Source organism: Acinetobacter sp. NIPH 2699 (assembly GCF_022549355.1).
GTDB lineage: Bacteria > Pseudomonadota > Gammaproteobacteria > Pseudomonadales > Moraxellaceae > Acinetobacter.
The window spans coordinates 230,687-288,357 of record NZ_JAKZGL010000004.1; the positions used below are offsets into that span (position 1 = coordinate 230,687).

The 57,671-nt window shown below is 39.4% G+C and carries 48 protein-coding genes and 1 tRNA gene (2 of these 49 running past the window's edge); 18 read left to right on the top strand and 31 right to left on the bottom strand.

Features of this window, described 5'->3' with window-relative positions:
- The 13 genes from MMP72_RS06205 to MMP72_RS06270 all read right to left on the bottom strand — a co-directional run.
- Positions 1 to 32: the beginning of a hypothetical protein gene (locus tag MMP72_RS06205; RefSeq protein WP_241315538.1), read on the bottom strand. 646 nt of this gene lie to the left of the window's left edge; only the first 32 of its 678 coding nucleotides appear in the window; it begins with the start codon at positions 30 to 32; its stop codon lies off the left edge, out of view.
- Positions 33 to 38: 6 nt separating this feature from the next.
- Complete coding sequence (locus MMP72_RS06210; RefSeq protein ID WP_277606334.1) at positions 39 to 893, bottom strand: PAAR domain-containing protein; 855 nt, start codon at positions 891 to 893, stop codon at positions 39 to 41.
- 33 nt (positions 894 to 926) lie between these two features.
- The gene (locus MMP72_RS06220) at positions 927 to 1,694 is read right to left on the bottom strand and encodes an OmpA family protein (protein ID WP_241315539.1); all 768 of its coding nucleotides are present in this window, start codon (positions 1,692 to 1,694) and stop codon (positions 927 to 929) included.
- A 2-nt stretch (positions 1,695 to 1,696) separates the two neighbouring features.
- Positions 1,697 to 2,656 carry a type VI secretion system-associated protein TagF gene (gene tagF / locus MMP72_RS06225; protein ID WP_241315540.1) on the bottom strand — a complete coding sequence of 320 codons (960 nt, stop codon included), beginning with the start codon at positions 2,654 to 2,656 and terminating at the stop codon, positions 1,697 to 1,699.
- Between the two features lie 37 nt (positions 2,657 to 2,693).
- Positions 2,694 to 6,503 (bottom strand): type VI secretion system membrane subunit TssM, encoded by a 3,810-nt coding sequence (tssM, locus tag MMP72_RS06230; RefSeq protein WP_241315541.1) that lies wholly within the window; start codon positions 6,501 to 6,503, stop codon positions 2,694 to 2,696.
- A 27-nt stretch (positions 6,504 to 6,530) separates the two neighbouring features.
- On the bottom strand, positions 6,531 to 7,940 hold the full coding sequence (locus tag MMP72_RS06235) for a hypothetical protein (protein ID WP_241315543.1): 1,410 nt from the start codon (positions 7,938 to 7,940) through the stop codon (positions 6,531 to 6,533).
- On the bottom strand, positions 7,940 to 8,935 hold the full coding sequence (gene tssG / locus MMP72_RS06240) for a type VI secretion system baseplate subunit TssG (protein ID WP_241315545.1): 996 nt from the start codon (positions 8,933 to 8,935) through the stop codon (positions 7,940 to 7,942). Before tssG ends, MMP72_RS06235 begins: the two co-directional genes overlap by 1 nt.
- Entirely contained in the window at positions 8,899 to 10,707 is a 1,809-nt protein-coding gene (gene tssF / locus MMP72_RS06245; RefSeq protein ID WP_241315547.1) for a type VI secretion system baseplate subunit TssF, read from the bottom strand. Before tssF ends, tssG begins: the two co-directional genes overlap by 37 nt.
- 12 nt (positions 10,708 to 10,719) lie before the next feature.
- Positions 10,720 to 11,196, bottom strand: coding sequence for a type VI secretion system baseplate subunit TssE (gene tssE, locus MMP72_RS06250; RefSeq protein ID WP_241315549.1), 477 nt, complete (start codon positions 11,194 to 11,196; stop codon positions 10,720 to 10,722).
- Between the two features lie 74 nt (positions 11,197 to 11,270).
- Positions 11,271 to 11,774, bottom strand: a complete 504-nt coding sequence (locus tag MMP72_RS06255; RefSeq protein ID WP_005195657.1) for a type VI secretion system tube protein Hcp — start codon at positions 11,772 to 11,774, stop codon at positions 11,271 to 11,273.
- Positions 11,775 to 11,878: 104 nt separating this feature from the next.
- Entirely contained in the window at positions 11,879 to 13,360 is a 1,482-nt protein-coding gene (gene tssC / locus MMP72_RS06260; protein ID WP_241315551.1) for a type VI secretion system contractile sheath large subunit, read from the bottom strand.
- Positions 13,353 to 13,856 carry a type VI secretion system contractile sheath small subunit gene (tssB, locus tag MMP72_RS06265; RefSeq protein WP_004654766.1) on the bottom strand — a complete coding sequence of 168 codons (504 nt, stop codon included), beginning with the start codon at positions 13,854 to 13,856 and terminating at the stop codon, positions 13,353 to 13,355. The genes tssC and tssB overlap by 8 nt, the downstream gene beginning before the upstream one ends.
- Positions 13,857 to 13,872: 16 nt before the next feature.
- Complete coding sequence (locus tag MMP72_RS06270) at positions 13,873 to 14,586, bottom strand: hypothetical protein (RefSeq protein WP_241315553.1); 714 nt, start codon at positions 14,584 to 14,586, stop codon at positions 13,873 to 13,875.
- A 375-nt stretch (positions 14,587 to 14,961) separates the two neighbouring features.
- Here MMP72_RS06270 and tssH point away from each other — a divergent pair, with 375 nt between their 5' ends.
- From tssH to MMP72_RS06300, 6 genes are read left to right on the top strand one after another with little or no spacing between them, the layout of a single operon-like run.
- Positions 14,962 to 17,631 (top strand): type VI secretion system ATPase TssH, encoded by a 2,670-nt coding sequence (gene tssH, locus MMP72_RS06275; RefSeq protein WP_241315554.1) that lies wholly within the window; start codon positions 14,962 to 14,964, stop codon positions 17,629 to 17,631.
- A 27-nt stretch (positions 17,632 to 17,658) separates the two neighbouring features.
- Positions 17,659 to 18,756 carry a type VI secretion system protein TssA gene (gene tssA / locus MMP72_RS06280; RefSeq protein WP_241315556.1) on the top strand — a complete coding sequence of 366 codons (1,098 nt, stop codon included), beginning with the start codon at positions 17,659 to 17,661 and terminating at the stop codon, positions 18,754 to 18,756.
- 16 nt (positions 18,757 to 18,772) lie between these two features.
- Positions 18,773 to 20,137, top strand: coding sequence for a type VI secretion system baseplate subunit TssK (gene tssK / locus MMP72_RS06285; RefSeq protein ID WP_241315558.1), 1,365 nt, complete (start codon positions 18,773 to 18,775; stop codon positions 20,135 to 20,137).
- Between the two features lie 10 nt (positions 20,138 to 20,147).
- The gene (gene icmH, locus MMP72_RS06290) at positions 20,148 to 20,957 is read left to right on the top strand and encodes a type IVB secretion system protein IcmH/DotU (RefSeq protein WP_241315560.1); all 810 of its coding nucleotides are present in this window, start codon (positions 20,148 to 20,150) and stop codon (positions 20,955 to 20,957) included.
- Positions 20,958 to 20,967: 10 nt separating this feature from the next.
- Positions 20,968 to 21,561 (top strand): hypothetical protein, encoded by a 594-nt coding sequence (locus tag MMP72_RS06295; RefSeq protein ID WP_241315562.1) that lies wholly within the window; start codon positions 20,968 to 20,970, stop codon positions 21,559 to 21,561.
- A gap of 3 nt (positions 21,562 to 21,564) precedes the next feature.
- Positions 21,565 to 22,521 (top strand): M15 family metallopeptidase, encoded by a 957-nt coding sequence (locus MMP72_RS06300; RefSeq protein ID WP_241315564.1) that lies wholly within the window; start codon positions 21,565 to 21,567, stop codon positions 22,519 to 22,521.
- Positions 22,522 to 22,588: 67 nt separating this feature from the next.
- Here the strand turns inward: MMP72_RS06300 and MMP72_RS06305 are convergent, their stop codons facing one another.
- A complete protein-coding gene (locus MMP72_RS06305) occupies positions 22,589 to 24,004 on the bottom strand; it encodes an aspartate ammonia-lyase (protein ID WP_241315566.1) in 1,416 nt (471 codons plus the stop codon).
- A gap of 134 nt (positions 24,005 to 24,138) precedes the next feature.
- On the opposite strand from MMP72_RS06305, the gene MMP72_RS06310 reads away from it, so the two are divergent.
- A complete protein-coding gene (locus tag MMP72_RS06310; protein ID WP_241315568.1) occupies positions 24,139 to 25,020 on the top strand; it encodes a LysR substrate-binding domain-containing protein in 882 nt (293 codons plus the stop codon).
- Between the two features lie 182 nt (positions 25,021 to 25,202).
- Here the strand turns inward: MMP72_RS06310 and MMP72_RS06315 are convergent, their stop codons facing one another.
- The 3 genes from MMP72_RS06315 to greB form a co-directional block, all read right to left on the bottom strand.
- A complete protein-coding gene (locus MMP72_RS06315) occupies positions 25,203 to 26,501 on the bottom strand; it encodes a dicarboxylate/amino acid:cation symporter (protein ID WP_241315570.1) in 1,299 nt (432 codons plus the stop codon).
- Positions 26,502 to 27,083: 582 nt separating this feature from the next.
- Positions 27,084 to 27,173: transfer RNA gene (locus MMP72_RS06320), tRNA-Ser, on the bottom strand.
- Positions 27,174 to 27,269: 96 nt separating this feature from the next.
- Complete coding sequence (gene greB, locus MMP72_RS06325; RefSeq protein ID WP_241315572.1) at positions 27,270 to 27,758, bottom strand: transcription elongation factor GreB; 489 nt, start codon at positions 27,756 to 27,758, stop codon at positions 27,270 to 27,272.
- A gap of 373 nt (positions 27,759 to 28,131) precedes the next feature.
- On the opposite strand from greB, the gene MMP72_RS06330 reads away from it, so the two are divergent.
- On the top strand, positions 28,132 to 29,241 hold the full coding sequence (locus tag MMP72_RS06330) for a transglycosylase SLT domain-containing protein (RefSeq protein ID WP_241315574.1): 1,110 nt from the start codon (positions 28,132 to 28,134) through the stop codon (positions 29,239 to 29,241).
- A 47-nt stretch (positions 29,242 to 29,288) separates the two neighbouring features.
- On the opposite strand, the gene MMP72_RS06335 is transcribed toward MMP72_RS06330, so the two are convergent.
- Together MMP72_RS06335 and ttcA are read right to left on the bottom strand one after the other, a co-directional pair.
- Entirely contained in the window at positions 29,289 to 29,672 is a 384-nt protein-coding gene (locus tag MMP72_RS06335; protein WP_004669116.1) for an SCP2 sterol-binding domain-containing protein, read from the bottom strand.
- A 196-nt stretch (positions 29,673 to 29,868) separates the two neighbouring features.
- Positions 29,869 to 30,774: a tRNA 2-thiocytidine(32) synthetase TtcA gene (ttcA, locus tag MMP72_RS06340; protein WP_005195634.1), complete on the bottom strand. Its 906-nt coding sequence runs from the start codon at positions 30,772 to 30,774 to the stop codon at positions 29,869 to 29,871.
- A 495-nt stretch (positions 30,775 to 31,269) separates the two neighbouring features.
- Between ttcA and MMP72_RS06345 the strand changes: the two genes are divergently transcribed.
- Positions 31,270 to 32,151, top strand: a complete 882-nt coding sequence (locus MMP72_RS06345) for a lytic transglycosylase domain-containing protein (protein ID WP_241315576.1) — start codon at positions 31,270 to 31,272, stop codon at positions 32,149 to 32,151.
- A 218-nt stretch (positions 32,152 to 32,369) separates the two neighbouring features.
- Complete coding sequence (gene htpX, locus MMP72_RS06350) at positions 32,370 to 33,275, top strand: protease HtpX (protein WP_241315578.1); 906 nt, start codon at positions 32,370 to 32,372, stop codon at positions 33,273 to 33,275.
- A 67-nt stretch (positions 33,276 to 33,342) separates the two neighbouring features.
- On the opposite strand, the gene MMP72_RS06355 is transcribed toward htpX, so the two are convergent.
- The 3 genes from MMP72_RS06355 to MMP72_RS06365 all read right to left on the bottom strand — a co-directional run bounded on the left by MMP72_RS06355 (position 33,343) and on the right by MMP72_RS06365 (position 38,703).
- Positions 33,343 to 33,918, bottom strand: coding sequence for a DUF4112 domain-containing protein (locus MMP72_RS06355; RefSeq protein ID WP_241315580.1), 576 nt, complete (start codon positions 33,916 to 33,918; stop codon positions 33,343 to 33,345).
- A gap of 74 nt (positions 33,919 to 33,992) precedes the next feature.
- Entirely contained in the window at positions 33,993 to 35,330 is a 1,338-nt protein-coding gene (gene mgtE / locus MMP72_RS06360; protein ID WP_241315582.1) for a magnesium transporter, read from the bottom strand.
- Positions 35,331 to 35,601: 271 nt separating this feature from the next.
- Positions 35,602 to 38,703 carry an efflux RND transporter permease subunit gene (locus MMP72_RS06365; RefSeq protein WP_241315584.1) on the bottom strand — a complete coding sequence of 1,034 codons (3,102 nt, stop codon included), beginning with the start codon at positions 38,701 to 38,703 and terminating at the stop codon, positions 35,602 to 35,604.
- 320 nt (positions 38,704 to 39,023) lie between these two features.
- Between MMP72_RS06365 and MMP72_RS06370 the strand changes: the two genes are divergently transcribed.
- Together MMP72_RS06370 and MMP72_RS06375 are read left to right on the top strand one after the other, a co-directional pair.
- Positions 39,024 to 40,637, top strand: a complete 1,614-nt coding sequence (locus MMP72_RS06370) for a phosphoethanolamine transferase (RefSeq protein WP_241315586.1) — start codon at positions 39,024 to 39,026, stop codon at positions 40,635 to 40,637.
- 172 nt (positions 40,638 to 40,809) lie between these two features.
- Positions 40,810 to 41,952: a glycerophosphodiester phosphodiesterase gene (locus MMP72_RS06375; protein ID WP_241315588.1), complete on the top strand. Its 1,143-nt coding sequence runs from the start codon at positions 40,810 to 40,812 to the stop codon at positions 41,950 to 41,952.
- Positions 41,953 to 41,973: 21 nt separating this feature from the next.
- Here the strand turns inward: MMP72_RS06375 and pnuC are convergent, their stop codons facing one another.
- Positions 41,974 to 42,564: a nicotinamide riboside transporter PnuC gene (gene pnuC / locus MMP72_RS06380; RefSeq protein WP_241315590.1), complete on the bottom strand. Its 591-nt coding sequence runs from the start codon at positions 42,562 to 42,564 to the stop codon at positions 41,974 to 41,976.
- 406 nt (positions 42,565 to 42,970) lie between these two features.
- Between pnuC and MMP72_RS06385 the strand changes: the two genes are divergently transcribed.
- Positions 42,971 to 43,921, top strand: coding sequence for a DMT family transporter (locus MMP72_RS06385; RefSeq protein WP_241315591.1), 951 nt, complete (start codon positions 42,971 to 42,973; stop codon positions 43,919 to 43,921).
- A 157-nt stretch (positions 43,922 to 44,078) separates the two neighbouring features.
- Complete coding sequence (locus tag MMP72_RS06390; protein ID WP_241315593.1) at positions 44,079 to 45,677, top strand: CocE/NonD family hydrolase; 1,599 nt, start codon at positions 44,079 to 44,081, stop codon at positions 45,675 to 45,677.
- A 30-nt stretch (positions 45,678 to 45,707) separates the two neighbouring features.
- Here MMP72_RS06390 and MMP72_RS06395 read toward each other — a convergent pair whose 3' ends face one another.
- The 7 genes from MMP72_RS06395 to rlmE form a co-directional block, all read right to left on the bottom strand.
- On the bottom strand, positions 45,708 to 46,022 hold the full coding sequence (locus tag MMP72_RS06395; RefSeq protein ID WP_241315595.1) for a DUF5713 family protein: 315 nt from the start codon (positions 46,020 to 46,022) through the stop codon (positions 45,708 to 45,710).
- A gap of 178 nt (positions 46,023 to 46,200) precedes the next feature.
- Positions 46,201 to 47,121, bottom strand: coding sequence for a pyridoxal-phosphate dependent enzyme (locus MMP72_RS06400; RefSeq protein ID WP_241315597.1), 921 nt, complete (start codon positions 47,119 to 47,121; stop codon positions 46,201 to 46,203).
- Positions 47,122 to 47,208: 87 nt separating this feature from the next.
- Complete coding sequence (locus tag MMP72_RS06405; RefSeq protein WP_241315599.1) at positions 47,209 to 48,840, bottom strand: VWA domain-containing protein; 1,632 nt, start codon at positions 48,838 to 48,840, stop codon at positions 47,209 to 47,211.
- Positions 48,841 to 48,992: 152 nt separating this feature from the next.
- Positions 48,993 to 49,751, bottom strand: coding sequence for an SIMPL domain-containing protein (locus MMP72_RS06410; protein WP_241315600.1), 759 nt, complete (start codon positions 49,749 to 49,751; stop codon positions 48,993 to 48,995).
- Between the two features lie 92 nt (positions 49,752 to 49,843).
- Positions 49,844 to 50,695, bottom strand: a complete 852-nt coding sequence (gene folP, locus MMP72_RS06415; RefSeq protein WP_241315602.1) for a dihydropteroate synthase — start codon at positions 50,693 to 50,695, stop codon at positions 49,844 to 49,846.
- Positions 50,696 to 50,827: 132 nt separating this feature from the next.
- Entirely contained in the window at positions 50,828 to 52,723 is a 1,896-nt protein-coding gene (gene ftsH / locus MMP72_RS06420) for an ATP-dependent zinc metalloprotease FtsH (RefSeq protein ID WP_241315604.1), read from the bottom strand.
- A 137-nt stretch (positions 52,724 to 52,860) separates the two neighbouring features.
- Positions 52,861 to 53,511 (bottom strand): 23S rRNA (uridine(2552)-2'-O)-methyltransferase RlmE, encoded by a 651-nt coding sequence (gene rlmE / locus MMP72_RS06425; RefSeq protein WP_004669142.1) that lies wholly within the window; start codon positions 53,509 to 53,511, stop codon positions 52,861 to 52,863.
- Positions 53,512 to 53,737: 226 nt separating this feature from the next.
- Between rlmE and yhbY the strand changes: the two genes are divergently transcribed.
- Together yhbY and MMP72_RS06435 are read left to right on the top strand one after the other, a co-directional pair.
- Positions 53,738 to 54,061, top strand: coding sequence for a ribosome assembly RNA-binding protein YhbY (gene yhbY / locus MMP72_RS06430; RefSeq protein ID WP_130161003.1), 324 nt, complete (start codon positions 53,738 to 53,740; stop codon positions 54,059 to 54,061).
- A 5-nt stretch (positions 54,062 to 54,066) separates the two neighbouring features.
- On the top strand, positions 54,067 to 54,603 hold the full coding sequence (locus MMP72_RS06435) for a DOMON-like domain-containing protein (RefSeq protein ID WP_241315606.1): 537 nt from the start codon (positions 54,067 to 54,069) through the stop codon (positions 54,601 to 54,603).
- Between the two features lie 327 nt (positions 54,604 to 54,930).
- Here MMP72_RS06435 and MMP72_RS06440 read toward each other — a convergent pair whose 3' ends face one another.
- Positions 54,931 to 55,473 carry a hypothetical protein gene (locus tag MMP72_RS06440; RefSeq protein ID WP_241315608.1) on the bottom strand — a complete coding sequence of 181 codons (543 nt, stop codon included), beginning with the start codon at positions 55,471 to 55,473 and terminating at the stop codon, positions 54,931 to 54,933.
- A 363-nt stretch (positions 55,474 to 55,836) separates the two neighbouring features.
- Between MMP72_RS06440 and carA the strand changes: the two genes are divergently transcribed.
- Together carA and carB are read left to right on the top strand one after the other, a co-directional pair.
- The gene (gene carA / locus MMP72_RS06445; protein WP_241315609.1) at positions 55,837 to 56,991 is read left to right on the top strand and encodes a glutamine-hydrolyzing carbamoyl-phosphate synthase small subunit; all 1,155 of its coding nucleotides are present in this window, start codon (positions 55,837 to 55,839) and stop codon (positions 56,989 to 56,991) included.
- Positions 56,992 to 57,008: 17 nt separating this feature from the next.
- Positions 57,009 to 57,671 carry the 5' end (the start) of a carbamoyl-phosphate synthase large subunit gene (gene carB / locus MMP72_RS06450; protein ID WP_241315610.1) on the top strand. 2,571 nt of this gene lie beyond the right edge of the window, so only the first 663 of its 3,234 coding nucleotides appear in the window; its start codon is at positions 57,009 to 57,011; the stop codon falls past the right edge of the window.

Here is a 57,671-nt window from a genome sequence, read left to right on the forward strand (position 1 = left end):
CTTAAAAATAAAATTGATAGTAATTTATTCATAAAATATTAAACTCGTCTTGCTGCTGAATTTAAAGAAAACTCATATTTCTTAATAGGTGGCATAGGATAAACTGAACCTACAGTATCAGAAATTACAGCGTAATATCCCAACTCAAGCTTTATATCAACCAGCTGTAAGTTTGGTTCTGGTAATTTAATGGTACAACTCCCAACTGGTGCTTTGTTCTTATCCGAAGGCCAAAATCCAGAGTCTGCTGTAAGTTTTACTTTCGCAATATGTTCACCTTTACGTGAAACAGTTACTGTACCAAATGGATAAACCTTTGCTTTGTGGCTTAAAGGAGCTGCGTTAATCACAACACTTATAAAAAGAGCTTTACCATCAACCCTGTAGTTTAGGAAGTAGCTTACAGCTCCATCCAAAGGAGATACTCCCTCATCTCCAAGAATCACGGCTTTGTGGCCTATGAATACATCAGTTCTATATTGCTGAATGTAATAATTTTCATACTTATCCCGATCTTCAAAAAAATTATTACTAATACTATGTTGCTCGTTTTTGAAGGTATCAGATACTGCTGCAATTACAGCAGCTACAGTATTAGATTTTGAAGACTTAGAACCTGAGGATGATCCATTATCTTGAACAACGAGATTCTGTTTCGGCAACAATTTGCAGCCACAAGATAAAGGATCATTAACGCGTGCAGCCATTTTACCCATCACCTGCATATTGGGATCACCAGCAATAATCGTCGCAACCGTTTGATGCTTAGGACAAGTCGCTTTATCTCCTACACAAGCAATCGGGATACCTTCAATCAAGAAACTACTATTCCCAGAAATAACTTTCCCACCACCAGTTGTCGGACAACCAATCACAATATAAGGTGTTGCCATGATCAGATCCCTCTCATATTTATTTCGATAAAATTAAAGTACTTCAAACTCAATTCGACGATTCTTACGGCGGCCATCTGCTGTGGCATTATCAGCAATCGGTTGACTTGAACCCTTACCATCCGTACTTAAACGATCAGTTGCAATATTCTTAGCGACTAAATAATTTTGTACCGCGACAGCGCGCTCTTGACTGAGTAGCGTATTTTTATTGGCATCACCAGAGCTATCAGTATGTCCAATAATTTTGACCTGCTTACCACCGACTTTATTTAAAGCAATCGCCATTTCATCCAGAATACGTTTGCCCGCCTCTGTCAAAATTGAACTACCTGATTCAAATTCAATGATTCGATCTTTTAAAGCATCATCAATAATCTTTTGTTCAGCTTGGTTCACAGAAAGCTGTGCATTAAAACGATATGGCTGTTGAACCAAAGATTGAAAATTAGTTGTGGTTGGCTCGATATCATTGGGATTCGTCATTTTACCAGTCAGTTCAATTTGTGTGCCTTGCACACGTAATTGCCCCTGCTTAACTTTCTTAAGATCAGGTGTAATCACACGTGTAACTGAATCACTCCAACCATTTGGCGCTGCGACTGAGCGTACTTGGATTTTGTCCACCACTTGATCTGCGCCATAAACAGACTGCATTTTAACTAAAATCGCCTGTTTGCTTGCCTCATTAGGAACAACACCTTCAACCACTATCGGTGCCGCAATGGCCCAAGAACTCAATCCTAAACCCAATAAACCGATGACACATCTACCCAATATAAATTTCGTATTATTTGTCATATTTATTCATCTAAAAAAGTTTGTCGAAATAGCTTTAAACCTTGGTTAAGGCTCAACTGACGTTGACACAATGATTGCTCTAAAGTGGCGAGACCTGCATTCTGCTCAAGATAAGCATCAATCCATTCTGCTTGGATCAGTGATACCCAATGATCACTCTGCATATTTTGGGTAAACAGATCACTTAAAGCCATGATATCTGCCCCTTGAAAGCCAATGAACAAAATAGGTTCTTCCCGATGCAAGATCCCAATCAATATTTCTGTATTACTTTTCTCTAAAAAACGCCCAATCATTCCGACCCAAAAAGCAGCAATTTCATAGCAATACATATGATTATTGATCGGAAGGATCAGTACTTTATTTAGACGACTGGTGCCATTTTTCAAGATGGGCTGGAGCAAAAGCCCCAAGCCAATCATACTTTGTACCAGTTGATAGACATTGATTTTCATCAATTGAGCAAAGGAATGCAATGTATGATTTTCATAAAAACTATTGCATTCTGCGGCAGTAAAAACCTGAACTAAATTGGGCAAATTGTTTAATTTATCCAACATAATATCAGTATCACGGATACTGCGTAGTACTCGATTTCGTTGAAATAAATCCACCAACACGGACTTATAAGAATAAGGTGCCAGCAACAGATTTTGATAAGGTTGTTCAATCTCTAGTAATTGACTCAATACCATCGGAAATGCTCGTCCTGAGCTATCTTGGCTGGCAATCAAATTTGCAACCAAGAACATCGATTCCGAAGGATTTGCAATAAAGAAGTCTAAGGCAGGCAAAGCTTCGTAGCGCTGTTTAAATTCAGGTACTAACATCGCTTGCTCAAGTGCTTCTGTAATCCACTGATCAAGCACTTGAATTAACGCATATTGCCCTTTGGATTTAATAAAGTCTCCACGAGCAGGTGTCTTGCCGTAATATAACGGCGTGGTTTTTACTGGTTGCATACACCCTCCATATGGTCCTGTATGATCATCCTAATCATTACGGTGTTCCCCCTTGAAATGGTGCAGCAGTGGGTTGTGATGGTGCTCGAGTATTCGTAGGTGTGGTTTGAGCAGAGACCACGCGAACCGCTTTCTCGGTCACCACTTTATCCACCAACTGTAAACCTGCATAGCCACGACTTGATCCGATATTGCCTGAGCTATTGCCACTAATTAACCTAAAGTTCACTTTGATCGCTAATGACGGATCTGCCTTACTCTTCCAAATCATCTCAAAGCTACCATTTTGCTCTTTACGTTGGGCTGCATCGATCATACGGTTGATTCCATACTCACCCGGCTCATCAAAGATGGTATGTGTTTGTCCTTCTAGATCAATCGCGGTAATGCGAGCACCAGGAATCGCGCCTTTATTTGGCCAAACAAAATTCACCCATTGTTGAATCCCATTTTCATAGACCATCCGTTGACCATCAATATCAATGGTATAAGACAAGAATTGTGGGTTTTGCAGTGGATAAAACTGGAAGTTAGATTGATTAGATGCTGGCGCAGCCGCAGGCTGATCCAAACTGCCTGTCGCCATACCATTAATAGGCGCAACATATTGCTGGAAAGCCATCACAAATTGTGGATTCAGACTGATGCCCAAATCCTTCCAAGTTTTAGAAGTCAGCACATAACCACGACGAATGACAAATGGATCTAAAGCCTCTTTCACAAAACGCGAAATACTGCCAGTTTCACCAAAGATTTGACCAATCTCATTACTGGTTGCTTGTAAAGTTACACTCGAATTAAATGGATACTTCTGACTCAAATTGGTCTGGAACGGTTGATACGCTTGTATACCCCAGAGTTTATTGAGCTCATCCTGAGTTGGTAGAATCAAACTAGAAAACGCTTGTGTCAGAGGATTCATCAATAATTTTTGTGCGATTTGCTGATCCGACTCTTTAACACCAACCATCATTTTCTCATCAACATACTTCTGCGTAATGTTAAAGACGGAAGTTTGATCGGTGATGGTTTGTTTCACCAATGCCATCGCACTTGGTCCAATTTCACCAGCCGTTTTTAGATCATTAAATTTACTACGCACCTGCGCGAGATTATTCATGTACTCATCAAAAAGTGACTTGTCTTGTAAATCATCTCGTTTACGGACCAATTGATAAAACATTTGGTACTCTTGCGAAATTGCACCCTGAGCTTTATTCATGGCTTGAATAGCACGCTGATCATCAGAGTTCTTCAAGACTTTACGTTTGAACCACGCAATAAAGCCTTTTTCGGGTATCGCCAGTTCCGCTTGTACAATTGGATTGTCCCAATTGGTCTCAATTGCAATACGTTGCAATAACACACGAATTGGTGAATTTTGTGGTTCGCCTAGCACATCAATATTTTTGACCTGTTGGCTAAACTGATCCGCTTTTGCATAATGAATACCATTCAGGAACTTTTTCCATTCCGCGACATATTCTTGCTTATACAATGCGACCAATTGTTTTCGAATCTGCTCTGGGCTACCAGAGAAAGTGAGATCGTCCGATTGACGGCTATTCAATACCCAATCTTTACTGTCAGTTGGTTTATTTGCGGCATCATCAATCGCTTTTTCAACATATTCATCCCAAGCTTTCTGAGTGAAAACACCTGGCAATGCATAACTGCCCAATACAATACTTCGATTTTGCTCCCCGACAATTTGACCAACGGTCACAGCAGGGAAACGAACTGCAGCACGCATTTTGATTTCATTATAAACACGATCACGTGCTGGCATCCCTTGAACAACAGACAACAATACTTGACGAGTTTGATCGACCACTTGTGCATCAGTTTCCAAAATAGGAAAACCACTTTGATTTGCTAAGGTCATTGCATAGGAAAGAATTTTTTCCGCATCTTGAATCATCTCACCACGTGGCATTTGCCCACGATTGCTATCTAACCAAGAACGCCAGAAACGTGAGACTTGATCACTCAGGTGACTGCTGTCCATATATTCAGGATTGCTCATCATCAGATAAGCCTTAAGCGCATTATAAGCATCTTGCGGATTACTATCAGATGGCTCTAAATACTGCTGCGTTTTAGCGACCTGCTTGATTTCGACATTGACATGATTTTCTTTCAACGTTGTTTCATTGTTTTTAACACGTTGAAGATATTGCGCGATATTTTGCTGTGTCGGTGTCAACACAATCTGCTTGATCCCTTTCAAGTATTCAGCTTTTAAACTTTCACGCAATTGATTGCCTTGATATAAGCCAAAACTAAATTTGAGCGGGCGATTGCTAGCGAACTCATCCAGTTGTTGTAGACGCTCTTGTAATATCAACAAAGATTCAAGTTGAGTGGAGAGTTGTCCTCCAGATGTCTTTTCTAAATGCACAACTTTATCTAAATCTGCCTGTACATCGCTAATCAATTGTTGATTATTACGATATGACCAGACCCATACTCCCAATATCAGTGAAACACCCACCAATGCCCCGATAAATGCAATATAACGTTGACGTTTTTTAGCTGGGTTAATGTGCTGTTTAACTAAATCCTTATCTCGCAAAATGACATTCGAGAACAATCCCTGTAAAAAATAACCATGATTTGGCGCAACAGATGGTGTGATACCGTCTTCTGTACCATTTTGGACATGCTCAAGCTGAAACTCTTGCGCAATGTTCTCTGTCATCGGGCTTTCAATAACACCTTCCTGCAAAGCACTGGTGAAATAGAAACCACGAAATACCGGTTGGAACTGATATGGATTATCTTCAAATAAAGTACCAATAAAGCTCTTAAGTGCTGGCTTTAATGTTTTGAATTCCAATGGGAATGTCATGACACTTGGCGAGATATTTTGTGAATGACGACGACTCAGATGCGTCGTACTCACGCTTTTCAAACCGTCATAAAGCAAGGTGTAATGTTTATCAAACAATTCGACAGCATTTTGTGAGGAATTCTGCTCATAAGGTAAAGTCGCTCCCCAAGCTTGATTGTATTCTTGCGATTCATAACAATCAAAAAACTCAGTAAACCCAGCAATCAAATCCATTTTAGAAAAAATCAAATAGACAGGAACCACAACTTCCAGTTTTTCAGTCAAATCTTGAATACGCGCACGTAAGTTTTTGGCCAGTTTCAATGAACTTTCAGGACTCTGGCTGACTAACTCAGCAATACTCACAATCACAATCAAGCCATTCACAGGCGCTTTTGAACGGTTTTTCTTTAAAATATTGAGGAAGCCTAACCATTCAGAATGATCTTCTGAATAAACCGAATAACGTCCCGCTGTATCCAGTAGAATCCCTTCAGTAGAGAAAAACCAATCACAATTACGTGTCCCACTCAAACCAGCAGAGACCATTCTTTGATGTGTTTCTTCAAAAGGAAACTTTAACCCTGAATTATAAATAGCAGAACTCTTTCCTGCTGCTGGATTACCAATCACCATATACCAAGGTAACTCATATAACGCAGCATTGCCTTTTTTGTCGCCTAATTTTGATTTACGAATCAGCTGAATCGATTCTTTCATCTGCTGATGGATTAACTGTAATTCAGCCTTATCTTTTTGTTGACCATGTTCAGCACTACTTTCTTGCTCAATCGCATTGGCCAATTCCTCACCCTGCGCAGCATGGCGTTTTCTTTGGATTAACCAATAAATGCCATAGATGATTAAGCCCAGTACATAGGTTGCAGCCAAAGCCCAAAAAATATGACGCGGAATAACCGAATAGGAAGAAATAAGTGCCACAAATAAAGACAAGGCAATAATTGCTTTAGGATTGGTGATGTACTGCCACAGATAACCTAAAATGATGTACATTGAGTTCTCGAATTCTTAAAAAGTTAATCAATCAGCAATTGCGACTCTTTCCTGATCAGAAAAAGTTTGAATAAATGCTTTTAAATCTTGGCTATACACAAAAGCAACCTGTGGATCTGGAAGCTGTGCCCCTAACATCAATCCAAAAACTTTTGCGACGTTTTGAGTGTGCCCAGCCATCGGTTGGCAATAAAGATAGTGATGTGGTTCAACAGGACTTTGTGCAAAAAACTGCTCTAGTTTTTTGACAACCTTGACATCAGAACCATCTTCAACCACCAAGACAAAAGGCGCCTCATCCTCATATTGTGGTAAATCATGAATATCTAGCTCATCAAAAATTTGCTTTAAATTATTTTGATTTGATACAAGCTTTAATGTTTTTAAAGGTTGTAACTGTTCTATCTCAACCGCTGGGGATGCAACACAATAACTGCTCACAAATTCAGCAGGCGTATATGCACTTTTGCCCCAGCTCTTTTCATCAATAATATCTTGATCAAGCTCAGAATCAGCGGCAATGATCAATGTAATTTCGTGTGGTTGCTTTTGGATTCGGTCAAATAACTCCATCACATGCTGATCTACAGATGATCGACTGATGAAATGATATTCAATATGAAACTTTTGAGGGATGATCCCTAAATCATAGAAAATGGCTTGAAGACTTTGATGGCTACTTTGATCATTCCAAGTGTGAATCACATCCTCAGACAGCAGAATATGCAAGTTAAGCTTATCTAAACGATAGACCTGTTCAATCTGTTTTAATTCAGTTTCTTCATCACTCGACGCAGTGGGATCAATCCAAGCAGGATGCATACGATATTCATGCAAATTCTGACTTTCATAAAACAAACTCGAATGTTTTAAATGATCTGAAATCGTACTCAAAAGTTCATTATGCTGTTGAATCTGATGATGAATAAGCAACATGATTCGCTGTTGTCGCATCGTTGCAAATTGCATATTCTCAGTGCTCTCTTCACTGAGCAATTGATCCAGTGCCTCAATACGATAAGACAAAACTGGCAATCCGTGCGAACCCGATAAATTACGATCCAACAGAGGACCTGCTAGCATTTTGATGCCTTCAAGCGTCGAATCATTTTCACCTAACGCACTGTATGTTCCTGAAGCATAAATGTTCAGCTCTAACCATGTACTTTTTTGAACTGGTTGTGGCTCAATAGCATCCACATTTTGACCTTGCTCATTGGCTAAGGCCTGTTGTTTTTTATCTTTATACTTTTGATAAGCCTGATAAATCAACCATGGTGAAATCAGCACTGCTGTAATAAACAGAGGTAATAATACAAAGTAGCGAATCAGATCATTGGACTCTGGCTGGAATTGTGTATCACGCCAAAAATAAATAACGATCAATCCAACCAAGATGAAACAACTGATAAATATTGCAATAATCTTCTTAATCATTATGCCGCCCCTAACAGTGCATAACGCGTTTCAAGGTTATGTTGTACTTGTGTGGATGGCATTAAAAATGCCCCTTGCCCTAATCCAATTTCATGAGTGGAATTCAAACCGATGGGGCTAATTTCATTTTTATCCAAGATCAATCGAACATCGATAAACAAAGTTGGACTACACCAAGTTTGGATCAAATGCTTCAATTTTTTATTTAATGGCTGTTCTGGTAAAAAAGCCAAATATTGTTCACGTTTTAATGGGCCAATTTGTATTTCAATCTTTCCATCAATTTGTTGTACCGTATCGCCACAAAAAGTATTCACGCCCAACAAACTTGGATTTTTTCCACCTAAACTGGTCTTCTGTTCTTCACCCAACTGGAATTGTTCTTTCACAAACTCCTGAATATGTACCTGCTCATTAAACATACAAGTCAATACAGTTTTCAAGGCATGCGCGGTATTGTTCTGCCCTTGCATCAAGCCAGAGAACTCCGCAAAATATTCTTCTAAATCCTGCTGCTCATGCTGAGAACTAATATAACCATTTAAAGCATGGAGAATATCGAGATAGTGATTATCCTGTTCGATTTCATAGCGTATCGGTAAATTGTAAGTCAGGCTTGCATCCACATATTTCGCAGTCAACGTATGATTGAACAATCCCAAAAATTCTTTGGCTTCGAGTCGTTGCTGTCTGGAACTTTGTTTTAATTTATTGGTATAGGTATAAGGTAGTGCACCTTGCGTACCCGTTAAGCCCACAACAAGATTAGTCAAATAAATACGTTCGTCTTGATAGCGCAGCTCTTCAATTTCCGTCGCAGGAAAGCTTAAGCTGAACGATGTTTCAAACTTAAAATCTTCTGACCAATTTCGAGAGACAGCTGAGTGCGGCACATGCCGTAATAGCCGAGCTGACTGGATAAACTCAAAAGTACCCGCCTTATTAAAGAGCTGATCAACTACAGAAGCGTCTTGCCACCAACGTTCTGAACGCATTGGTATATCTCCTGTTGGTTAAGACTGTCTTTAACAACCACATCGACAAAACTATTGATCTGGACTTTAAGATTAAAAATATGGCTCAGTAGCTGACTAAAAATATATAAACTATGCCCTCTAAATACGCTACGATTCACCCCTAACTCTACTTTCACGCCCCTTATAAACATCGGAAATGGTTTCGCATTCACCAGTTTATTGGTCGTTGAAAAATTCAATGTTTTCAATGCATCAATCAATAAAATATTTTCTTTTGAATGCGGCAAATTATATAAAGCCAACAATTCTTTGACATGACTGAGTGCATCGCCTTTCATCAAGGCCAAAGTGTTCAATGATAAATGTGAAATAATCCGCCACTGTTCATTTTTATTTTTATCAAACTCAAAAGGAGACGTTGGACGTTTGAGAATCAAAGCACGTCGAGCCAAGCTGCTATCATTGAGATTTAAGATATTATTACTCTGGCCCAAAGCCTCATGCGGTAGATCACCATTTGAACACAACAACTTGGTGCTAATAAAATCTGATTTTATTTCATAAGGCTTTAAATGCTTGGAAACAATTGAATATCCCATTTGCATCGTTTTATTGGAAGATGGAATATAATTTAATGCATAAAAAAACTGCACATGATCGTTATGGTAATGACTCATCGCGAAGAAAGGGAGCACCGGCAGATAGCTTTGTTCCTGATTGGTTTTTTCTCGCACCATATTCATTTCAACCACTGAATACACCTGATATAGCTCAGGATGATGTGCATCTGTCACAAGTGGATATTGCAGTTGAGTATGGGCGATCTTTTGTGGTTCAGCCTGTTTTTCGAACAAGTTAATCGCTGGTGTGGTAAACAATTTGAAATTTGCGATATTCAATTCTGAATAATTACGTACCACTGCCTGATCATTCAGATTCAATTTAAGATGAATCAAAATTTCAAAACTCGGCTGTTGTTGCAATATACCTTTCAACTGACTTAAATCGAGATTCAAATAATTAAATTTTTCAGGAAAACAAAAATATTCCATCAATAAACGATAAGCATGATGTGTATGCTGATCAACAGGGAGTAAACTTTCTTGTTCAGTAAAACCCATCACCATAAAGGGATTGGGAATCTCCACAATACGCGATCCAACACGCACTGAAAAAGCCGTTTCTTTGCGAAAAATACTGTCTAGAACTTGCAGTGGAAAATTTGAAATTGCATCTAAATATATCGGTAGTTTTTCTTCAAGTACGCAATGCTGAGCATCATTAAACACTTCAAACTTCAAACTTAAGGTTGCATTCTGATTCAAATGCATATGGGTGCTTGGTGAAGTCTGAAAATCCAACTCAGTTAAAGCAATGGGTAAGAGCCGAACGTCATTGGTGGTATTAAATTCGCATTGCACCCCTTTAAAACTACGTGATCTTAATGCGGTTTTTTGAGGAATAAGATGAGGGGATGTTAGCTGTTTAATTTTATTAATATCTTCGAAGCTCACCACAGAGCAAGCTGGGAAATGACGCAGATATTGAGGAAACATCACCTCAAATAACGAATAAGTAAATACGTCATAGCTATCTGCTAATTTTTTATCAATCCGCGCCGAAATTAATGAAAAAGCCTGAATTAACCGCTCAATATGAGGATCATCAATTTGTTCTTGGTTCAGTGATAATCGTTGAGCAATCTTTGGATACTTCTGCGCAAACTCTCTAGATTGTTGACCGAACTCTTGTAATTGTTTTTCATAATACGGTAAAAGTTGTTCTATCACAGTTCTCTCACGCTAAGCTCTTGCAGAAATAACATATTGTTGTGTTGTCGGTTTTAATAACGCATCAAAAAAAACCGGCTCATATAAAGGATGTATATTTAAGTAAGCTTGAATACTTAAACACAATGCCCCCATGTTATGCCCATCTAATAACATTTCGACTTTAATCTGCCTCAACCTTGGTTCATGGGCTGCAATCGACCGCTCAATCGACTGACAAATTTTATCGCGATCCAATGGATTTGCGGTTGAAAGCCCGACGAAGTCAATGATCCCAAACTGCAAAATAGATTTCTTTGCGAGAGGAAATTCATCCATATCCGTATCAAACTGCGCAATTCTGGTATTGAGTAGATCCTCCAAATCACGAGCTACCGACTCTCGTAATTGTTGAATCGACAATCCCCTTAAATAATCTTCATGCTCAGGTAATAAGCGATCAAACAATGTTGACCTAAACCCATATGGATATAAATGATCTAAATTCATTTTTTATAAAACAAAAAGATAAGGGAAATAGAGGTTAATGAATCATTAACCTCTATGAAAAATCACGATTCTAATTATGCAGCGTATGATGCTGTGTTGTTAGAAAGCGACCATTTCTTAGTAACAGCACCTTTCGCAGTACCGTTAATATCTTGTTGGTTATATGTCCACTCAACAGCAGCATATTTCAAACCAAACTGTTCAGTTGGGACACCCTCTTCATTTACAATCGGAGTCACACTTGAAACTAAAACGTGCTTCAATTTAATTTGTAAGTACTTGATACGTTTATCACCGTTTGCACGATAAAAATCAATCTGTACTTCATCAAAGGTATAACCAGCAGAACATGCTTCCCAAAGTTTAGGACTTGTTGCATCCAAATCTTTAAGGAAAATCATATCTTCATGCTCAACACGTTCAGCAGTATGCCCCCCAACACTACTTGAAGTCGCAGACTTAGGCTGACGAATTTTGTGAGACCAAGAGTTAACTTCTAGCCAACCTTTGTGCTCAGAGTCACGTGACTCTCCGTCTACCTTGTATTTGCCACGAAACTCAACGTATATATCTTTCATTTAAAATTCACCTCTGTTTATTTAAAGTTATTTTAGGGTCTGTTGACACTTCAGGCGCAAGCATCTGTCATCTGTCTACAGTCCCTTTTGGCTGATCTCATTTTTTAATTTGAGGACTGTGGTAGTTCAGTCACGAGTCGCAAAGAAACTGACAACTCATCCAGCTGGAAATGCGGTCTTAAAAAGACCACCGATTTGTAGTGACCTGGCTGAGCAGGATCTTCTACAACCTTTACTGATGCCTCACGAAGCGGATATTGTGCTTTCGCTTCTTGAGATGCACCATCATCAAGCAAAACATATTGTGAGAGCCATTCGTTTAAAAATGCTTCAACATTGCCTGCTGATGCAAAGCTTCCCACCTTGTCACGCATCATTGCTTTTAAGTAATGTGCGATACGTGAGACAGCCATGATGTACTGGATCTGACTTGAAAGTGCTGAGTTCGCATTTGCAGTATCACTATCATATTTCTTAGGCTTCTGTGCAGATTGCGCACCAAAGAAAGCCGCATAATCTGTATTTTTACAGTGAACCAATGGGATGAAACCCAAGTCACTCAATTCTTTTTCGCGGCGATCCGTAATCGCAATCTCAGTTGGGCATTTGAAGACAACTTCACCATCTGAGGTTTTAAAGGTATGTACTGGCAAGCCTTCAACTAAACCACCACCCTCAACACCACGAATGGCTGCACACCAACCATGCGCATCAAACGCATTGGTTAAACGTGTACCAAAGGCATAAGCTGCATTCATCCATAAATAATCATTATGGTCTTCGCCCGTGACCGCTTCGATGAAATTAAAGCCTTCCGTCGCTGTGCCTTCTTTCGGATGATAAGGCAAACGCCCTAGAACATGCGGCATAGTAAGGGCAACATAACGTGAGTCTTCACTATCACGGAAAGAGCGCCATTGCACATATTCTGCAGTCTCAAAGATTTTTGAAACATCGCGTGGACGATCAATATCGGTGAATGATTCAAGACCTAAAATATTTGGACTTGCAGCCGAAATAAACGGCGCATGGGCTGCCGCTGCGACATGTGAAACTTGCTCTAATAAATACATATCAGACGGCGTGCGATCAAACTCAAAATCACCGATTAACGCAGCATATGGCGCGCCACCAAATGAGCCATACTCTTCTTCATAAATCTTTTTGAACAAAGTACTTTGATCAAAATCGGTTGCACCCTGAAAGTCCTTCACTAACTCTTTTTTGGTCGTATTTAACATACGAATCTTAATCATTGAGTGAGAAGGTGTTTCTTGACAGAAATAGTAGAGTCCACGCCAAGTTGATTCAATTTTCTGAAACTGCTCATGATGCATGATTTCACTGAGCTGCTTTGAAATTAAAGCATCAATTTCAGCAATACGTTTATCAATCGATAAGGTCATATTTTCTGAAACGGTGATTGTCCCCGCCATCACTTCTTTGGCTAACTCGCCAATCAAACTTTTAGCACGAACATGCTCGTCATCATTACGCGCAATACGACTTTGCTCAACGATCGAATCGAGCAAATTTGCTGATTCAGCTTCTACATTTGATACAGTTGCAGCTTGTAAATTACTCATTTTCTGCCTCCGCACTAAGTTGGCGTATTTGATCCGTATTCTTTAGCACTTCATCTAATAAATCTTCTAAACGTTCACTATTCGAAATTTTATTTCGAAGGTCAGTTAAACGTTCACGCGCTGCAACCAATTTACGCAAAGGATCAACCTGTTGTACAACTTGCTCAGGTCTAAAATCTTCCATTGAGTTAAAGGTTAAATCGACAGACATACGTCCGCCCTCTTCAGTCAATGTATTCTCAACTTGAAATGCCGCTCTTGGTGCTAGAGACTCCATCACCTCATCAATATTGTCTAAATCAACATTGATGAATTTCTTGTCTTTTAATTTCGTCTTTTCAAGCTCTGAAGCAGCAGAAAAGTCTCCCATAACCCCAACGACAAATGGCAACTCTTTAGACTCTTTACCATCACCCACCTCAACATCGTAAGTTAACTGCACACGAGGAGGACGAATGCGTTGCAATTTTTTCTGTACACTTTCTCTTTTTGCCATAACTGTATACCCTTGATTATTTTTTCAACGAAGCGAATGGATTCGTACCTGTCGGTCGAACAGCACTTGGTGTTGTGGTTGTTGGACGACTTGCTGGCGCAGTAGTCTGTGTGGTGGTGTTACGCGGTGCAGCAGTGGTTCTTTTAGGCTGACTCACGGCACGTCGGTTGGCTGTATTGGTGCTTCGAGCTTCTTTTTTAGGCGCTTCTTCTACTGCTTTGGTCGTGATCACAGGTGCAGGTAATGCTGTTCGAATATTCTCACTTAACTGTTTAGCAGGTGGATAGGTTAAATCAGTACTGAGATAACGCATTTCATCAGTGCGCATATGTTGTAAGGCCTGATTTGCGATATCAACACTCGCTAAAAAAGTGACATCAGTTAACATCGAACCTTGAATATTTTTCTGCTGCAATTCACTAGCCAACGTCAAAGCATTCATCGGCTGTTTTAACTCGTACATTCTCATCGCTGCTTGAGCCAATAAATCATTGACCTGACTAGCATTCGATTTATCACAAACTTGCTGATAAATTTTCAATAGCGCTTGATCTGTTTGACCCGCAACCAATGGATTTTGTTTAATACATTTTCTTTTTAACTTCACTGGTTTTATTTTTTGATCAGTCAGATTGGCTTCTGGATCAACACTTTTTGTTTCTTGATCATCTGCGTAAGCCAAACTACCCATAACCATACAAAGAATTGATACTACAATACCTTTTTTCAAAATATGCCTCATAATTATTTAACTTATATAATTGAAGAGTCGACAATTATTGTTTAAAAAACCCTCTTACTCGTCAATTTTGTGCACCTAGAACATTGTCGCGAATTTAACAAAAAAACCACATAGAAAGTCAATACTAATTACGTTTTATAACATTATTAAATTATTTTGATTATATTATGCAAATATTTTTCAAGAATAGTACTCCCTTTCTATTTAAAATTAATATATTTTGTTGTAGAATAATCTGTACACTCAGACAGAGTAAAGCTAAGTTTTTGATTTTATTTAGAAAATATATTTTAGATATAACAACAATATCAAGTCTGAACTGACTTAGCGGGGCTTGATATTCAAAATTATTGTGAGTAATAAATGAGTAATTTAAAGGTTTTAATTACAAAACTATCACCTCCTACTCGTGCTGCATTAGAAAAATCTGCCAATTACTGCATTAATCAATTGAATTATGAGATTGAAATTGAGCATTTATTTGTAGAATTACTAAATCAAAGTCCAGTGAATGATTTACTTATTTTATTACAAAAAAATAATATTTCCGCAGATGCTTTAACTCATGATTTAAAAGAAACAATTGCTTCTTTACCCAAAGGCAATACACGCACTCCAATATTTGCAAAATCAATCGTTAAGCTATTTGAACAAGCATGGTTGTTAGCATCCGCTGAACAAACACCGCTGATTCGGAGTAGTCATTTAATCATTGCATTGTTAACAGCCCCTGATTTACAACAAATTGCCTTCAGAGCATCTAGTTTATTTGAGCTGTTCCCAATTGATACGATGAAACACAAGTTTCTAGATATTTGTGGTCAGAGCAGCGAGCAATCTCAAATTGAAGTGCCCACAGCATCAACTGAAGCACAACAGGAAAAACCAGCAACTACAACCACAGTAAAGACCCCTGCCTTAGATCAATACACCATCAACTTGACCATAAAAGCACAAAATGGACAAATTGATCCTGTTATTGGGCGAGAATTCGAAATTCGATTAATGCTCGACATCTTGATGCGTCGTCGGCAGAACAATCCTATTTTGACAGGTGAACCAGGGGTAGGTAAAACTGCCGTTGTTGAAGGTCTGGCATTAAAAATCGCCCAAGGTTTAGTCCCCGAAGCACTTAGAAATGTACAACTGCATGTGTTAGACATGGGTCTATTACAGGCGGGCGCAAGTGTTAAAGGTGAGTTTGAAAATCGCTTAAAACAAGTGATTCAAGAGGTTCAAGCGTCCACCCACCCAATTATTTTATTTATTGATGAAGCACATACACTCATCGGTGCTGGCGGCCAAGCGGGACAAAATGATGCCGCCAATCTACTCAAACCCGCCTTAGCGCGTGGTGAATTAAGAACGATAGCGGCAACAACGTGGGCTGAATACAAACAGTATTTTGAGAAAGATGCTGCCCTAAGTCGTCGCTTTCAAGTGGTCAAAGTAGAAGAGCCAACCGAAGAAGTTGCCATCGATATGCTACGTGCCATGATTCCTGTCATGCAAAACCATTTCAACTTACATATTGATGATCAAGCAATTGTGACTGCGGTTCAGGCTTCTCATCGTTATATCAGTGGACGTCAACTCCCCGACAAGGCGATTAGCGTATTAGATACTGCTGCGGCTCGTGTGGCATTAACTCAAAATGCCCAGCCGGTCATTCTTGACCAGTTCAAAGCTCAACAACACAATCTGAAATTAGAACAGCAAATTTTAACGCATGAACATCAACAGTTCCCGATCCATCATGAGCGTTTAGAGCTGCTCAACCAAGAACTGTCAACGCTAGACAGTGAAATACAAGCAATTGAAATCCGATGGCAACAAGAGCTTGCCTTGGTGAAACAAATCCAACAATTAAATGCTCAAGATGAACACACTGAGACCAAAAATCAGATCTCCGCTTTAAGAACTGATTTAACCCAACTTCAAGGACAAAGTCCTTTGGTCTTTGAACGAGTAACACCTCGAATTATTAATGAAATTATTTCTGACTGGACAGGTATTCCTGTTGGAAATATGGTCAATGATGAAATCAAGCAAATTTTAACGCTTGAGGATAAATTGGCTGAGCGAGTCATGGGGCAAGATTATGCGCTTACACAATTGGTGCAAGGCATTAAAACCTCTAAAGCCAAATTAGAAGATCCAAATAAACCCCAAGGCGTGTTTATGTTGGTTGGACCGAGTGGTGTAGGGAAGACAGAAACAGCATTGGCTTTAGCCAATGAGCTTTATGGTGGCGAACAACACTTAATCACCATCAATATGTCTGAATATCAAGAAGCACATACCGTTTCCTCTTTAAAAGGTGCGCCTCCTGGCTATGTTGGCTACGGTCAAGGTGGTGTGCTCACGGAAGCTGTCCGCCGCAACCCATATAGTGTTGTGTTATTGGATGAAATCGAAAAATCGCATAGTGATGTACAAGAACTTTTCTACCAAGTATTTGATAAAGGAACATTGGAAGATGGTGAAGGCCGTATCATTGATTTTAAAAACACAACTATCTTACTCACTTCAAATACTGGCTCAAGTGCCATTATGCAGGCTTGCTTAAACCAACCTGTTGAAGAGTGGCCAAACGCTGAAGACTTACTGGAACACTTAAAACCAAGTTTGTATAAACAATTTAAGCCCGCCTTTATTGGTCGTATGCGGATCGTACCTTATTTCCCATTACACGATGAATTATTGGTCAGAATCATTAAACATAAACTGGGTAAGATTGTTTCTAGAATCGAAAAGCAATATGCCACTAAGGTTCAATATTCCGAAGACCTCGTTGAACTCCTGTTGAACCGTTGTACTGAAGTTGATAGCGGTGCTCGAAATGTGGACAATATCCTAAACTCGACCGTATTACCTTCGCTTGCAACTGAAATTTTGGTTGCTTTGGCTGAGCATAAACTACCGAAACTCATCATTATCGATGTCAAAGATGAAGATATTAGCTATCAATTAGATCCTGTTGAAAAAGGAACTAGAAAGCGTTCGAGTAAAAAAGCAAAAGCTGACGTTTAAGATTCTTGAGATTGAGCCCCAATTGTTATGAATATGGACATATCCCCTTTACTTACACCAATTCATGAGCAATCGCCTTGTGGTGAAGATTATTCTTTTTCCAATGAGTTTCACAGCATTAAAAAAGCGAAAACTCAAGATGATCTTTTACTTGATCAAGGTGATTGGGTCACCGAACCTAAACAAGCTGATTGGGATTTTGTTGCATCCACCTCTATTGATTTGCTGCAATCTAAAAGTAAAGATATTCGATTGCTTACGTGGCTTTCTGAGGCGTGGGCAAATCTTTACGGTTTTTCAGGTGTTGCCAAAAGCCTAGAACTAAGCCATCGCTTACTTGAACAATACTGGCTAACGATACACCCAGAAGTTGAGGATGATGATCTTGACCAACGCATTGGTTTATTGCAGGGGCTGATTAACCAGTTACCATTACTCATTAAAAAAGTCTCGCTCATTGATCACTCCCCTTTTTATCATTTGCTCGATTATGACAATTTTCTCTACCATGAAAACATTCGTCGTAAGCAAAGTGATGATTATGACAGTGCCAATAGTCACACTGAATTAGAACAATTCGAACAGGCTTTATTAAATACAGATAAAAACTTTCAATATCAAAACTATCAACATTTTAATGACATCCTTCAGCAATGGTCTGTGCTTAAAAATGTTTTGGATGGCTTATTAGGTTTAGATTCACCAAGTTTTGCAGCGATTGATTCAAGCTTGGATACGATTCATATCAGCCTCAAAAAGATCTATAAAACTGAGCATTTTGAACAACCTATACCGCAAAACACAAGCAACGTCGAAACACCAAGTATACCCACAACTCAACCCGTTACGGCTCAGGCTCCAATGACTCACAATCAACTGTCTTTTCAACCGCAAGTTCAATCTCATGTTGAAAATCGTGAGCAAGCCATGCAGGTGCTACAAGAAATTGCCACTTATTTTCAAAAAAATGAACCACACAGCCCCGTGAGTTATATGCTGCAAAAGACAATTAAATGGAGTCAAATGCCACTACATGAATGGTTAAGCCAAGTCATTAAAGATGAACATCCATTACAAATGGTGCAAGACATGCTCGGCGTTCAGCCAAAGAATGAATACGAATAATTACTGGTAAATTGATATGTTTAAAGCAGAAAAAATTCTTTGGGGCGAAGGCTTATTTTTACGTCCGCAGCATTTCCAAATTCAAGATACTTATCATGAGCAGCGTTTAAACCATACCGTTCGAGCCTTGGTTCCTTATGCTTATGGTGTACAAAAACTCAGGTTTGATCAAGTTCAACTTTCAACCCATATTTTGGCTTTAGAAGAAGTCGAGATCATTTGGCAAGATGGCGAGATTTATCATGCGCCTGCACAAGATCTACTCCCTGAGCCACTCTTATTGGATGACTTAAATCTAAAAGGTGAAATGATCGTTTATCTTGCCTTACCTATTTTACAAGCCAACAAGAAAAATATCGCTGATGGAAATCACTCACTTTCCAGTCGCTATCATAATTATTTAGCTGAAACCCACGATTTATTTACCGATGCCAGTCCCGCAGACCTCAGCTTACTGCGTCGTCGCGCCGAGTTTAAACTGCTTGAACAGCATATTCAGCCGAGTCAGAATCTCGATGGTTTCTTATATCTAGCCGTTGGCAAATTAAAACGCCAAAGCTCAGGTACTTTTGAATTGGACCAGAAATTCATTCCGCCCATTTTGCACATTGCAGCGTCAGAAGCCTTAACCAGCAACTTAAAACGAACACTCAATGTCATTAAAGCCAAGATCAAAACCATTCAAAGCAGTAACCGAGAAAATGAACAAAAACTGATTGAGTTCCGTTCTGGGGATATTGTCTCATTTTGGCTCATTAATGCACTCAACACCGCTTATGCTGGTTTGAATCATTTATTACAGTATCCACTGATTCACCCTGAGCGTTTATTTTCCGAGATGTTACGTTTAACGGGATCATTACTAACCTTTTCCACCAATTATGACGTCGATCACTTACCGCACTACAAACATCACCAACTTCAAGATAGTTTCCAACAACTGGATGTTATTTTAAGAGATCTATTAGATACCATTATTTCCAACCGTTACTTCAATATTGCGTTGAAAGAAATTCGACCATCTTATTGGGTGGGTAGTCTTGAGTCAGATAAAATCACACGCGATACGCGTCTGTATATTGCTGTTTCAAGTAGCATGATGCAAACCCATGAGCTGATTCAAATCGTGCCATTACGATTTAAAGTGGGGAGTACCATTGATGTTGAAAAACGTGTGGTTGCTGCTTTACCAGCCGTACCATTGCACCATTTAATGCAAGTTCCAACAGCGATCCCAGTCCGCTCAGGTGTAAGTTACTTTGAGATTGAGCCACACCACGAATTGTATCAACAGATGCTTGAATCAGAAACTATTTGTGTATATGTACCTGCTGGTTTTCAAGATATCACGATTGAACTTATTGCCGTAATGAATACCTAAGAGAACAATGATGACTCAACATCCGACGGGCATACCCTCTTTATTTGATGATGGGAAAATTGGTTCTGGTTTACCTACGACCAATCTTCCGCAAAATAAATCTCAAACCACAAATTTGATAGATCTGCTGCATGACGGATTCTATTTGGTATTTTTAATTCGTAATCGTTATATTCCCTCAAATCCCAGTGATTTCCGTACTAAAATTTTAGATTTATTAAATCGTTTTGAGCAGCAAGCCAAACGACTTCAATTTTCAAGTGATGATATTCATGATGCTAAATATGCATTTTGTGCATTGATCGATGAAACCATCGCCACTCAACAAGATGCCGCCTACTTCAACTTGCAAAATACGTGGTTGGTCAGCCCGCTACAACTCAGCTTGTTTGGTTCGCAATTAGCAGGTTATCGCTTTTTTGAGATCTTAGAACAACTACGAAGTCGTGGTAAGGAACGTTTAGCCGCACTTGAAATTTTTCATTATTGTTTACTGTTGGGCTTTCAAGGGAAATATAGACTTGAATCAGTCGAAAGTTTAAATCATCTGGTCGCACGTGTCGGTGATGAAATTGATTATCTGAAAGGTAAAAAAGCTGCCTTTTCACCTTTTGCAGCGATTCCTGATCAAATTAAACATATTATCCATCATGAACTACCATTTTTCTGGATTTTAATCTTTTTATTGATATTTGCTGCACTGACCTTTGCAGGGTTAAAGTTCATGTTATCCCAACAAAATCAGAGTGCTTTAGCTCCTTATCAGAATGTGATTTCAGCACCAGCGGAAGAAGCACATATCACGATCCATTTACCTTAGTTGATGCAACATGATTCAGGAAAGACCTACCTCTTTACGCATATTACAGACGAATAAAAAAAAGAATTTATCACCTGTAATTTATTTACTCATCGGATTTCTTGCAGGAATCATCTGTAGTCTATTGATATTTTTTATATTTTTTAAAGCTCAATCCCAGCATGAGGTACAGGAAGCTCAGCAGATTGAAGAATTGTTGTCACCCCCAACCCATGTTCAGCAAGATGCTCAAAGCACTCAAGTGATAGAGTTTGTGCCTCAAGAAAGTACAGAGCCTGACGACGATAATAGTTTTACTCAACCACAAAGTAGTGATTTAAATAAATTCTTCCAACATGCTGTGGTGCCGCCTGTAAATACTGCTCAACCAGCCTCGCCCTTTGCCAGTGCGCAGAATACTGGAAAAACAGCTCAACCCGTAACACCAAAGCCCAACACGAACAAAAATGGGCAAACATCGGTGAGTGACAAATTAACTAAAATAACAACTCAACCAACCAAGACCGATACTACCAAGGAAGTAGAACCTGAAACAGAAGCACCTCAAGCCACGGTACAAATCAATGTGACCCAACGACCATTTTCTGTCAATGAACTGAAATAGCCAATGATTTGGTTTGTTTCTTTCTGCTTTATTTTCGTCGCTGTAACACTGACATTGTTAATGTCTTATGAGCTGCGCTCTAAATGCACACAATTATTACAGTCGCTACTTCCGAGTAGTCGAAAAAAAATCGTCAATGCCATGCAGTTTGCAGAAAACATGCATCAAGCGGCGGCACCTGAAAGACTTCAATCCCATTGGCATCTACAACAGTGGTGGATTTTAATTGCGGGTTTCTTTTTATTTGCCAGTATTCTTATCTTTGCATTCACTCGCCCTATTAATTCAACGCGTATCGAAGCTGAGTATTTAAAAGAAACAGACCCTCAAGTTTATGCCTTACTCAATGGTGAAATACTGAGCCCGCCTCCCGAAGTTGATGTAACACTGATTCATGATGCACTTATCGAAGCGACACGAATCGAACAAGAATACCTTGCTCAACACAGCGGTTCAGTGGATGCATCACAGATAGAAGCACCAATCGTACATTCTCATGGTGCATTGGATAGCAGTATGGTTGACCGAAAATGGGATAAGATGAATCCACGTTATAAGCAACGTTTACTCATGGTCTTTAAGATTATGAAGGAACAGTATGGCTACGAGCTGGTCTTATTAGAAGGCTATCGTAGTCCTGCTCGTCAGAATATGCTGGCAGGAAATCCAAATACAACACGTGCTAGAAGTTATCAAAGCTATCATCAATTTGGACTGGCTGCCGATGTGGCATTTAAACGAAATGGTAAAGTGGTCATCACTGAACGCGACCCATGGGCGATGAGAGGCTATGAGTTATATGGTCAAGTTGCTGAATCAGTTGGTTTAACTTGGGGTGGTCGTTGGAAGTCGATTAAAGACTTCGGTCATACTGAATATCGTATGCCAGGCTTGAAAAAAACCAGAGAAATGGCAGAATTGCTCACCTCTGAAGGTCAAGTCAACACCAATATCTCTTGACCTATACTAAAGAAACCCATGTTTATGGGTTTCTTTAGTTGATTCATTCATCCGTTAAATCGAAGGATTATGCGGTTTGCTTCGGTTGTACCATGTTTTCCACAGCTAAAATATCTGCCAAAACTTGATCAGAGATTAAGTTTTCCGCTTTAATCAAAGCCAACACGCTTTGCCCTGATTCATTGGCTTGTTTCGCAATACGTGTGGTCGTTTCGTAGCCTAAATAAGGATTAAGTGCGGTAATGATACCGATGGAATTTTCCACCTGTGACTGACAAAGTTCAGCATTAGCACGAATGCTCGCAATGCACTTGTATTGGAACATGTGCATCGCTTTGCCTAATAACTCGATTGATTCAAATAATTTAAATGCAATCAATGGTTCCATCGCGTTCAACTGTAGCTGACCCGCTTCTGCGGCTAAAGTAATCGCTAAGTCATTTGCAATCACTTGATAACAGACCAAATTCATTGCTTCTGGAATAACAGGATTCACTTTACCCGGCATAATTGAGCTGCCTGGCTGGCGTGCTTCTAAGTGGATTTCATTTAGACCTGCACGTGGACCACTGGATAATAAACGCAAATCATTGGCAATTTTTGAAAGTTTGGTCGCTGTACGCTTTAGCAAACTAGACAATAATACAAAATCACCCATATCCGATGTTGCTTCAATTAAATCAGGTGCACTGCTAATTTTTCGTTGGGTAATTTCAGATAGCGATGCAATGGCATAGTCACGATACTTCACTTTAGTATTGATTCCTGTACCAATCGCAGTGCCTCCGAGATTCACCACACTCAACGCTTCTGGCATAATTTGATTTAATTTGTCTAAATCATTTTTCAAAGTCGTTGCAAAAGCACCAAATTCTTGGCCTAAAGTCATAGGGACCGCATCTTGTAGCTGGGTACGACCCATTTTTAAGATGTTAGAAAACTCGTCTGACTTCGCTTTAAAGCTTTCGATTAAATCTTGGAATGGCGCATTCAATTGTTGAATTGCAGAGATTAATCCAATTTTTATCGCTGTTGGATAGACATCATTGGTCGATTGAGACATATTCACATCATTATTTGGATGTAAATATTGATACTCCCCTTTTAAATGACCCATATATTCTAACCCTACATTTGCAACGACTTCATTTATATTCATATTCGTTGAAGTGCCAGCACCACCTTGAATCATACCCACCATAAATTGTTCATGATACTGATTATTTAAAATCTGCTGGCAGGCATATTGAATCGCATTATTTTTATTTTCTTCAATTTTATTTAATTTAAAGTTTGCATGTGCACATGCAGATTTCACCATAGCCAGTGCTTTAATAAAAGCAGGAAACTGACTTAATTTGTTTTGACTTAAATTAAAATTTTCAATTGCTCTTAACGTTTGAACACCATAATAACAATGCGCTGGAATTTCTTTAAAACCTAATAAATCTTTTTCAGTGCGTGTGTTAATCTTAACATTCATTTAAATAGACTCTGCTTAACAATAAATTTATAGTAGAGGACAGATTGTATTTTTTCTAATGTAAAAAAATATTGCTACATGCATTTTTTGCATAATAGATTATAATGTATATAAGCACGCGTTAAGGATAGGTTATGACCTTGGAAATTCGATGGATTGAAGATTTACTTGCACTAGAGCAAGAAAAATCAATCTCTCAAGCAGCAGAGATGAGACATGTCACACAATCTGCATTTTCACGTAGAATTCAGAACATCGAAAATGCATTGGGTTTCCAAATTTTAAAACGGCATAGTAAAAATATCGACTTCACCGAAGCGGGACAAATTTTATTGGCCTCGGCAAAAAACATCCAAAACCAACTTGAGACAACCATAAATTATCTTGAAAAAAATATTAAAAACAATGAATTAACCATAAAATTTGCAGTATCACATTCATTGATAACGCAATTTTTCCCACGCTTTATCCACGATCTGTCACTCAATTTAGAGGACTTAAAATTAGAAATTATTGCTGCCAATCAAAAACAAGGGATGCGTTTGCTCAAAGATGGCTCATGTGATTTTTTAATTTGTTATTGTGATCAAAAAACCTTACAGCAACTCGACCCTTCACTTTTTACTTTTCATAAAATTGTGAAAATGGAAATACTTCCTGTTACCGCGCTCAATAATAATCTACCCAAATATTCATTTGATCAACTTTTCCCCTTATTGGCTTATAGTAAACAAGCCTATTTAAGAAACTGTGTTGATGAAGTAATCGAGAACAAATTAAACTATCGCACTTTATATGAAACAGATAATGCAGGTGATCTAAAAGAATTGGCATTACAGGGTTTAGGTATTGCATGGCTACCTAAATTACTTATTGAAAAAGAGATTTCTGAAAATAAATTAATGATAGTTGATCAGGAAAACTATCATACCTTTCAAAACATATATATTATTAGACGTGAAATAATACTTTCAAACAGAATAAGCTATATCTGGAACGCATTAACCTCCCGTTAAATTCAATACCACTTCATTTTATACCTTCATCATAGAATATAAACTCCATATCATAATCGGTATAAGAAAGTGATTGTTTATACATTATATTTTGGATAGATTCCTAAATAAAAAACCAAACAATCACTCTTAATACAGTATTTAAAATATTTATTAACCAGTTAGATAGAGATAATAAGACCTTAACTATTATCAGCCAATCGACTTACTGGGATAATTGGATCAACCATGACTTCATCTTGCTCTTCAACCTCATGTTTGTCACCTTCTGTTCGCGCAATGACCGCTGTTGCAATGCTGTTCCCAATGACATTGGTTGCAGTACGTCCCATATCTAAAAATTGATCAATCGCTAGAATTAATAAAATACCAGCTTCAGGAAGTTGGAACATTGCAAGTGTCGAGGCGATCACCACAATGGACGCACGTGAAACACCAGCGATTCCTTTACTGGTGATCATCAGTGTTAATAGAATCAAGGCCTGCTGGGCAAAACTTAAGTCAATATTATAAGCTTGTGCAATAAACAACACAGCAAAGGCCATATACATCATGGAACCATCGAGATTAAATGAATAGCCCAAAGGCAAAACAAAGCTAGTAATACGTTTAGGAACACCAAATTTGTCTAAAGCTTCCATGGTCTTGGGATAAGCAGATTCGCTACTGGCCGTCGCAAATGCCAACACTGTTGGTTCGCGAACCACGCGCATCAACCTAAAAACATCTTTTTTCAAGAAGATATAACCAAAAGAAATAAGGATCATCCAAAGAATGAGTAATCCAACATAAAACTGTCCTATGAAAATACTATAATCAACAATTAATTTAGGTCCCTGAACAGCAATTGCTGAGGTGATGGCGGCAAATACCGCAATCGGTGCAGCAGCCATGACGTAATCGGTAATACGGAACATCACACGGCATAATTCATCAATGATTCGACCAATGATTGACGCACCCGTTTGATGCTGAACATAGGCTAATGCTGAGCCAAAGAAAATTGAAAACACCAAAATTTGCAAAATTTCATTATTCGCCATCGCTTCTGCAAAACTACGCGGGAAAATATGAGTAATAAATGTCTGCAAACTTAAGCTGGACGCACTCACCCCGACATCGACAGCTTCTTTCGGAATACTGAGATTCATCCCTGCACCAGGTTGGAAGTAATTGGCTAAGCCCATCCCAAGCAAAAGTGAGATGAATGATGCACCAATGAACCAAGTCATTGCTTTCAAAGTAATCGATCCGAGTGAGGATGATTTCCCCATGGAAATTAAACCTGAAACAATCGTTGCAAACACCAAAGGTGCAATGATCATTTTAATTAATCTTAAAAATACATCTGTGACGATTTTAAAATAACCCGCTATGTCTGTTGTTTGCGCTGTACTTAAAGTGCTATGACATGCCCAACCTACTAATATTCCAGTGATCATTGCGATCAAAATATATTTGAGCAGCTTCTTTTGATTCATAATAATTATTCCTTCCCTATTTCGCTTTGCATCAAAATGACAAACATTCTTTGATGACTATCCATGCTGATCTCATCAGACAGGCTCTGCTGTTTCTATAAACGCAAATCCATTGAGTCAATAACGAGCAGAGGCAAGTGTTACTTTTTTTCAAAAAAAACGACAATGCAAAAATTAAAGATTTCATGCAAATTATGCATAATTTTGAATGCTTTTTAAGAACTCTAAATTGAATATAATGTAGACCAAAAGCCCAAATAAGTGAGCTTTAATGAATGTAATCTGATTTATATTTAATTGATAAATAAAGCAAAAACAAGATAACTTTATATTGATTTTTAAAAAGATAAATTCAGAAAAATCTTAATAATCGCATTTCATGATGTGCTAAATCTACAGCACAAAACGACAGAAACAATGATTTTGAAACCCATATCTATTTACTTGAAAGTATCATCATTGATTTTTAATTCAATCAAAACTCCCCATCTGCCTTAACCCAATTCGTTAATGTAAGTTACGATGAAGAAGAAAAATAAAGACATAAAAAAAGTCCTTGTATAAACAAGGACTTTTTGAATTTGGCGGAAGCGGTGAGATTCGAACTCACGGAGGACTCACACCCTCGTCGGTTTTCAAGACCGGTGCATTAAACCGCTCTGCCACGCTTCCAATGGCGGCTATCATATAAATAAAAGTGCGAGTTGGCAAACCTTTTATGCAAAATCATGAATCAAATGATCAAAATAAAAACAACACCCTGTTATTTTAGCAATTTTCGTTTTTCTCATAACGAATGGAGTTGATATACCATACTTTTTTTCCGAGTGGTGTATGGACTTCAACATCATCATCAACAGCTTTACTGAGCAATGCACGCGCCATTGGCGATTCAATTGAAATATGTTGAGGGTGATGATCATAGATCTCATCAACCCCCACGATACGTAGTGTTTTCTTCTCACCTGCATCATTTTCTATTTCAACCCAAGCACCAAAATAGACTTTACCCTCTTGCTCTGGAACGTAATCTATAATCTTTAACTCTTCAAGACGTTTTCCCAGATATCGAACACGACGATCAATTTTCCTCAGTATTTGTTTATTGTATTGATAGTCTGCATTTTCTGACCGATCGCCTAAACTCGCAGCCCAGTTCACTTTTTTAGTAATCTCAGGACGTTCTTCATGCCAAAGCTTCTTTAGCTCTGCAACCAATAGGTCATGTCCTTTACGAGTGATTAAATTTGATTTCATAAGAAAAAAATACGCTAATATAACAATCTATTTACAAGTTTTTGCATTGTATTCCTTATTTCATCATCACTAAAGTGTATAAATTTTATTCTTTTTCAAATCATGCAGTTGTAATGAATCTCTCAGTATTTTATTGTTCAAAATTTGACAATCATATTTTTGCCGCTTATTATGCGCCCCTAAGTTAACTTTTGTTTATTTTTTATACATTTTATGAATGATGTGTAACATAAACATCATTTCCACGATTAATTCAATGTCATTTTGAATGGCGTCATGATTTGCCCACCCTTATTGAATTTATCAACTTTAAAAAGTTAAAGCATTGTTTTGCTGAACTTTTAGGGCATAAATTACCTGTAGCGGAGACAACATGCACAGTAATTCAAGTTCTGGGTCGAGGCTTTGCCTTAACTCTTTATCTTCCAAACTCCCATTTCAAGCTTTAGCATTAGGTGTGGTCATCCTCCCTTTCAATAGCTTGAGCGCTGAAAAATCACATCAATACAATACCGTTTTGGCGAGCAATGTATTAACTGTGGTTGCAGTTGAAAACTCAACAATCGTATTTAAAGAAGATCAGTTTTTACATGGTTTTGGTTATGATTTAGCACGAAACTATGCTCAAAGTTTAAATGTAAAGCTTGATTTTAAAACAGTTCCAGATAACGCAACTGCATTAAAATGGATCGCTCAAGGCAAAGCGAATTTAGCCATGACGACAGCGAATCTAAGTCAGATCGAAAATAAACAACTGGTTTCTTTCTCAGCAAGTTGTGGTGATCAAGACAGCTTAACTAAAAATGGTTTAAATCCACAATTCAATTGGGTATTTAAACAGGCTGATGATCCTCTCACCCTGACAGCAAGTGGTTTTGTTTGCCAAAGTAAACAGTTGGGTACAACGCAACAGCTTGCTTCTTTCTACAATCGTAATGTGGTGAAACCTGAATCTTGGTCAACGATTCAAAAAGATCTGAATCAACGTTTACCTATCTACAAAGCGAGTTTTAAAAAAAGTGCATCTAAATACAATTTAGATTGGCATTTATTGGCAGCAATTGGTTATCAAGAATCTTATCTAAAACCCACTTCAGTGTCGCCTACTGGTGTCCGTGGCTTAATGATGCTGACCAATAGTACGGCTCAAGCGATGGGCGTGACCAACCGGGTTGATCCTGTACAAAGCATCCAAGGTGGTGCCAAGTATTATGATTTGATGCTGGATCAATTTTCCAATGTCCCTTACCCTGACCGTAACTGGTATGCCCTAGTGGCTTATAATATGGGACCGGGTGCGGTAAATCAGGCTCAAAAACGGATCAAAACACAAGGTAAAGACCCAAATCAATGGGTGAATTTGTATGATTATTTGGAGCGTAACCAAGCTAAAAATGGTCGTCATAAACAAGCTGTGCAATATGTCAAACGTATCCGCGCTTACTTAGAGCACATTAAAACCAGTGATCTAATTAATATTTAAAAATAAAAAAAGCTTACCCGTTCGGTAAGCTTTTTTTTAAAAAGAATTTAAGCAGTTTGCTCAAGTACTTTTTTGAATAAATCTTTTTGTTCTTGGCTTGGCTTCGCTGTTTGTAAAGCCATAAGTTGAGACATATCGCCTTGTACTTTGATTTTACCAGTCATGAACGCTTGCATAGCAGCAGCCATATCAAACTCTAAGAATACTTTACGTAAAGTTTCAGCATCCATGTTTAAAGTCGTTTTAGCCTTTGTAGATAATCCTTTTTGGATTTTACCTGCGTCTAAAGCCAACTCTGTATTACCAGCTGCATCTGTTACAACCAAGTTAATTGCCAAATTCGCAAGTGCTGGTGGCAAGTTTAAATCACCCGCTTCAGCAGTTAGTGTATCGACAGTTGCAAACCAATCATCAGTTAAAAATGCAGCCATGATTATTCCTCAAATATATTTGTTCAATTTCTTGTGCCATCTATCCAGACGACATCACATGAAGCAATTTGCTTGTGCCATGTTATAGCATGTATATTTTATTTTAGGCTATGATTTTTTGTACGTAAGCTTCAATTTTTAAAATTTTTATAAAGAAAAGGCACTTAACAAAGTGCCTTTAAAAAATTTTTACATTTTATTCCGCAGCAAAACTTAAATTCACCACATCTAGGCGATTTTTCAACTCTTCGGGATCTTTCATATCGAATTCACGCTGTTCATCCAAAGCTTCAAAATCAAATAACTCTCGGTCAGCCAACTGTGATGGCGATACATTCTGTAATGCACCGAAAATACTATGCAAACGTTTCGGGTATTGCTTATCCCATTCACGCAACATGTCATTGAGAATCGCGCGTTGTAGATTTTCTTGCGATCCACACAAGTTACACGGGATAATCGGGAACTGACGCATCTCTGCATATTTGATGATGTCTTTCTCTTCAACATATGCCAAAGGGCGAATCAAAATATTCTTTTTATCTGAAGACAGCAATTTTGGCGGCATCGCTTTTAAACTGCCACCATGAAATAAGTTCAAAAAGAATGTCGCTAAAATATCATCACGATGGTGACCTAAAGCCACTTTCGTCGCTCCAATCTCTTGAGCAAAACCATACAGTGAACCACGGCGTAAGCGTGAACATACTGCACAATAGGTCTTACCTTCAGGCGTTAAACGTTTGGTAATAGTATAGGTGTCTTTTTCTAGAATGTAATATGGAATATTGTTTTCTTCCATATAACGAGGCAATACATCTTCTGGAAAACCCGGTTGCTTTTGATCAAGATTTACGGCAACGATATCAAAATTAATCGGTGCAATCCGTTTAAATTGCAGCAAGATATCCAGCAAGGTATAACTATCCTTACCACCGGATACGCATACCATGACTTTATCGCCATCTTCGATCATCTTGTAGTCACGAATTGCATGCCCCACTTGGCGACGTAGTTTTTTCAACAAGCGATAATAGGCCGAACTGGTAGGAAGCTCTGGCTTGAAATTAAATCCTTGGTTGGACTCTACTGGCGCGTACATAGACGTGATTTACTCATAAACAAAATACCGCAAGATTTTATCCCATTCCAAAAAAATGCGCACCAAAAGAATTTTTCAATTTCTTTCAATCGTCATATTTGGATTTCATACTGGTAAAATTCTGATCAAAAGTTATCAAAATCGTCTAGATCGCTTATATTTCAGACTTCTCCACAGTTTTCCACAAAAACTGTGGATAAAATTGTGGATTTCTTCGCTATTGACAAACTATTTTTATCTTAAAATAAGGCTTTCAATCAAATTGATCACTTTTTAACCAATCATTTTTACACATTAAAAACAACAACTTATATAAGTCAACACTTAATTTTTAAAAAAAATTTAAATTTTTTTTTGCTGAACATTCGAACAAAATGACTTGATTTTTTGTTAGACACTAGAAAATAAAAAAAATGTAGCAAAAGTCCTTTTTAGGCATTTTTTTGTTACACTGCTGAAATGAATTGAAGCTCATCTTTTGTGAATATTATAACGATGAACAAAATAACTTATTTTTATATGTTGTGTTTGGGGACAATCGGTTTTTTTAATACAACAGTATCTACGCACGCTGGGCAAACCATCTATCAATTTAAAGATAGCAATGGCACTACGCTGCTGACCAATAAAAAGAAAGCAGAATATAGTCATTTAAAAGTGGTTAAAGCAACCTATTACCCCGATAGCAATATCCATAGTTATCGTAACTGGGGAAATAGTGAAGCTTCTGTGCTTCCCAGTTATAGTCGGAATCGAAATACTTTTGACCATTTGATCCGTCAAGCAGCACAACAACATGGTGTTTCCGAAGGCTTAATAAAAGCCGTCATGCATACTGAGTCAGGTTTTAATGTCAACGCACGTTCACCTGTAGGTGCTCAAGGCTTGATGCAATTGATGCCCGCAACTGCAAAGCGTTTCAATGTCTCAAATGCTTACGATCCTCAACAAAATATTTTTGCTGGCGCAAAGTATTTAAGCTGGTTACTGAAACGATTTAAAGGTGATACACGACTGGCCTTAGCAGCCTACAATGCTGGTGAAGGCAATGTCGATAAATACAAAGGCATCCCCCCATTCCGTGAAACGCAGGATTATGTGCGTCGTGTCACCAGCCGTTACCAAAATCTCTATGTATCAGGTTTGGGAACAGACGCATCTCAGTCAGCCAGTCAGCCAAGCACTGGGCAAGTCATTGCACAATCTATAAATTATTCTGGTTCAGATAGCGGTACAAATGTAGAAACCACAACAACACCGAAACAGTACAATCGACAAATCATAACGTTAGCTGATGGCACTTTTACAGATGCACCAGCAGGCAGCTACTCCACAGCGAATGCCACTGCATCTGCGCACATCCGTTTAAGCAATTAATCTGTACATTAAAACAACGATAAATAGCACTTTTTCATGACTTATTTACGCTAAAAATGTTTTTAAGTGATTGTTTATCATTAGATTCGTTATTTTACTCACAAACATGCAATAACATCCATTTTTTCACTTGAATTTTTAGGGTCCAACCTGCATATTATTGGGGTGATTTATATTTATAAATCAGATCACTTTTTCTTTATAAGAGGGTTCTCTCAATGATGCGGATTGGTTTGTTCTTGCTAACCAACCTCGCGGTACTGGTTGTAGCTGGCATTATTTTGTCACTCTTCGGTGTCGGTAGTTACCATGGCGCGGGTGGCTTAAATCTAGGCAACCTAATGGTTATCTGTTTTGTCTTTGGTATGGTAGGTTCTTTAATTTCCCTATTCATGTCAAAGTGGATGGCTAAAAAAACCACAGGGACCGAATTAATCGACCCTAATGCACCTCGTAATCAAGCCGAAGCGTGGTTATTACAAGAAGTTGCTCAATTATCCCAACGTGCAGGTATTAAAATGCCTGAAGTTGGTATCTTCCCATCTTATCAATCTAATGCATTCGCAACAGGTTGGAATAAAAACGACGCGTTAGTAGCTGTTTCGACAGGTCTATTAGAGCGTATGAACAAAGACGAACTTCGTGCTGTACTTGCACATGAAATTGGTCACGTTGCAAATGGTGACATGGTTACCCTTGCGCTGATCCAAGGTGTCATTAATGCCTTCGTTATGTTCTTTGCGCGTATTGCTGGGGACTTTATTGACCGTAATGTATTTGGTCGTGAAGATGGCGAAGCGCCAGGGCTTGCTTATTTTGCCATTACGATTGCGTTAGATATCGTATTTGGTATCTTGGCATCGACCATCGTGATGTGGTTCTCTCGTCAACGTGAATATCGTGCTGATGAAGCAGGTGCACGTTTGGCTGGTAAAGATGCAATGATTTCTGCATTACTTCGCTTACAAGCAGAATCAGAAATGCCAGATCAAATGCCAAAAGAAATGAAAGCGTTTGCAATTACGGAAGGTAAGGAACAAGGCTTTAGCTTAGCTGCTTTATTCCAAACTCACCCAAGCATTGAACAACGTGTTGCTGCATTAAAGCAATTAAACGTTCACTAATCCAAACAGATACAAAAAACAAAGCCTCCAACATGGAGGCTTTGTTTTTTGTCAAAAATTAACCCATTTAAAAAGACTGATACAACTGCCACGCGAAACTCAAGCCAACCCAAACTGCAACCACAAGTAGAATCAGAACGGCGATGCCGAGCAAATCAGGTATTCGCAGCCAAATCCAGCTCACAATCGGATTACGCCAAAATGCTGAAGTTTTCTGTTTTTGCTCTAGGGATTCATGTAAAAATGGATGCACCACATGGATATCACTATGCACCTGATATTCCTCACGGATATGCTCATGCACAATCTCAAGCGTCTTTCGGCTTGGACGAATAAATACATCGAATAAAGTTCCTACGATCGGAACAAAACCCACCAACATATCCAAGATAGCCAGTTTCACCACACCATTAAGTTTATGTTGCGGAACCCCCACTTCTCTGGCTTTCTTAAAAGCGTATAAAGTCAGAATAAAACCAGCAATATCACCTGCAAAAGGGATGGTACTCAGTGCCGCATCTGCGCCAACCCCTTGTTTGGTAAATGGAATCCGCACCAAGCTATCCATGGTATTTGCGAATTTGGCTAAATCACGCTCTACAACGATTGCTTGCTGCTGTGTTAATTTTTTTTGTTCTGTCATTCGCTCAACTCAAAACCAAGTTTATGTATTGATAATAAAATAGTTTTTCAATCTAGTTGGTATAATTATTACAACTAGAATAAGATCATAGAAGCAATAAATAGATAGACAATCACACCTGTAGCATCACATATTGATGTGACTAAAGGCGCTGAAGCGCTTGCTGGGTCTAGCCCAACGCGATTCAAAATAAACGGTAAACTCATACCAATGAGACAACCCATTAACACAATCCCCATCATACTCAAGGCCAACACCAGTGCCACCCATTCATCACCACGGAAATATCCAAGCAGTGAAACTGCGATGGCCATTGTTCCTCCCAAACATAAGGCAACTAAGCTCTCTCGACCGAGGAGATAAAACCAATCTTTAAACTGCACATCGCCTGTAGCCAACGCCCGGACCATTAAAGTGGAAGACTGTGAACCTGCATTCCCTCCACTGCCGACCAACAGTGGCAAGAAAAAAACCAGAACCAAATGCTGTGCGATCAAATCCTCATAATGTGCAATCCCTAAACCAGACAGCAAACTACCAAATACCAAAAAAACCAGCCAAAAAACACGCTTTTGGTAGAGTTGTAAAATCGGCGCAGATTTAATACTCAGTTTCGAAGATGCATTTACCGCCCCAACTTTTAAGAAGTCTTCTGTCGCCTCTTCACTGGCAACATCCATCGCATCATCATAGGTCACGATCCCCACCATCATGTCATGATGATCAATGATCGGAAGTGCCAAAAAATCATATCGGGCAATGGTCTTGGCAACCTCATCTTGATCTGTATCAACATAAGCAGTCAAAACATGCGTGACCATCAACTCATTAATATTCTGGGTTTCAGGTGCAAGGATCAATTGTTTTAATGACAAAACGCCCAATATTTTTCGTGCTTCATCTAATACATAAGCAAAATAAATGGTTTCTGTATCTGGTGCTTCAAGACGCAACATTTTAATAGCATCTTTCACCGTAATATTAGGTTTTAAGGTTGCATATTCGGAGCTCATAATCGCCCCTGCCGTTCCCTCAAGATAAGAGGAAAGTTGACGAATGTCCTCTCTTTCTGCTTGGGCAAGTGCAGGAAGCAATGCTTTTTGTTGTTGTTCGTCTAGGCATTTAAAAACATCAGCTCGTTTGTCCGATGACATTTCACCGATGATGTCAGCCAAAATATTTCTTGGCATTGCTTTGGCGAGTTTAACTTGTTCAACAGGCGGAAGATAAGAAAAAACATAAGCTCTTTCAGGTAAATGCATCAATAACAATTGGCTTTGTTCAATTGAAAGTTGAGGTAAAAGATCAGCGATATCAACTGCGGGAAAAGTTTCGACCGATGCAAGCGCGAGTTCAATATTGTTATTCTTTAACGCATCTTGCAATAAATATAAAAAGTTGTTGTAGCTCATTTCTACCTCTTCACTACAATAAATCAGCAATGAAGATACACAGCATATTATTTTACTGTCGAGTAACGACCTTCATTCTGATTTTTATGAAAATAAAATGTGTAATTCGGAATAAATTACAACTCTGCGTGTCCATTTAGGGAATACAACCTCAATTCACCGTTTATACGGCGCGTGCATAATAAAGGCTTGAGTCAAGCTGACACAAGCCTTTATCTACATGAAAGATGTGATTTTTTGTTTCTATCTAAATTTTTTAAGATCAAAAAACTTAGCTTACTGCGATGGTTTTCACTTTAAAAATCGACCGAATCAGCACATACATTAAAGGAATAAAAATAAGAACCAGCACCGTACCAAAGACCACCCCACCAAAGACACTATAACCAATGGCTTGACGACTGAGTGCCCCAGCACCTGTCGAAAACATTAATGGGATGACCCCTGCACCAAATGCAATAGAGGTCATTAGAATCGGACGTAGACGTAGCCCAGCAGCGTGTAGCGCAGCATCAAGAACATTCCGTCCCTGCTGCTGTAAACTGGCTGCAAACTCAACCATTAAGATCGCATTTTTACAAGAGAGTCCAATGGTTGTAAGGAGTGCAATCTGAAAATAAACATCATTGGCAAAACCAAACCAATAACTAAATAAAATCGTCCCTCCAATGCCGAGCGGAATAGCCGCCATGACCACCGAAGGAATCGACCAACTTTCATATAAAGCCGCTAAACACAAGAAAATAAAGGCAACCGAGATCAAATATAACCAAATCGCTTGGTTACTCGATTGCTGTTCTTGATAGGATAAACCACTCCACGCCAATCCTATTTCTGGCATTTGCGCAGCGATATTTGCTAGCCCTCGCATGCCTTCACCACTACTGAAACCCGTGGCTGCATCCGCTTCTAATTCAATCGCAGGATAGCCCATAAAACGTTCCAATAAAGGTGGCGCGCCTTCCCATGCAACTTGGCTAAACTGAGTAAAGGGAATCATTTGTCCTTGTGCATTTTTCACATGCCAAAAGCTCAAGTCTTCTGGTTTGGAGCGATAAGGTGCATCCCCTTGTAAATAAACACGTTTGATTCGGCCACGATCAATAAAATCATTGATATAGCTTCCGCTCCACGCTGTGGAAATCGTGCGATTGATTTCATTGATGTTTAAACCGTGCAGCATAGCAGTACGATGATCAATCTTAATATTCAGAACAGCTTGATCGTCATTGCTTTTTTTATCGAGATTTTCGACACTGTCCAACGCATTCCCTTGCTGTTGTAGGCTTTTAAAAGAAGCGATCAAATTGTCACGTCCTAAGCCTTGAGTATCTTGCAACCAAAAATCAATTTTGTCAGAGTTACCTAAGCCACGAATGACCGAAGGCATCAATACCATAATGCGTGCCTGATTATTTTGCGCAAAGTGTTTCATGGCACGTGCACGAATGGCTTGCGCGCTATTTTCTGTACCTGAGCGTTCATCCCAATGTTTTAAAGAAACAAATGCCTGCCCTAAGTTTTGACCCGAGCCTGAAAAGTTGCGTCCATGAATGACCATGATGCCATTTAAATTATCTTTTTCCTCGGCCAAAAAATAATCTGAAATTTGTTTGCCAATGACTTGGGTTTGGCTCATGGGCGTGCCTTCAGCTAAACGAAACTGAACACCCAAGATGGCTTGATCTTCTTGTGGTAAAAAACTGGTCGGTAATTCACGATAGGTCCAAGCAAAAGCACTGACCAAAATAACTAAGGCAACAAGAGATAGAAATTTAACCTGTATCACTTTTTTCGCGATATTCAAATAAAATTGCCGAACCCAATCTAATCCACGCTCAAAATATTCTGCCCATTTGGCTTTTTGTTGCTGTGGCTTTAATAAAAGCGCACATAATGCAGGCGTAAGAATCAATGCCACCAGTAAGGATAAAGACATTGCTGCGACTAAAGTGATCGAAAATTGGCGGTAAATAATTCCTGTAGCACCAGTAAAAAATGACATTGGAATAAACACTGCTGTCAATACTAAGGTAATCCCAACCAATGCCCCACTAATCTCTTGCATAGACTGAATGCTCGCTTGTTTGGCATCCAGCTTCTGCTCATGCATGATCCGTTCAACATTTTCGACCACAACAATCGCATCATCGACCAACAATCCTATCGCCAGTACCATCGCGAACAAAGTCAGTGTATTAATACTCATGCCTAAAACAGCAAGGACTGCAAAGGTTCCTAAAATCACCACTGGCACAGTGATCGCAGGAATTAACGTTGCTCGCCAGTTCTGTAGAAAAAGAAACATCACCAGTACGACTAAAATGATCGCTTCAACAAGTGTTGTCACCACCTGAGACATCGATTCTTTTACAAAGGGGGTATCGTCACGTGGATACACCACGAAATATCCCTCAGGTAGTCCTTTTTTTAACCTTTCGACTTCGTCATAAATCAAATCCGCTGTTTGCATAACATTGGCGCCTACAGCCAATGAAACTGAAAGTCCTGACGCTGGATAGCCATTGAGTCGGTTAAAAACCTGATAGTTTTCTGCACCAATTTCGATTCGGGCAATATCTTTAAGGTGAACCATGCCACCATCAGTGTTCGCTTTGAGAATAATGTTTTCAAATTGCTCAGGCGTTCGTAATAAGGAACCTGAGGTTACTTTGGCATTTAAATATTGATCATCTACACTCGGTAACTGCCCAATCGCACCTGCTGCCACTTGCGCATTTTGGTTCTCTAACGCAGTACGGACTTCACTCACGCTGAGTTGGTATTGTTGTAATTTTTTAGGATCTAACCAGATACGCATCGCATATTGTGAGCCAAAAACATTAATTTCCCCAATACCTTCGAGACGACTTAGATTAAGCTCAAAATGATTGGTTAAATAATCAGATATGTCGATGTTACTGGAACGTCCAGAAGCATCCGCCAAACCAATGACCATAAAAGAATCACTGAGCGATTTACGAACGTTCACACCCTGCCGTTGTACATCCGCTGGTAAACGGTTGATTGCACCATTAATCGCATTTTGAACTTGCACTTGCGCCTGATCAGGATCAGTGCCTTGCGCAAAAAACAAACTAATCCGACTATTGCCATTGGCATCACTACTGGAACTAAAATAAAGAAGATGGTCAATCCCTTTGATTTGTTGTTCGAGTACTTGCGTAACACTATCTTCAACCGCCTGCGCATCCGCCCCACTATAATTGGTAGATACAGTAATCCGAGGTGGAGCAATATCTGGATAACGCTCTACAGGTAAATTTAAAACAGCAAGTAACCCCACAGCCATCACAATAATAGCCAATACACTTGCAAAAATAGGGCGATTAATAAAAAACTTAGATAACATGGCTGTTCATTCCATTCCTGAAACAGTCAATTTGTCAAAAAGATAGGCAAATATAAACGCTGATCATTACTGAGCTAATAAGGAAACACTATCCCTATTAACATATCATTGCAAAAAGCTAGAATTACGAAGAAATTGTGGATTTTTCAGGTTATTTCAAATAGATTAAAAAGAAAATAAACTAAGTAAATTCAAATAACTAATAAACACAAAATTGAAACGACTTTGCTATCAATAAGTTCTTAAATTCAGATTGACAATGCCTACGCTAAAACCGATAGTAGCACGCTTATTGTTCTCTCCTATCTTATTCAGTATCTATGAAGGCCCACCTGAAGAATTTTAATATTCTCCTATTGATTCTGCTACCCGCTCTGATTACTGGCGGTTTATTCATTTTCTCTGGCAATGTCTCTGATGGCCTAAGGCTTGGATTTTTATCCCTACCCGGCGTCATTTTCTTATATTTGGCGATTACTCAAAATAAAAAGTATTTGTCTCTGCTGTCCATCATTTGGTGGCTGATTTTCTGGTCCGACTCACTATTGCGTTCGAGTACTTGGATTTTATTTAGCAGTGACAATGAAGCCTACTTTATTATTGAGGCGATTGCGAATACCAGTTATGCCGAGACATGGGAGTTTTTGCAACTTCATGCAATGAGCATTATTGCCCTGCTATTTGGTTTGGTTTCACTTACGATCGCTTATCACTACATCGTATTTAAATATTTAAAAGCTGAAAATTTCCAGCAACTGTGGAACAGCTCAATTTATCGTGCAGCAATTATTTTACTGGTTTTACTGAGCTTATCTTGCTATCTCCTCAAGCCGTCACGCAATGTTCATCCAGTTGTATTTTGGAATAATTATCAGGGAAAAATTCAAGATTTCAAAGACCGAATCAAGCAACATAAAGATGTTCATCATCAGTGGGATATCAGTGCCAAACAGAACCTAATCGTTGCAGAACACGCTAAACAGAAACAAACTCACGTGTTGGTCTTGTCTGAAAGTATCACCAGTCTTGATTTGGGCTTATGCGGCTATGCTCGAAATACCACGCCTGAACTCTCAAAAAGAATTGATCAGATTAAAGTATTTTGTAATGCATTTTCACCATCTCCCTCCACGATTAATGCCTTACGGGTACTTTTAACTGAAAGCCCTGCTTCAGAATATGATCGATATTCACCAGAAAGTGTACTTGCTTATGCAAAAGCAGCAGGTTATAAAATTTACTGGCTCAGCAATCAAGATGATATTTACCTGTCCTCATTATTCGGTTCTTATGCGGATAAAGCGATCTATAAAAATACCCGTTCAGGACGCAGCAGCACTTCTTTAGATGAAAATCTGATCCCAGCTTATCAACAAGCCCTTGCAGATCCTGAGCCGAAAAAGTTAATTATTCTGCATATGATCGGCACACATCCCAACTATAAAGAACGTTACCCTGCTCTGTTTAATCAGTTTAGTAGCGATAGTAATGATGCGGTAGAGATGCGACTCAAGAAAAATGATATTGATCCATGGATACGTTCCATGCGTAATCATTATGACAATGCCATCTTGTATCAAGACACGTTATTGGCTCAAATTTTGGATAAGCTGATGGCGGAAAAGAACTTAGACTTTAGGTCATTTACTGTTGTTTCAGATCATGGCAATGAAGTTGGACATGAGATCGATTATGCGGGTCATAGCCCAAATACGAAAGCGGGTTATCAAGTTCCTGTAATGATGTGGTACGACCATATACCGTCAACAGGCGTGGATCTCACCAAAACCATCAACACCGCTGAACTCGACAACAATTTGATGCAGATTATGGGACTCAAAGATAAATCTGCACCACCTCAGTCCTATTGGCTAGACCAAGATTATCACTTCAGCCCTGAAGTGAACTGGCCTTATTGGGAAAAAAAGCAGTGATTGTTGAAGATTAGAACACCCAGTTTTAACATTGGGTAAAATTGGATGTTTTATTTCAATTGTTTTATTTAAACATTCTTTTTATTTTCATCAAATAATCATCTCATTGTCATCTGTTTGATAAATTTAATCAGCACACTAAGGCTCTAATAAAAAACACAAGAGTTTAGATATGTTAAAAAAAGCAGTCGCAAGTCTTTGTCTAGTCAGCCTTGTAGGTTGTAATAGTGATGACAATGATTCATCTAAATCGACTCAACCTGAGTATCAATTGCCGCAGATTTTAGTGGTCGGACATCGTGGTGCGAGTGCGCTGCGACCTGAACATACCCTTGAGGCTTATCAAAAAGCGATTGATGATGGTGCAGATTTTATTGAACCTGATGTCGTCTCGACCAAAGATGGTATTTTAGTGGCACGCCATGAAAATGAAATCAGCGGCACCACCAATGTTGCCAGTCTGCCAGAATTTGCAGATCGTAAAACCACAAAAGTGATTGATGGCCAAAGTATCGAAGGTTGGTTCACAGAGGACTTTACACTCAAAGAGTTACAGCAACTCAAAGCACGCGAACGTATTCCAGAGGATCGACCTGCCAATCAAAACTATAATGACCTATATGCGATCCCAACATTGGAACAAATTATTGAACTTGCCGATGCACATTACAAAAAAACAGGCAAGATCATTGGCTTATATATTGAAACCAAACACCCCTCCTTTTTCCAAAAACAAAATTTAGCAATGGAAGACACTTTGCTAAAAACCTTAGCCAAATACACATATACCCGTGACATCGCACCCGTCTACTTACAGTCATTTGAAGTGAGTAATTTAAAATATTTAAAAGGTCAATTGGATGCGCATAAAAGTGTTAAACATGCACAACTGATCCAACTTTATGATGAGAAAACAGTACAACCAGCAGATTTTGTGGCGCAAAATATCTCAACCACCTATGCGGATATGGCAACTGCACAAGGCTTAAAAGAGGTTGCGCAATATGCAAATGGTGTTGGACCGTGGAAGCCTTATATCTTTAAAGATGAAGCCATGACACAAACCACATCATTTATCCCTGATGCTCATCAAGTCGGACTAAAAGTACATCCATATACATTCCGTCCAGAAAATAAATTCTTACCTGAGACGTTAAAGTGTAGTACTGAAACGTCAAAAGCAGCCGAACGCTGTCCAACAGGTTCAATCAAAGAATTACAGCTTTATTTCAAAGCAGGGGTTGATGGGGTATTTGCTGATGATCCAGCCATTGCTCGCCAAGCGGTACAAAGCTACCTAGCCCAAACAAAATAAGCTGATCAACAAGGGTCGCGATCAGTGCTGCCCTTGTTTTATGGGATGTGCCAATTGCTTTTGTTTGGCTCTGGTCCATTGCCACCAACCATAGGTTGCTAATCCAACAAATGCCGCATATAAACCCGCAGTTAAAAACAGTTCTTTGTATACAAACATGCCTACATAGACGATATCCACAAAGATCCAAAGCACCCAAGTTGCAATATGCTTGCGACTGGTCCAATAGGTTGCGAGCAAACTAAATGCGGCAAGTTGCGCATCTAATATCGGTACGGCTGCATCGGTGAAGTGCTTCAACATTAAACCCAATAATAATCCACCCATTGCAGCCAAACACATTTGCCCCATTGCGATCCGAATCACGATGGGTTCAATGCGAATCTCGTGCTCTTGTCGTTTCCCTTTCAACCAATAATAAAAACCATAGAAATTGAACGCGATAAAGAAAAATTGCAGGATGGTTTCAGCATACAACTTATAGTTGAAAAAAAGATACGCATACAAGGCACAAGCCAAAACATTAAACCCCCAACACCACATATGGCGCTGAATCGTTAATGTGACACCGATAACACTCATCAAGACAGCAATGATTTCTAAAGCAGACAAGAGAAAACTTCTATTTAAATATCGAATAAGGTCATTATGAAAAGATCTTCAATTTAAGCAACCATAAAATCTTTAAGGGCTATTTTTTATTTTTTCAGCACCATTGAGAATAATGACTATTTTTTATTCATACCTTATGCTATAAAAATCCAAAGCTTATTTTATATGACCCACATGATCATTCATAAAGTTCCCGCCATATGTCTTGCTCATATCACAGCTTGCATTCTCAGCAATGCAAGCTGGCGACGTGTCTGCGTGTCTATGCGAGGAGGCTTTGCATTATTTCATCCGATGACGATTTAAAAAAGACATCACATGAAACATCGGTCGCCTCAATGGCGGCCTTTTTTTTACCTAAATTTTGAGAAATCTAAATAGACCTCGATGATTACTGGAGAATCCCATGTCACAACTACATGAAAAAAGTTTTATATCCACGACACAGATACAACCGACTGTTGCCTCTACTTCCCTTCGCCCAGCGACAGTCGGTCAATTTATTGCAGTCGTTCTGATTTGGTCATTTACCCCATTAGCGGCGGTATGGACGGTGCAAGAAATTCATTGGGCGTGGGGCTTATTTCTACGCTACAGTCTGGCCATTCCACTTGCCTTTATGTGTTTGTTTTACTTTCGACTCAAACTCATCATAAATCTCAAAGCCATCCTCAGTTATGTAGCAGGTGCAATTGGGTTATTTGGCTCTATGACTTTTTGTTATATGGGCGCGACGCGTGTTCCCTCAGCGATGATTTCGATTATTTATGGCACTGCACCGTTATGGTCAGGTTTAATTGTCGTATTTATTTTAAAACGTGAACACTTTCACCTACGCCAATGGTGCGGTTTAACACTGGCCTTTCTCGGCTTGATACTCACAATGGGCTTAGGTACAGATGATGTTCAGCTCGACATGCTGGGTATTGCCTATGAAATCATTGCGGTTTTACTCTATGTACTTTCTATGTTCGCTGTTGCAAAAGTGGGTGCAAAGATTCACCCCATTACTCAAACCACAGGCTCAACCTTGGTTTCATGGATTGGCTATGTCTGTTTATTGCCATTTTTTATCTCAGAAGTTCCGACACAACTGCCAAGTCTACAAGCCAGTATGGCTTTGCTGTATAGCGCATTATTTTCTTCAGTACTGGCCATGATTTTTTATTTTCACTTAATTCAAAAACTCAATCCGACCACAGTTATGCTCATCATGATTGTAACCCCCGTATTGGCAACATTTTGGGGGATATCGTTGAACCATGAGCCACTCAGCTCACATTTGATTATTGGCTTGATCTGTTTATGCTTTGGTCTATTTTTATATGCTTATCGCAAGAAATCATACAACTTATAAGACAACAAAACCGATAGATCAGTAAAATGGTCTATCGATTTAGATTATAGTATTTGATCATTGGCTGAGTTAGAGCAAAACCATCATTGCAGATATATGATTTGCTGCTGTATCCCAACATGACTTCTCAGAGATTTATTCAAGGATGAAAGAATCTATGCGTATTTATCTTTTATGGATATTTTTTAGCGTTACCTTGCTCATACAAGGTTGTGCTTATCATTCACCTAAACCCATTCATGCTCATCAAGAAACAGTCGAATTAAAGCAACGTTATTATCAGGCCAAAACCATAACTGCTGATGGCACTGTACTGGCTTTTACCGTGTATCAACCCCATTTAAAGGTCGGCCAAACCGCGCCTTTACTGTTGCATACGCATGGCTTTGGTTTATCGCGAATGAAACGTCCTGAACTGAGTTTATATGGTTTTCTGTTACCCACGGGACAAGTTGCCAAAACTGCATGGAAAAACGGCTATTGGGTGATTAGTTATGACCAACGTGGGCATGGCAATAGCAAAGGTAAAATCCGTCTTGCTGATCCAAACAAAGAAGCACAGGATATTATTAGCATCATGAATTGGGCTGAAAAGCACCTTCCCCAATTAGCAAAAAACCAAAATGGCGTTCGTACTGGCATGATTGGTGAGTCCTATGCAGGCGGGGTGCAATATCTTGCATCGGCATTGGATCCACGTTTACAAGCCATTGTTCCCATTACCACTTGGTATGATCTCGTAAATAGCCTTGCACCGAATGGTGTGCCTAAAAGCAACTGGATTGGTTTCTTAAATTTAATTGGTGACTGGTGGAATTGGAATAAATTTGATCCTGAACTTAAACAAGCCTATCAAGAAACGCAACAAGGGCTGCTCAATGAATCGTCCTATCATTTTCTAAAAATGCATCAAGCGCGTTGGTTTTGTGAACATGGTCAAGCACCTCAAGCAGATGCACTGATCATTCAGGGATTTAGAGATATCTTATTCCCATTTAATGAAGGCGTTAAAGCCGCTGAATGCGTCAAACAAGCGCGGCAAAAAGTCCATTTGATCGGGGTACAAGGCGGACATCTGCAACCCTTGGCACAGCACTCTCCTTCAGGCCAAACACCTTTTTGGTACATCGGAAAATCTGTTCATTGTGGGGATAAACAACACTACAACTTACAAAATACGATCTTAAAGTGGTTCGATCAAAAATTAAAAGACCAAACAACGACACTCAAGCTACCTGAATTATGCGTAGATCATAGCCCTGTCACACAGCTCACAGATCTAAACCCAACCACATCTTACACCATGAATAGAACATGGATTGCCGCAACCAAGACACAAGCTGTATTTGTTCCTATACATGAGGCAAAGCAAGCCACGCATATTACGGGTTCCCCGCTCTTAACGCTCAATGTTGAAGCAGAATCTAATGACCCCGTGTTATTTATATCTGTTGCAGTAAAATCAAAAGAAACCGGGAAATATGTTGTTTTGAATGAACAAACAGCACCCTTTAATCATGCTAAAAAACAAATTTATGATCAGATTACATTGGGCTTAACTCATTCAGATTCACATCATCAACGTATTGAATTACCGAGTATAAATGGAAAACTAAATGAGGGAGATACTTTAGGACTGCTGATCAATAGTGAAAGTATTTATTATCAGAAAGTGAAACAACCCAAAATTGAAGCATGGATTTCTGGACAAATCGTTTTACCCAAATTATGGTTTGGAGAAGACGCTAATCAATGATTTTTTATAAATATTGATCGAGAGTGGCGCTTACCACTCTCGATTGACAATTAATTCTTCCATTTCAATATCGAAATAGCCCGCTTCTTGCACGATCATCATCATCGCTTCAGCAATATAATCCGCTGCGGTGTCATCTAAGGATGAATCCAAGTCTTCAAACTGCGGTTTCATTTCATTAATTTCAATGGTGGTCAGATTTGCAAAACGATAAATCTCAGTTTCAGACAAGCCAGAGCGACTCACTTTTTTTGCAAACTGACGAATATGCTGTTTGACTTCTGCAACCAGAATATCGGGATAATATTCATCATCAAACATGGGGAGGAGTAAATTTTCAAACATAAAAATGAATATGCCAATAGAACGCCATGCTTATACCATAAACTGATACAAATCACGATATTTCAGCATAAAAAAAGCGGTTTTTAAAACCTTCCTTGATCAAATCATCTCCGTATTTTTTTATTGAGCTATCGCACTTTGGAAATAAGATGAATATTTCCAAAGCCAAGCGATACATTCAAACCACTGTTTGCACCGAAAATTGCTGAGCATATTTTGAAAGCTGCTCAAAGGTAATGGATGCACCACCGCATACGATCACCAACACATCCTCTGTCGGTGCGAAGCTAATTTTTTTATCATACAAGATGGATAATGTTGCGCCACATGCAGGCTCAACCAATGTTCGATGATCATCTAAAAACTTCAAACAAGCAGTCACTGCTTCTTGATCCGAAACAGTCATACCTTGAACGTTTTGACTTTGTGAAATCAGAAACGCATTTTCACAGACTTGTTTGGCTGCAAGTGTTGTCGCAATCCCCGTCACTTCCTCTAAGGTTATATGCTTTCCCATCTTGATTGAGGTATTTAAAGAAGCTGTTCCATCGGTTTCAATCGCATAAATTGGAATGTCTAAATGATTTCGACTTAAGCCTTGATTAATACCAGAGATTAAACTGCCCCCACCGACGGATAAAACAACCGCATTCGGATAGATACCTTCGGCAATAACTTCATCAATAATATTTGCAACACCATCCCACAAATATTGATCATCGAATGGATGAATATAAATGACCTCATCATTGACCAATGAAAGTGCCAGCTCATTGGCTTCCACCCAAGATTCACCATGCACAATGACCTCAGCACCGTGTTGCAGCATTAAATCAATCGCTTTTTGAGACGTTGTTTTAGGCACAATCACTGTGACAGGGATATGAAGAGCTTTTCCCATATAAGCGACTGAAATACCCGCATTGCCACCAGAAGAACTAATGAATTTCTTGGCCCCTTTTTCTACATATTTTAGACAGGCATTGCCGATACTTCTTTGCTTAAAAGAACCTGTAGGCTGAGCAGATTCCATTTTCAACCAGACATTACAGTTATTAAGTTCGCTTAATTCACTTGATCTAATTAATGGCGTTTTCATCGTGATTGTTATTTCATCCTACTATAAATGAGTACCATGCATGGTCGGTGAAGCCATCGTCACCGACCACATTTATAACATGAATATTCAATCTTTTTTAGCACTTAAACTTTTGGCAATTTTAGCCAGCTCTACAAACTCCTCACGCATAAGATAAGGATCAGGTTGAGCAGATTGTTGTGCCAATTGAATAATCTGATCCCATCCGACTGCCCCATTGTATTGCCCACCTTTGAGTTGTTGAGCATAAGAAGCAACGGCGATTGCAAAACGCGTATCACTATTGGCTTGTGCAAGGGTTTTACTGCCGGTTTTCACTGCTTGATTCAATAAAATACTGGTTGCTTGATTGGGTAATTTATAACGTAAATTCACAAAGGCATATTCTGATGCCCTGCTCGCATCGAGTTTTGTCGTTGCTTGATAACGTGAATCATTGAGCCAACCCTGTTTTCCAGCTGGAATGATTTCATATAATGCGGTAACACGATGCCCAGCCCCAATATCCCCAGCATCCACTTTATCGTTATTAAAATCTTCTTGCTTGAGCATACGGTTTTCATAACCGACTAAACGATATTCTTTCACCGTGGCGGGATTAAACTCGACCTGAATTTTTACATCTTGTGCAACAGTTGCAAGGGTTGATGACAATTGACGCTGTACCACTTTTTTGGCTTCATTTTTATTGTCGATATAGCTGTAATTTCCATCACCTGCGTCTGCAAGCTGTTCCATTAACTGCTCATTATAATTCCCCGTACCAAAACCGAGTGTGGTTAACGAAATGCCACTTTTTCGTTTTTCAGCAACGATACCTTTTAAAGTACTAAAATCGGTGATCCCGACATTAAAGTCACCATCTGTCGCCAGTAAAATACGGTTAATGCCATTTTTCACAAAAGCTTTCTCAGCTTGTTTATACGCCAGTTGGACTGCCTGCTCTCCAGCCGTTGCACCACCCGCTTTTAATGCATTAACCACGGCCAGTATTTTATCCTTCTGATCGCCTGAGGTCGGCTCAAGCACTAATTTCTCGCCACTAGCATAAGTAATAATCGTGACTTTGTCCTGTGGTCGTAACTGCTCAGTCAACAAGCGTAATGTTTGCTTCACCAATGGCAACTTATCGGGTGCACTCATACTCCCTGACACATCGACAAGAAAAACTAAATTTGCAGGTGGCAATTGCTTGACCGTTAAATCCTTGGCCTGAATCCCGATTTTGATGAGCTTGGCATGGTCTTTCCAAGGTGAATCCACGGTTTCAGTGGTCACTGAAAATGGATGTACACCGACTGGTTGTGGATACTGATAATCAAAATAATTAATCATTTCCTCGATACGCACCGCATCTGCTGGCGGTAAACGTCCATCATTTAAGAATCTGCGCGTATTGGTATAACTGCCTGTATCCACATCAATACTAAAAGTTGAGATTGCTTGATCTGAGACTCGAAAAACAGGGTTAACTTCATTGCTCTGATATTTTTCAGTGTTTTGTTCTAGTCTCGGTCGCTCTAGGGTTGGCATTACCGCAATATAAGCAGCAGGAGCAATCGCCTTGCGAGCATTGTCCGCCATTCTAGTCGGCAGAACCAAAGGCGCTGGCATCATAACTTCTGCGCCAGCGCCTCTTTGCTCTTTTACTGGATTGCTACAGGCCATCACCATACAACTGAGCAAGGTTAGGCTGAGAATTTTTGTTGATTGATGCATGTATAAACCCCTGAATTTTATTTTGTCTTTTCAAATGAAAATGATATGCAACTTAATTGTATGCAAAAAAATAAGGATACATCGTGTTCGAATGTATCCTTACCTTCATAACAACCATTGCGTATTTTTTGATCTATCAAAATCCTCAGCTACTACTCAATCGCATAATTGATCGTCACGACAACACGGGCAATTTTATTAATGGTTGCTTTGTCATAGGCCCCCCCATAGTCACTGTTATCATCAGACCCACTTTCAGGCAGAATATAGAATGCACCCTGACTTGCTGAACGCATCATACCCACCTTAACGCCGCCGACTTTGGCAAACTCATTGGCACGGCTATAGGCATTTTTCGTGGCATTAGCAATCAATGACATTTTGATTTCTTCTAAATTAGACACCAGATATTCAGGTTGCTGTTCAATTGCAATGCCTTTTTCATCAAGCAAATAAGCATCTTTTGCAGCCTGTTCAATTGTCTCAATATCTCGACTACTGATCACCAAAGATTGTAATGCAATATAGCCTTTAAACTCCCGCTTGGTCCGCCCTTCACCTGTATCGACGTCTTCATAATAGGCTTGAGAACTTTTATTACCAAGCTGCATATCCACTGTCTTGAAGCCATGTTCAACAAAGAAAGCTTGTAGCACTTTCATGTGCTGATCAAGTAATTGATAAGCTTCAGGAATCGTGTCTGAAGTGCGGTTGGTTTGTAAGTTAATTTCCCAACGAGCAGAATCCGCTTGGATTGGTTTTTCAGCCAAGCCCTTGACCGTAATTGAATTTTTTGTGCTATTAAATTGCTTCAGTGCATAGCCCATTACACCAGCCGAAATAATAAATCCTAGACTGAGAATGAGTGCAAACACCCATAAGCTTTTATATGTAATTGTTTTATTTTCCATTTTTATATCACTCAAAGGATTGATCGTTTCTTATATTGAAGATTATTTTACACATCAGTAGCCCATACAATGCAGTACTGATGTGTAAAGTATTAGGTATTCTTCATCATTGTCCAAACGTTTAAGGCATCACGGGTTGCTTTGACATCATGAACCCGAACAATGCTTGCGCCCTGCTGAATACTCAACATGTGCCCCATCACACTACCAACGGCCCGCTCTTGCGCTGGAACACCATGTAATGCTTCACCAATAAAACGTTTACGAGAAAGTCCGGACAAAATTGGATAGCCCATTTGATTGAGTTTCCAGAACGCATTCAGTAGTTGAAAATTTTGTTGCGCATTTTTAGCAAAACCAAAACCGGGATCAAGAATAATATTTTCTGTTTTAATCCCAACTGCAATTGCTTGATCTAGGCGCTGCTGTAGCTCCCTCATCACATCTTCAGTCACATCATCATACTGATCCAGTTGATTCATATTGGTCGGTTCACCACGCATATGCATCAATACAACAGGTATGTTGAGTTCAGCCGCAGTTTCTAAGGCCTGCGGACGGGTTAATGCACGAACATCATTCCAAATATGCGCACCTGCTTGGATGGCAGCCCGTATGACTTCGGGCTGGCTGGTATCAATCGACATAATCACATCATATTTTGATAATGCTTCAACCACAGGAATTACACGTCGAATTTCTTCTTCGACAGAAACAGGTGAAGCATTTGGACGTGTTGATTCACCACCAATGTCGATTATCGTTGCCCCATCTTCAATCATCTGCAATGCATGTTTAATCGCTTGCTCTTTATGCTGATGCTGCCCACCATCGCTAAATGAATCAGGGGTTACATTCAAGATTCCCATAATCTGAGGCTGAGATAAATCTAATCTAAAACGACCACACTGTAATTGGCACTGGGGTAATGGCATTAACCGCATCAACACTCTCCACATATGAATGTCATTATATTAACAAGACTAAGCCTTAATGGTTGATGATTTATTTTCAACTTCAGCCAAAATCAAGACAAAAAAAGAGCGACCTAAGTCGCTCATTCTTTTTAAAATCTTTTAACCCATTGCTGGCAATGGCGGTGGTGTAGATGGACCATCTTTAGGTGGTTCAAAATCAGCCACTGGATTTTCAGCCACATACACTTTTGGTGGTTGTGGTTCACGACCTTCCATGATGTCACGGATTTGGTCACGATCAATGGTTTCCCAATCCATCAAGGCTTTTACCATGGCATGTGCAATATCTTTATTACTTTCTAAGATATCACGTGCCACTTTGTACTGCTCGTCTAAGATACGACGTACTTCTTCATCTACTTTTTGCTGCGTAGCTTCAGAAATGGTACGACTACCGACATTACCGAAGAAACCACTTTGGTTTTCATCTTCATAAACCATCACACCAAGCGCATCAGACATACCATATTTGGTCACCATTGCACGCGCCATTTTGGTTGCACGTTCAAAGTCATTGGATGCACCAGTAGACATTTGGTTAATGAAGACTTCCTCTGCAATACGACCACCAAATAAAATGGAAAGTTCATTCAACATCTTATCTTTATAATGGCTGGTTTGGTCTTGTTCAGGAAGCTGCCATGTGACACCAAGCGCCCAACCACGTGGCATGATTGTAACTTTATGAACTGGATCGGTACCTGGTAAGATTTCAGCAACAATCGCATGCCCTGCTTCATGATAAGCCGTTGCGCGACGTTCTTCTTCACGAAGCACCATCGACTTACGTTCAGGCCCCATGTAAATCTTGTCTTTAGCATCTTCAAAGTCATGCATATCGACCGTATTTTTGTTACGGCGAGCAGCAAACAATGCCGCTTCATTCACAAGGTTAGCAAGCTGTGCACCTGAGAATCCTGGTGTACCACGTGCCAGAATTTTAAGATCCACACCAGTCACAGAAGGCAATTTCTTCAAATGTACATTAAGGATTTGCTCACGACCACGAATGTCAGGCAAACCAACCATCACTTGACGATCAAAACGTCCCGGACGTAGAAGCGCTTTATCAAGCACATCAGCACGGTTTGTAGCAGCAATAACGATAACGCCTTCGTTGCCTTCAAAGCCATCCATTTCAACAAGCATCTGGTTCAAAGTCTGTTCACGTTCATCATGACCACCACCTGTACCCGAACCACGATGACGACCGACTGCATCAATCTCATCAATAAAGATGATACATGGCGCGTTTCGTTTCGCCTGTTCAAACATGTCACGAACACGCGATGCACCGACACCGACAAACATTTCGACGAAATCAGAACCTGAAATACTAAAGAATGGAACTTTGGCTTCACCCGCAATTGCTTTTGCTAATAAGGTTTTACCCGTACCCGGAGGACCAACCATTAACACGCCACGTGGAATCGTTGCTCCAAGACGTTTAAATTTGGATGGGTCTTTTAAGAAATCAACGATTTCAACCACTTCTTGTTTTGCTTCATCACAACCAGCAACATCAACAAACGTGATCTTGATTTGGTCTTCAGTTAGCATTTTCGCTTTTGATTTACCAAAGCTCATTGGGCCATTCTTACCACCAGCACCACCGCCCATGTTGCGCATAAAGAACATGAACAACAAAATAATAAGCAATATCGGGAAACTTGCGATGAGAAGTTGCATCAAAATGCCTTGGCGTTGTGGCGCAATGCCTTCAACCACTACATTTTGTTTGTTTAAGCTTGGTAGCAACTGAGTGTCTTCTACTTGTGGACGAACGGTCTCAAATGGAGAACTATCAGTTTTTTCGCCACTGATATTTAAACCATCAATGGTGACTTGTTTAATTTGTCCAGCATTCACCGCCGCAACGAAATCAGAGTATTTCATCGCCGCAGGTTTATTTCGGTCACTGACGTTGCTAAAAATCAAAATCAGAACACCGAGTATGACGAGCCACAATACGGCATTCTTGAAGTAATCGCTCAAGGCTTTATTCCCATATCAATCTAATTTGATCATACCTAATCTTGGCTGACCTTCACAAAAACAGCAATGAATTTGCGTTGCAAAAAACTTAAAAGGTACAAAATGCACAATTTTTAACAACTTGGCAAGTATACTTTTTATTTCAAGGCCTTTTTACGACCTTGTCCAATCAAAAAAACCTCTTTTGATCGAGCACGCGACGCCGCTGGTTTGGCTGTTTTTAACACATCAAAACTATCGACCACCTGTTTTCTAAACTCATCAAATCCAGTGCCTTGGAACACTTTAACCAAAAACTGGCCATTCGGTCCTAACACTTTCTGAGCAAAGTCCAAAGCCAATTCACATAAGTAAATTTGACGAGGTTGATCAACAGCCTTATTACCTGATGTATTGGGGGCCATATCTGAAATTACAATATCTACTTGGCGTCCATTTAAAATATTTAACAATTTTTCGAAAACTTCTTCTTCGCGGAAATCGCCCTGTAAGAAAGTTACGTCGGGCAAAGCATCCATTGCTAAAATATCTGAAGCAACAACCAAACCGTTCGCGCCAACTAATTTACCTGCAATTTGTGACCAACTACCGGGTGCTGCACCTAAGTCAACTACCGTCATACCCGGCTTGATCATTTTATATTTTTCTTGGATCTCAAGTAGCTTATATGCTGCACGTGCACGATAACCCTCCTTTTGCGCTTTTTTTACAAAAGGATCATCTAAGTGCTCTCTCATCCATACACGACTGCTTTTCGACAATTTTTGATTGGTAATGCGTGTCGCCATAACTCTCTAAATTTCAAAAAACTTCTGATTGATCATTGTACGTGAAAATTCAGCTTATTACAGTATCAGAGCAGTTTAATGCTACGATCTTTTACAGTTTTTCGATCATCACCATTGATCATTTCAGCAGTTATATACACATTTGCCGCAAGTGCTTGCATCCTAAATCTATCTTAGATTCAGGATGCAAGCTATACTAGGTCGTTTTTCAAATCAGGTATTTTCAATGGCGGCTTTATCTATCCATGAACGTAAACGTTTACGTCAAATCGGTCATGCACTTAATCCAGTGGTCATGATTGGCGGTCAAGGGCTTACAGAAAGTGTAATTGAAGAAGCGCATCGGGCGTTAAATGATCATGAATTGATTAAAGTGAAGATCGCAGGTGAAGATCGCGAAGCACGCGCAGCTGTGATTGATGCTATTGTTGAAGCCACTGGTGCTGAAGCGGTACAAAAAATCGGTAAAATCGTTTTGCTCTATAAAAAAGCAGCAAAACAAAATCAACACCTGTCTAACCTCGTACGTTTTGCTCACCTAAGTCAGTAATCGCAATGGCAAGTTATGATCTTTCTGCTTTTGATCGTTTTCACAGTATTAGTGTAGTGGGCGCGATTGAGCAGCAAACCCCAGCAACCTTAAATGTTGCTTTCTGGGTGAGTGATCCAAATCAGTTTTTGATTTATCCAGAAAAAGTCGCGGCACATCCGCGTCATGACTTTTTATGGGAACAGACTTGTTTTGAACTTTTTGTAGGTGTGAAAGACCAAGATTTCTATCGTGAAATCAACCTTTCTCCCTCTCAAGCTTGGCAAGTGTATCAATTTGAAGAATACCGCTTTCCTGAAAATATGCCGCCAGTCGCAGCAGATGACATCGAGCTAAATCATTTACAGCGAACCCATTATGGTTTGAATGTCAGCTTAGATTTATCTAAATTTATGCAACAACATCAACTAAAATGGTCTGACTTATATTTAGGCTTAACTGCTGTGCTGAATACCACTCAAGGTGTGCAGTATTTTGCGATGCAGCATAGTAGTCCTCAAGCAGACTTCCATAATAAACGAGATTGGTTACATCAGTTTTAAATAGGGCCTGTTGACATTTCACAGATGCTTGCGACAGAGGACATTTTTTAGACGGTACAAGGCATGTCTTATGCAATTTAGTCATTCTAAATAAATAAGGCATAACGCAGTAGCGGCAAAAAATGCCCCTGTCCCAAAGGGTTATGGCTAAAACTTCCCTAAACTGCGTTATGAAACTTGACAAGGGGGTCGCCATTGCCTGCGTTTCATGCCTTGTTTATGTCGTTTTAGCTAATAACGCAATGCATGGTTGAAAGGTCAACAGACCCAATAAAAAAGCGAGAAATAAACTTCTCGCTTTTTTCAATCTAACATCATTATTAGTGCTTAGTTTGCACGAACTTTGTTCCACGCTTCAACAGCTTGACCTTTAGTACGCTTAAAGCTATCAACCAAAGTATCTTTATGCTTTACAGAAATTTGACTGATGTCATCTTTCAACTCTTTACTCACTTTGGTTAAATCTTCGATTAAACTATTTAACTCAGTTTTCAATGCATTTTTTAGCTCAACCAAGTTACCTTGAGAAGAGTTCAATTGGGTCTTGATCACATCAATACGCTGTAAAATATCTTGCTTAATTTGCGTCAGTTGATTTTGAATGTTTTGATTCAATTCTTTCGCTTCAGTCTCAATTTTTGCTTGAGTATCAGCCAAAGCTTCTTTAACCTGCTCTTGAGTCTCAGCAATCACTTCTTTTGCTTGCTCTTGAGTTTCAGCAATTACTTCTTTCGCTTTTGCTGTTTTTTCTGCAACAACTTCTTTAGCCTTCGCCGTTTTTTCAGCTACAGCTTCTTTCGCTTTTGCAGTTTTTTCAACAACAACGTCTTTCACTTCTTCAGTTGCTGCAGTAGTTTGATTCTCAGCCATTATGATTCCCCTCTATATTGATTGTTGATTTTTTGGCTAGATAATAAGATAAAACGCTTTCAGCTTGAACCATTAAAAAATTGTTAGACAATTTGCATAATATCTCATGATAACGTTATCAAAATGAGAGATTTTGCAATAGACACCAATCTATAGTGACGAGGTCAAAGAAATCGAGCATTTACTGATTTTAATAAATAAAACACATAGACTTCTCACAGACTCATGCGTATAATGCGCTGTTAAGTTATAAGCGAGCAGACCAGAAGGAGGCCATGTTTTTTTAAAGACAGCCTGCCTTTTTTTATGTCTTCTCGCTTTTTTACAGCCTTATTTTTGTGGTTTTAGTTCAGGAGCTTTGGTTTGAGCATCCCCGCCATTTTAGCCCTCGCTGATGGAACGATCTTTAAAGGAACGTCTATCGGTGCATCGGGAAATACGACTGGTGAAGTCGTTTTTAATACCGCCATGACTGGCTATCAAGAAATTTTGACTGATCCAAGTTACGCACAACAAATTGTGACGCTGACTTATCCTCATATTGGAAATACAGGCTGTAATAGCGAAGATGTTGAATCAGGTCGTATCCATAAAGTATGGGCGAATGGTTTGATTATTCGTGATCTTCCTTTATTACACAGCAATTTCCGTGCTGAACAATCTCTAAGTGAGTATTTACAACAACACAATGTTGTTGCAATCGCTGATATTGATACACGTAAACTGACACGTATTTTACGTGACAAAGGCGCACAAAATGGTTGCATCCTTGCTGGCGAAAATATTACAGAAGAAGAAGCAATCGCCAAAGCCCGTGCTTTTGGTGGTTTAACTGGTTTAGACCTTGCCAAAGAGTGCTGTGATCCAGAAGGTTTTGAATGGACTGAAGGCTCTTGGACTCTCGGTAAAGGTTTTACTCAACCTGAAATGAAATTTCATGTTGTGGCATACGATTATGGTGTCAAAACCAACATCTTACGTATGCTTGCGGACCGTGGTTGTAAACTCACGGTCGTCCCTGCGCAAACCCCTGCTGAGCAAGTCCTTGCGTTAAACCCAGATGGCGTGTTCTTGTCGAATGGTCCTGGCGATCCAGCAGCATGTGATTATGCCATTGCCGCAGTGAAAACCATTGTTGAAACAACCAATTTACCCGTGTTCGGTATTTGTTTAGGTCATCAAATTTTAGCACTCGCTTCTGGCGCAAAAACCATGAAAATGAATCATGGTCATCATGGTGCCAACCATCCTGTACAAAATCTTGACCCTCTCAGCGAACATCACGGTACAGTGATGATCACTTCTCAAAACCACGGCTTTGCTGTTGATGAAAGTACCTTACCAACAAATTTAAAAGTGACTCATCGCTCACTGTTTGATGGTACAAACCAAGGTATTCATCGTACTGACAAACCAGCATTCAGCTTCCAAGGTCACCCTGAAGCAAGTCCTGGCCCACATGATTGTGCTCCATTATTCGATCATTTCATCGAACTCATTGAAGCATCTAAACAGTAATCAAGAGCGAGTAAATTATGCCTAAACGTACGGATATTAAAAGCATCTTAATTATTGGTGCAGGTCCAATTGTCATTGGTCAAGCATGTGAGTTTGACTATTCTGGTGCACAAGCATGTAAAGCCCTTCGTGAAGAAGGTTACCGTGTTATTTTGGTCAACTCGAATCCAGCGACCATCATGACCGACCCGTCAATGGCGGATGCAACTTATATTGAGCCAATCACTTGGCAAACTGTCGCACAAATCATTGAAAAAGAACGTCCAGATGCTGTCCTCCCAACCATGGGTGGTCAAACAGCATTAAACTGTGCGCTTGCACTAGATGAACATGGCGTTCTAGCAAAATATAATGTTGAATTGATTGGTGCATCAAAAGAAGCGATTGAAAAAGCTGAAGATCGTAAACTTTTTGACATCGCAATGCGTAAAATCGGATTAGAATGTCCTCGTGCTGATGTTGCTGAAAGCATGGAACACGCACTGGAAATTCAATCACGTTTCGGTTTCCCAGTCATCATTCGCCCATCATTTACTATGGGTGGTTCTGGTGGCGGTATTGCATATAACAAAGAAGAATTTATTGAAATCTGTGAACGTGGTTTCGATCTTTCACCGACCAAACAATTATTGATTGATGAATCATTAATTGGCTGGAAAGAATACGAAATGGAAGTTGTT

Coding starts and splice junctions, on each gene's coding strand:
- MMP72_RS06210 (WP_277606334.1), bottom strand. CDS start 893: ATGGCAACACCTTATATTGTGATTGGTTGTCCGACAACTGGTGGTGGG.
- MMP72_RS06220 (WP_241315539.1), bottom strand. CDS start 1,694: ATGACAAATAATACGAAATTTATATTGGGTAGATGTGTCATCGGTTTA.
- tagF (WP_241315540.1), bottom strand. CDS start 2,656: ATGCAACCAGTAAAAACCACGCCGTTATATTACGGCAAGACACCTGCT.
- tssM (WP_241315541.1), bottom strand. CDS start 6,503: ATGTACATCATTTTAGGTTATCTGTGGCAGTACATCACCAATCCTAAA.
- MMP72_RS06235 (WP_241315543.1), bottom strand. CDS start 7,940: ATGATTAAGAAGATTATTGCAATATTTATCAGTTGTTTCATCTTGGTT.
- tssG (WP_241315545.1), bottom strand. CDS start 8,935: ATGCGTTCAGAACGTTGGTGGCAAGACGCTTCTGTAGTTGATCAGCTC.
- tssE (WP_241315549.1), bottom strand. CDS start 11,196: ATGAATTTAGATCATTTATATCCATATGGGTTTAGGTCAACATTGTTT.
- MMP72_RS06255 (WP_005195657.1), bottom strand. CDS start 11,774: ATGAAAGATATATACGTTGAGTTTCGTGGCAAATACAAGGTAGACGGA.
- tssC (WP_241315551.1), bottom strand. CDS start 13,360: ATGAGTAATTTACAAGCTGCAACTGTATCAAATGTAGAAGCTGAATCA.
- tssB (WP_004654766.1), bottom strand. CDS start 13,856: ATGGCAAAAAGAGAAAGTGTACAGAAAAAATTGCAACGCATTCGTCCT.
- tssH (WP_241315554.1), top strand. CDS start 14,962: ATGAGTAATTTAAAGGTTTTAATTACAAAACTATCACCTCCTACTCGT.
- tssA (WP_241315556.1), top strand. CDS start 17,659: ATGAATATGGACATATCCCCTTTACTTACACCAATTCATGAGCAATCG.
- tssK (WP_241315558.1), top strand. CDS start 18,773: ATGTTTAAAGCAGAAAAAATTCTTTGGGGCGAAGGCTTATTTTTACGT.
- icmH (WP_241315560.1), top strand. CDS start 20,148: ATGACTCAACATCCGACGGGCATACCCTCTTTATTTGATGATGGGAAA.
- MMP72_RS06295 (WP_241315562.1), top strand. CDS start 20,968: ATGATTCAGGAAAGACCTACCTCTTTACGCATATTACAGACGAATAAA.
- MMP72_RS06300 (WP_241315564.1), top strand. CDS start 21,565: ATGATTTGGTTTGTTTCTTTCTGCTTTATTTTCGTCGCTGTAACACTG.
- MMP72_RS06305 (WP_241315566.1), bottom strand. CDS start 24,004: ATGAATGTTAAGATTAACACACGCACTGAAAAAGATTTATTAGGTTTT.
- MMP72_RS06310 (WP_241315568.1), top strand. CDS start 24,139: ATGACCTTGGAAATTCGATGGATTGAAGATTTACTTGCACTAGAGCAA.
- MMP72_RS06315 (WP_241315570.1), bottom strand. CDS start 26,501: ATGAATCAAAAGAAGCTGCTCAAATATATTTTGATCGCAATGATCACT.
- greB (WP_241315572.1), bottom strand. CDS start 27,758: ATGAAATCAAATTTAATCACTCGTAAAGGACATGACCTATTGGTTGCA.
- MMP72_RS06330 (WP_241315574.1), top strand. CDS start 28,132: ATGCACAGTAATTCAAGTTCTGGGTCGAGGCTTTGCCTTAACTCTTTA.
- MMP72_RS06335 (WP_004669116.1), bottom strand. CDS start 29,672: ATGGCTGCATTTTTAACTGATGATTGGTTTGCAACTGTCGATACACTA.
- ttcA (WP_005195634.1), bottom strand. CDS start 30,774: ATGTACGCGCCAGTAGAGTCCAACCAAGGATTTAATTTCAAGCCAGAG.
- MMP72_RS06345 (WP_241315576.1), top strand. CDS start 31,270: ATGAACAAAATAACTTATTTTTATATGTTGTGTTTGGGGACAATCGGT.
- htpX (WP_241315578.1), top strand. CDS start 32,370: ATGATGCGGATTGGTTTGTTCTTGCTAACCAACCTCGCGGTACTGGTT.
- MMP72_RS06355 (WP_241315580.1), bottom strand. CDS start 33,918: ATGACAGAACAAAAAAAATTAACACAGCAGCAAGCAATCGTTGTAGAG.
- mgtE (WP_241315582.1), bottom strand. CDS start 35,330: ATGAGCTACAACAACTTTTTATATTTATTGCAAGATGCGTTAAAGAAT.
- MMP72_RS06365 (WP_241315584.1), bottom strand. CDS start 38,703: ATGTTATCTAAGTTTTTTATTAATCGCCCTATTTTTGCAAGTGTATTG.
- MMP72_RS06370 (WP_241315586.1), top strand. CDS start 39,024: ATGAAGGCCCACCTGAAGAATTTTAATATTCTCCTATTGATTCTGCTA.
- MMP72_RS06375 (WP_241315588.1), top strand. CDS start 40,810: ATGTTAAAAAAAGCAGTCGCAAGTCTTTGTCTAGTCAGCCTTGTAGGT.
- MMP72_RS06385 (WP_241315591.1), top strand. CDS start 42,971: ATGTCACAACTACATGAAAAAAGTTTTATATCCACGACACAGATACAA.
- MMP72_RS06390 (WP_241315593.1), top strand. CDS start 44,079: ATGCGTATTTATCTTTTATGGATATTTTTTAGCGTTACCTTGCTCATA.
- MMP72_RS06395 (WP_241315595.1), bottom strand. CDS start 46,022: ATGTTTGAAAATTTACTCCTCCCCATGTTTGATGATGAATATTATCCC.
- MMP72_RS06400 (WP_241315597.1), bottom strand. CDS start 47,121: ATGAAAACGCCATTAATTAGATCAAGTGAATTAAGCGAACTTAATAAC.
- MMP72_RS06405 (WP_241315599.1), bottom strand. CDS start 48,840: ATGCATCAATCAACAAAAATTCTCAGCCTAACCTTGCTCAGTTGTATG.
- MMP72_RS06410 (WP_241315600.1), bottom strand. CDS start 49,751: ATGGAAAATAAAACAATTACATATAAAAGCTTATGGGTGTTTGCACTC.
- folP (WP_241315602.1), bottom strand. CDS start 50,695: ATGCGGTTAATGCCATTACCCCAGTGCCAATTACAGTGTGGTCGTTTT.
- rlmE (WP_004669142.1), bottom strand. CDS start 53,511: ATGGCGACACGCATTACCAATCAAAAATTGTCGAAAAGCAGTCGTGTA.
- yhbY (WP_130161003.1), top strand. CDS start 53,738: ATGGCGGCTTTATCTATCCATGAACGTAAACGTTTACGTCAAATCGGT.
- MMP72_RS06435 (WP_241315606.1), top strand. CDS start 54,067: ATGGCAAGTTATGATCTTTCTGCTTTTGATCGTTTTCACAGTATTAGT.
- MMP72_RS06440 (WP_241315608.1), bottom strand. CDS start 55,473: ATGGCTGAGAATCAAACTACTGCAGCAACTGAAGAAGTGAAAGACGTT.